This is a genomic window from Microbacterium sp. NPDC003461, from assembly GCF_053588335.1.
The window spans coordinates 1-57327 of sequence record NZ_JBSFPT010000011.1 but is presented as its reverse complement, the minus strand read 5'-3'; the positions used below and the strand labels follow the sequence as shown (position 1 = coordinate 57327).

51 protein-coding genes are annotated in these 57327 nt (G+C 72.6%); 21 read left to right on the top strand and 30 right to left on the bottom strand.

Going from position 1 to position 57327, the window contains the following annotated elements:
• Positions 1-28: 28 nt before the first annotated feature.
• From ACWDR7_RS06500 to ACWDR7_RS06475, 6 genes are read left to right on the top strand one after another with little or no spacing between them, the layout of a single operon-like run.
• Positions 29-733 (top strand): HAD family hydrolase, encoded by a 705-nt coding sequence (locus ACWDR7_RS06500; RefSeq protein ID WP_449854116.1) that lies wholly within the window; start codon positions 29-31, stop codon positions 731-733.
• A gap of 8 nt (positions 734-741) precedes the next feature.
• Entirely contained in the window at positions 742-1749 is a 1008-nt protein-coding gene (locus tag ACWDR7_RS06495) for a PhnD/SsuA/transferrin family substrate-binding protein (RefSeq protein WP_449854115.1), read from the top strand.
• 23 nt (positions 1750-1772) lie between these two features.
• A complete protein-coding gene (gene phnC, locus ACWDR7_RS06490) occupies positions 1773-2600 on the top strand; it encodes a phosphonate ABC transporter ATP-binding protein (protein WP_449854114.1) in 828 nt (275 codons plus the stop codon).
• Positions 2597-3415 carry a phosphonate ABC transporter, permease protein PhnE gene (phnE, locus tag ACWDR7_RS06485; protein WP_449854113.1) on the top strand — a complete coding sequence of 273 codons (819 nt, stop codon included), beginning with the start codon at positions 2597-2599 and terminating at the stop codon, positions 3413-3415. Before phnC ends, phnE (ACWDR7_RS06485) begins: the two co-directional genes overlap by 4 nt.
• Positions 3412-4254, top strand: a complete 843-nt coding sequence (phnE, locus tag ACWDR7_RS06480) for a phosphonate ABC transporter, permease protein PhnE (protein ID WP_449854112.1) — start codon at positions 3412-3414, stop codon at positions 4252-4254. The genes phnE (ACWDR7_RS06485) and phnE (ACWDR7_RS06480) overlap by 4 nt, the downstream gene beginning before the upstream one ends.
• Positions 4232-5098: a MurR/RpiR family transcriptional regulator gene (locus ACWDR7_RS06475; RefSeq protein ID WP_449854111.1), complete on the top strand. Its 867-nt coding sequence runs from the start codon at positions 4232-4234 to the stop codon at positions 5096-5098. The genes phnE (ACWDR7_RS06480) and ACWDR7_RS06475 overlap by 23 nt, the downstream gene beginning before the upstream one ends.
• Positions 5099-5176: 78 nt before the next feature.
• On the opposite strand, the gene ACWDR7_RS06470 is transcribed toward ACWDR7_RS06475, so the two are convergent.
• The 8 genes from ACWDR7_RS06470 to ACWDR7_RS06435 all read right to left on the bottom strand — a co-directional run bounded on the left by ACWDR7_RS06470 (position 5177) and on the right by ACWDR7_RS06435 (position 14939).
• Positions 5177-5395, bottom strand: a complete 219-nt coding sequence (locus tag ACWDR7_RS06470; RefSeq protein ID WP_449854110.1) for a hypothetical protein — start codon at positions 5393-5395, stop codon at positions 5177-5179.
• A 9-nt stretch (positions 5396-5404) separates the two neighbouring features.
• Positions 5405-6406 (bottom strand): alpha/beta hydrolase, encoded by a 1002-nt coding sequence (locus ACWDR7_RS06465; protein ID WP_449854109.1) that lies wholly within the window; start codon positions 6404-6406, stop codon positions 5405-5407.
• Positions 6407-6468: 62 nt separating this feature from the next.
• Complete coding sequence (locus tag ACWDR7_RS06460; protein WP_449854108.1) at positions 6469-8190, bottom strand: long-chain-fatty-acid--CoA ligase; 1722 nt, start codon at positions 8188-8190, stop codon at positions 6469-6471.
• A gap of 144 nt (positions 8191-8334) precedes the next feature.
• Positions 8335-9123 carry a hypothetical protein gene (locus tag ACWDR7_RS06455; RefSeq protein ID WP_449854107.1) on the bottom strand — a complete coding sequence of 263 codons (789 nt, stop codon included), beginning with the start codon at positions 9121-9123 and terminating at the stop codon, positions 8335-8337.
• Complete coding sequence (locus ACWDR7_RS06450) at positions 9120-11018, bottom strand: alpha-amylase family glycosyl hydrolase (RefSeq protein ID WP_449854106.1); 1899 nt, start codon at positions 11016-11018, stop codon at positions 9120-9122. Before ACWDR7_RS06450 ends, ACWDR7_RS06455 begins: the two co-directional genes overlap by 4 nt.
• A gap of 38 nt (positions 11019-11056) precedes the next feature.
• Entirely contained in the window at positions 11057-12010 is a 954-nt protein-coding gene (locus tag ACWDR7_RS06445) for a sugar ABC transporter permease (protein ID WP_449854105.1), read from the bottom strand.
• Between the two features lies 1 nt (position 12011).
• Positions 12012-13613 carry an ABC transporter permease subunit gene (locus ACWDR7_RS06440; protein WP_449854104.1) on the bottom strand — a complete coding sequence of 534 codons (1602 nt, stop codon included), beginning with the start codon at positions 13611-13613 and terminating at the stop codon, positions 12012-12014.
• Between the two features lie 81 nt (positions 13614-13694).
• Positions 13695-14939 carry a sugar ABC transporter substrate-binding protein gene (locus ACWDR7_RS06435; RefSeq protein ID WP_449854103.1) on the bottom strand — a complete coding sequence of 415 codons (1245 nt, stop codon included), beginning with the start codon at positions 14937-14939 and terminating at the stop codon, positions 13695-13697.
• A 192-nt stretch (positions 14940-15131) separates the two neighbouring features.
• Here ACWDR7_RS06435 and ACWDR7_RS06430 point away from each other — a divergent pair, with 192 nt between their 5' ends.
• From ACWDR7_RS06430 to ACWDR7_RS06420, 3 genes are all read left to right on the top strand, one after another.
• A complete protein-coding gene (locus ACWDR7_RS06430; RefSeq protein WP_449854102.1) occupies positions 15132-16763 on the top strand; it encodes a glycoside hydrolase family 13 protein in 1632 nt (543 codons plus the stop codon).
• Between the two features lie 20 nt (positions 16764-16783).
• Positions 16784-17800 carry a LacI family DNA-binding transcriptional regulator gene (locus ACWDR7_RS06425; protein ID WP_449854101.1) on the top strand — a complete coding sequence of 339 codons (1017 nt, stop codon included), beginning with the start codon at positions 16784-16786 and terminating at the stop codon, positions 17798-17800.
• Between the two features lie 209 nt (positions 17801-18009).
• Positions 18010-19509 carry a DEAD/DEAH box helicase gene (locus ACWDR7_RS06420; protein WP_449854100.1) on the top strand — a complete coding sequence of 500 codons (1500 nt, stop codon included), beginning with the start codon at positions 18010-18012 and terminating at the stop codon, positions 19507-19509.
• 100 nt (positions 19510-19609) lie between these two features.
• Here ACWDR7_RS06420 and ACWDR7_RS06415 read toward each other — a convergent pair whose 3' ends face one another.
• Positions 19610-20602, bottom strand: coding sequence for a LacI family DNA-binding transcriptional regulator (locus ACWDR7_RS06415; protein WP_449854099.1), 993 nt, complete (start codon positions 20600-20602; stop codon positions 19610-19612).
• 131 nt (positions 20603-20733) lie between these two features.
• Here ACWDR7_RS06415 and ACWDR7_RS06410 point away from each other — a divergent pair, with 131 nt between their 5' ends.
• From ACWDR7_RS06410 to ACWDR7_RS06395, 4 genes are all read left to right on the top strand, one after another.
• Positions 20734-21105: an L-rhamnose mutarotase gene (locus tag ACWDR7_RS06410; RefSeq protein ID WP_449854098.1), complete on the top strand. Its 372-nt coding sequence runs from the start codon at positions 20734-20736 to the stop codon at positions 21103-21105.
• A 40-nt stretch (positions 21106-21145) separates the two neighbouring features.
• On the top strand, positions 21146-22309 hold the full coding sequence (gene rhaI / locus ACWDR7_RS06405; RefSeq protein WP_449854097.1) for an L-rhamnose isomerase: 1164 nt from the start codon (positions 21146-21148) through the stop codon (positions 22307-22309).
• A 26-nt stretch (positions 22310-22335) separates the two neighbouring features.
• Positions 22336-23646: an MFS transporter gene (locus ACWDR7_RS06400; RefSeq protein WP_449854096.1), complete on the top strand. Its 1311-nt coding sequence runs from the start codon at positions 22336-22338 to the stop codon at positions 23644-23646.
• A 65-nt stretch (positions 23647-23711) separates the two neighbouring features.
• Positions 23712-24737, top strand: a complete 1026-nt coding sequence (locus tag ACWDR7_RS06395) for a LacI family DNA-binding transcriptional regulator (RefSeq protein ID WP_449854095.1) — start codon at positions 23712-23714, stop codon at positions 24735-24737.
• Between the two features lie 66 nt (positions 24738-24803).
• Here the strand turns inward: ACWDR7_RS06395 and ACWDR7_RS06390 are convergent, their stop codons facing one another.
• The 6 genes from ACWDR7_RS06390 to ACWDR7_RS06365 are packed head-to-tail and all read right to left on the bottom strand — an operon-like array spanning position 24804 to position 31587.
• Positions 24804-25766, bottom strand: a complete 963-nt coding sequence (locus ACWDR7_RS06390) for a sugar ABC transporter substrate-binding protein (protein WP_449854094.1) — start codon at positions 25764-25766, stop codon at positions 24804-24806.
• Positions 25763-26809, bottom strand: a complete 1047-nt coding sequence (locus tag ACWDR7_RS06385; protein ID WP_449854093.1) for an ABC transporter permease — start codon at positions 26807-26809, stop codon at positions 25763-25765. Before ACWDR7_RS06385 ends, ACWDR7_RS06390 begins: the two co-directional genes overlap by 4 nt.
• Positions 26806-27795: an ABC transporter permease gene (locus tag ACWDR7_RS06380; protein WP_449854092.1), complete on the bottom strand. Its 990-nt coding sequence runs from the start codon at positions 27793-27795 to the stop codon at positions 26806-26808. The genes ACWDR7_RS06385 and ACWDR7_RS06380 overlap by 4 nt, the downstream gene beginning before the upstream one ends.
• Positions 27792-29291, bottom strand: coding sequence for a sugar ABC transporter ATP-binding protein (locus ACWDR7_RS06375; protein ID WP_449854091.1), 1500 nt, complete (start codon positions 29289-29291; stop codon positions 27792-27794). The genes ACWDR7_RS06380 and ACWDR7_RS06375 overlap by 4 nt, the downstream gene beginning before the upstream one ends.
• Positions 29288-30262, bottom strand: coding sequence for an aldose 1-epimerase family protein (locus ACWDR7_RS06370; protein ID WP_449854090.1), 975 nt, complete (start codon positions 30260-30262; stop codon positions 29288-29290). The genes ACWDR7_RS06375 and ACWDR7_RS06370 overlap by 4 nt, the downstream gene beginning before the upstream one ends.
• A 59-nt stretch (positions 30263-30321) precedes the next feature.
• Positions 30322-31587, bottom strand: coding sequence for a hypothetical protein (locus tag ACWDR7_RS06365; protein ID WP_449854089.1), 1266 nt, complete (start codon positions 31585-31587; stop codon positions 30322-30324).
• Positions 31588-31799: 212 nt separating this feature from the next.
• Here ACWDR7_RS06365 and ACWDR7_RS06360 point away from each other — a divergent pair, with 212 nt between their 5' ends.
• The 4 genes from ACWDR7_RS06360 to ACWDR7_RS06345 all read left to right on the top strand — a co-directional run bounded on the left by ACWDR7_RS06360 (position 31800) and on the right by ACWDR7_RS06345 (position 37477).
• Positions 31800-32558 (top strand): DeoR/GlpR family DNA-binding transcription regulator, encoded by a 759-nt coding sequence (locus ACWDR7_RS06360; RefSeq protein ID WP_449854088.1) that lies wholly within the window; start codon positions 31800-31802, stop codon positions 32556-32558.
• A 68-nt stretch (positions 32559-32626) separates the two neighbouring features.
• A complete protein-coding gene (locus ACWDR7_RS06355) occupies positions 32627-34663 on the top strand; it encodes a bifunctional aldolase/short-chain dehydrogenase (protein WP_449854087.1) in 2037 nt (678 codons plus the stop codon).
• A 136-nt stretch (positions 34664-34799) separates the two neighbouring features.
• Positions 34800-36227, top strand: coding sequence for a rhamnulokinase (locus ACWDR7_RS06350; RefSeq protein WP_449854086.1), 1428 nt, complete (start codon positions 34800-34802; stop codon positions 36225-36227).
• 11 nt (positions 36228-36238) lie between these two features.
• A complete protein-coding gene (locus ACWDR7_RS06345) occupies positions 36239-37477 on the top strand; it encodes an alpha-hydroxy acid oxidase (RefSeq protein ID WP_449854085.1) in 1239 nt (412 codons plus the stop codon).
• A 276-nt stretch (positions 37478-37753) separates the two neighbouring features.
• Here the strand turns inward: ACWDR7_RS06345 and ACWDR7_RS06340 are convergent, their stop codons facing one another.
• The 3 genes from ACWDR7_RS06340 to ACWDR7_RS06330 all read right to left on the bottom strand — a co-directional run bounded on the left by ACWDR7_RS06340 (position 37754) and on the right by ACWDR7_RS06330 (position 41006).
• Complete coding sequence (locus tag ACWDR7_RS06340) at positions 37754-39127, bottom strand: FAD-dependent oxidoreductase (RefSeq protein ID WP_449854084.1); 1374 nt, start codon at positions 39125-39127, stop codon at positions 37754-37756.
• 78 nt (positions 39128-39205) lie between these two features.
• Positions 39206-40258, bottom strand: a complete 1053-nt coding sequence (locus ACWDR7_RS06335) for a polyprenyl synthetase family protein (protein WP_449854083.1) — start codon at positions 40256-40258, stop codon at positions 39206-39208.
• Between the two features lie 22 nt (positions 40259-40280).
• On the bottom strand, positions 40281-41006 hold the full coding sequence (locus ACWDR7_RS06330; RefSeq protein WP_449854082.1) for a demethylmenaquinone methyltransferase: 726 nt from the start codon (positions 41004-41006) through the stop codon (positions 40281-40283).
• A gap of 88 nt (positions 41007-41094) precedes the next feature.
• Between ACWDR7_RS06330 and ACWDR7_RS06325 the strand changes: the two genes are divergently transcribed.
• On the top strand, positions 41095-42348 hold the full coding sequence (locus ACWDR7_RS06325; RefSeq protein ID WP_449854081.1) for an isochorismate synthase: 1254 nt from the start codon (positions 41095-41097) through the stop codon (positions 42346-42348).
• Positions 42349-42639: 291 nt separating this feature from the next.
• Here ACWDR7_RS06325 and ACWDR7_RS06320 read toward each other — a convergent pair whose 3' ends face one another.
• The 5 genes from ACWDR7_RS06320 to ACWDR7_RS06300 form a co-directional block, all read right to left on the bottom strand.
• The gene (locus tag ACWDR7_RS06320) at positions 42640-42990 is read right to left on the bottom strand and encodes a hypothetical protein (RefSeq protein WP_449854080.1); all 351 of its coding nucleotides are present in this window, start codon (positions 42988-42990) and stop codon (positions 42640-42642) included.
• Positions 42991-43032: 42 nt separating this feature from the next.
• Complete coding sequence (locus ACWDR7_RS06315) at positions 43033-44169, bottom strand: glycerate kinase (protein ID WP_449854079.1); 1137 nt, start codon at positions 44167-44169, stop codon at positions 43033-43035.
• 56 nt (positions 44170-44225) lie between these two features.
• A complete protein-coding gene (locus ACWDR7_RS06310; protein WP_449854078.1) occupies positions 44226-45098 on the bottom strand; it encodes a polyphosphate kinase 2 family protein in 873 nt (290 codons plus the stop codon).
• A gap of 112 nt (positions 45099-45210) precedes the next feature.
• A complete protein-coding gene (gene menD / locus ACWDR7_RS06305) occupies positions 45211-46995 on the bottom strand; it encodes a 2-succinyl-5-enolpyruvyl-6-hydroxy-3-cyclohexene-1-carboxylic-acid synthase (protein ID WP_449854077.1) in 1785 nt (594 codons plus the stop codon).
• Positions 46996-47008: 13 nt separating this feature from the next.
• Positions 47009-47428 (bottom strand): PLD nuclease N-terminal domain-containing protein, encoded by a 420-nt coding sequence (locus ACWDR7_RS06300; RefSeq protein WP_449854076.1) that lies wholly within the window; start codon positions 47426-47428, stop codon positions 47009-47011.
• Positions 47429-47504: 76 nt separating this feature from the next.
• On the opposite strand from ACWDR7_RS06300, the gene ACWDR7_RS06295 reads away from it, so the two are divergent.
• A complete protein-coding gene (locus ACWDR7_RS06295) occupies positions 47505-47792 on the top strand; it encodes a DUF4229 domain-containing protein (protein WP_449854075.1) in 288 nt (95 codons plus the stop codon).
• Between the two features lie 85 nt (positions 47793-47877).
• Here ACWDR7_RS06295 and ACWDR7_RS06290 read toward each other — a convergent pair whose 3' ends face one another.
• From ACWDR7_RS06290 to ACWDR7_RS06260, 7 genes are all read right to left on the bottom strand, one after another.
• A complete protein-coding gene (locus ACWDR7_RS06290) occupies positions 47878-48834 on the bottom strand; it encodes a 1,4-dihydroxy-2-naphthoate polyprenyltransferase (protein ID WP_449854074.1) in 957 nt (318 codons plus the stop codon).
• A 64-nt stretch (positions 48835-48898) separates the two neighbouring features.
• Positions 48899-50041, bottom strand: a complete 1143-nt coding sequence (locus ACWDR7_RS06285; RefSeq protein ID WP_449854073.1) for an AMP-binding protein — start codon at positions 50039-50041, stop codon at positions 48899-48901.
• Between the two features lie 13 nt (positions 50042-50054).
• The gene (locus ACWDR7_RS06280) at positions 50055-50966 is read right to left on the bottom strand and encodes a 1,4-dihydroxy-2-naphthoyl-CoA synthase (RefSeq protein WP_449854072.1); all 912 of its coding nucleotides are present in this window, start codon (positions 50964-50966) and stop codon (positions 50055-50057) included.
• Positions 50967-51006: 40 nt separating this feature from the next.
• Positions 51007-51456 carry a hypothetical protein gene (locus ACWDR7_RS06275; protein WP_449854071.1) on the bottom strand — a complete coding sequence of 150 codons (450 nt, stop codon included), beginning with the start codon at positions 51454-51456 and terminating at the stop codon, positions 51007-51009.
• Positions 51456-52253: an LLM class F420-dependent oxidoreductase gene (locus ACWDR7_RS06270; protein ID WP_449854070.1), complete on the bottom strand. Its 798-nt coding sequence runs from the start codon at positions 52251-52253 to the stop codon at positions 51456-51458. Before ACWDR7_RS06270 ends, ACWDR7_RS06275 begins: the two co-directional genes overlap by 1 nt.
• A gap of 109 nt (positions 52254-52362) precedes the next feature.
• Positions 52363-53331, bottom strand: coding sequence for a permease prefix domain 1-containing protein (locus ACWDR7_RS06265; RefSeq protein WP_449854069.1), 969 nt, complete (start codon positions 53329-53331; stop codon positions 52363-52365).
• 29 nt (positions 53332-53360) lie between these two features.
• The gene (locus ACWDR7_RS06260; RefSeq protein WP_449854068.1) at positions 53361-53684 is read right to left on the bottom strand and encodes a PadR family transcriptional regulator; all 324 of its coding nucleotides are present in this window, start codon (positions 53682-53684) and stop codon (positions 53361-53363) included.
• A gap of 204 nt (positions 53685-53888) precedes the next feature.
• On the opposite strand from ACWDR7_RS06260, the gene ACWDR7_RS06255 reads away from it, so the two are divergent.
• Positions 53889-54875 carry an o-succinylbenzoate synthase gene (locus ACWDR7_RS06255; protein WP_449854067.1) on the top strand — a complete coding sequence of 329 codons (987 nt, stop codon included), beginning with the start codon at positions 53889-53891 and terminating at the stop codon, positions 54873-54875.
• A 231-nt stretch (positions 54876-55106) separates the two neighbouring features.
• Positions 55107-56849, top strand: a complete 1743-nt coding sequence (locus ACWDR7_RS06250) for a TIGR03767 family metallophosphoesterase (protein WP_449854066.1) — start codon at positions 55107-55109, stop codon at positions 56847-56849.
• Positions 56850-57327 lie beyond the last annotated feature (478 nt).

The following is a 57327-nucleotide window of genomic DNA, read 5'->3' as shown; positions in this document are numbered from 1 at the left end:
CATTGTTCGCGAGCGTGAAGGAGTGCCGGTGACCGCGACCCTGGTGTTCGACTTCGACGGCACCGTCGCCGTCGGCAACGGCGCGGTGCTCGCGTACGCTCGCGAGGCCGCACGGCGCGTCGGCCCGGAGTTCCTCGCACTCGTGGAGCGGACGATCGCGGCGTTCGATGACGGCACCGAGTCGCGCTTCCGCGACGGCTACGACGTCGTCGGCACGCTCGCGGCGGAGGCGGGGCTCGACGCGGCGGCCGCGCAGGAGGCGTACCTCGCCAGCCGCGCCGCGCTCGGCGGGCCCGACGGCGCCGTCGACATGGCGCCCGGCCTGGCCGAGCTGCTCGAGGCGCTGCCCGCGTCGACGCGCGTCGTGCTGGCGACCAACGCCCCCGAGCTCGGCGTGGAGGCGCTGCTCGAGAGCTGGGGCGTGCGGCGGCACTTCGACGAGCTGCGCTACGACAGCGGCAAGCCCGCCGGCCTCGCCCCGATCATCCGGGAGGCGCTGGCGCGCGGACCGGTCCTCTCGATCGGCGACATCGTCGAGAACGACCTGGCCCCGGCCGCCGCGCTCGGCGCCGACACAGCCCTCGTGGGCGCCACGGCCGCCGGCTCCGCCGCCGACGTGACCATGCGCGCGGCGACCCTCGCCGAGCTCGCCCCCCAGATCCTCGCGTGGGCCCGCCGGGCCGACGCGCAGACCCCCGTGCTGCCCGGCACGGGCCACCCCCTCGAAAGGTGAACCCTCCCATGCGCAAGACCCTGATCGCGTCGGGTGCCGTCGCGGCGCTCGCCCTCGGACTCGCCGGCTGCGCGTCGTCCGACACCACCGACAACGCCGAAGCCGCCACCGAGTGGCCGGAGTCGATCACGCTGTCGCTCGTCCCGTCCGTCGAGGGCGAGGACCTCGCCGAGGCGCTCGGCCCCCTCACCGACTACCTCTCGGAGGGCCTCGGCATCGAGGTCGAGGGCGTCGTCGCCAACAACTACGCCGCGACCGTGGAGGCGCTCGGCGCCGATCAGGCCCAGGTCGTCATCACCGACGCCGGCTCGCTCTACAACGCGATCGAGCAGTACGACGCCGAGCTGATCCTGCGCGACGTGCGCTTCGGCGCCACGTCGTACGCCGCCGTGGCCTACACGAACAACCCCGACAAGTACTGCGACGACGAGCCGGTCATGGCCACGTACGACGCGAGCGGCATCGAGCTGTCGTACTGCAACGGTCTGGAGGAGGCCGGCGCGTCGGCCACCGGCCAGGGCCCCGTGGGCGTCGAGGCGTTCGAGAAGATCGCCGGCGCGAAGGTCGCCCTGCAGGCCGCCACGTCGCCGGCCGGGTACCAGTACCCTGTCGTCGCGATGCGCGACGCCGGCATCGACACCGACGCCGACATCCAGCAGATCCCCGTCGAGGGCAACAACAACGCCGTGCTCGCGGTCGCGAACGGCGACGCCGAGGTCGGCTTCGGCTACTGGGACGCCCGCACCACGGTGACCTCGGAGGTGCCCGACATCGCCGACAAGGCCGTCGCGTTCGCCTACACCGAGATGATCCCCAACGGCGGCGTCGCCGTCTCGAACACGCTGCCCGCCGACCTCGTCGACGAGCTCACCACCCTGCTCGACGAGTACGCCGACTCGTCGGAGGAGGCCGCCACGGTCATGTTCGACCTCGTGGGCCTGAGCGACTGGACCGCCGAGACGGCCGAGGAGGAGATCACCCGCTACGGCGAGATCCTCGCGCAGTTCCAGGGCTGATCCCCTCCGGGAGCACTGAGCGCATGACATCCGACGCGCACATCGCGGAGGCCGGGCTCGTCCCGGCCTCCGCCTCCTGGCCGATCCACCTCGAGAAGGTGTCGGTCACGTACCCGAACGGCACGGCCGCCCTGCGCGACGTGTCGCTCTCGATCGCCCCGGGCGAGATGGTCTCGGTCGTCGGCCTGTCCGGATCGGGCAAGTCGACGCTCATCCGCACGATCAACGGCCTCGTCCCCGTCACCAGCGGATCGGTGCAGGTCGGGCCGTACACGGTCTCGGGCCTCGGCGGCCGCCGGTTGCGCGAGCTGCGCGGCCACGTCGGCATGATCTTCCAGGGCTTCAACCTGGCCGAGCGCGTGGACGTGTACCGCAACACGCTCGTCGGCCGCTTCGCCCGCGCCGGCGCGCTGCGCACGCTGCTCGGCATCCCCACGGCCGAGGATCGCGAGATCGCGCTGCGCGCGCTCGAGGCCGTCGGCATGCTCGACAAGGTGTGGACGCGCGCCGGGTCGCTCTCGGGCGGACAGAAGCAGCGCGTGGCCATCGCCCGCGCGCTGTCGCAGGAGCCGCAGGTGATGCTCGCCGACGAGCCCGTCGCGAGCCTCGATCCGCCCACCGCGCACGCCGTCATGGCCGAGCTCGAGCGGATCGGCGTGCAGCGCGGCCTCACGGTGCTCGTCAACCTGCACCTCATGGACCTGGCCCGTGACTACACGACGCGCATGATCGGCCTGCGCGCCGGCGAGCTCGTGTACGACGGGCCCGCGGCGGATGCCACCGACGCGGACTTCGAGGAGATCTACGGGCGCCGCATCCAGCCGCAGGACCGCCTGGGGGCGACCTCGTGACGACGGCCGACGCGGCCGCGACGCCGATCGCGGTGCCGCCGCGGCCGCGCACGTGGCCGCGCACGGTGCTCGTGATCGCCGCGTTCTCGGTGTTCACGGTGCTCACGTGCCTGCCCGCCATCGGCGGCGTCGAGATCGACCTGGCCGCGATCGCGAAGAACTGGCGCAACGGCGCGAACAAGATGCTGCAGCTGCTGCAGCCCGACCTCGCCTTCCTGCCCCGCACGCTCCAGCCGATGCTGGAGACGCTGCAGATGGCCGTCGTCGGCGCGGCGGCCGCGGCCCTCGTCTCGGTGCCGCTGACGCTGTGGGCGGCGCGCCCGACGAACCCGAACGGCGTCACCCGCCGCATCGTGCGCGCCGTCATCAACGTCGTCCGCGCCGTGCCCGACCTCGTGTACGCGACCATCCTCGTCGCGCTCGTGGGCGTCGGCGCCCTGCCGGGCCTGCTCACGCTGTTCCTGTTCGACCTGGGGATCGTCGTGAAGCTCGTCTCCGAGGCGATCGACTCCGCCGAGCACCCGTACCTCGAGGCCGGCCGCGCGGCCGGCGCGACGCAGGGCCGGCTCAACCGCGCGCTGGCCCTCCCCCAGACCCTGCCGCTGTTCGCCAACCAGTGGCTCTACACGCTCGAGCTCAACGTGCGCATCTCGGCCATCCTCGGCATCGTCGGCGCCGGCGGCATCGGCCGCCTGCTCGACGAGCGCTTCGGCTTCTACGCCTACGACGACGTGTCGGTGATCATCCTCGAGATCCTCGTCGTGGTCATCCTCATCGAGCTCGTCTCCACCCAGCTCCGCCGGAGGCTCACATGACCGCCACGATGCTGCAGGCCACGAAGGCCCTCGAGCTGCCGAAGCCCCCGTCGCGCCGGCGCGAAACGATCGCCGCGGTGCTGGCCGGCGTCGTGCTCCTCGTCGCGGCCGCGGGGCTCGACGCCAACTGGGCCCGCCTGCTCGACCTGCCGCGCGCGTCGTGGGAGTACGCGGTGCTCATGTTCGAGAACCCGGACTGGGATCGGCTGGGCCGCGCCCTGTTCGAGATGTGGCGTTCGATCTCGATGGCGTGGCTCGGCGCGCTGCTGTGCGTGGCGCTCTCGGTGCCGCTGGGCATGTTCGCCGCCGACGGCGTGGGCCCGGCGTGGCTGCGGCACGGCCTGCGCGCGGTGTTCGCCGTCATCCGCGCCGTGCCCGAGGTGATCATCGCCCTCATCCTGCTCACCGTCACGGGCCTGACGCCCTTCACCGGCGCGCTCGCGCTCGGCATCGCGGGCATCGGCACGCAGGGCAAGTGGGTGTACGAGACGATCGAGTCGCTCAGCGACGGCGCGGCCGAGGCCGTGCGCGCCGCGGGCGGCGGGCGCGTGGCCGTCGTGCGCTGGGCGCTGTGGCCGGCGGCGCTGCCGTCGCTCATGTCGTTCGCGCTGTATCGCTTCGAGATCAACATCCGCACCTCGGCCGTGCTGGGCCTCGTGGGCGCGGGCGGGATCGGATCGATGCTGTCGAACTACACAAACTACCGTGAGTGGAGCACGGTGGGCATGCTGCTCATCGTGGTCATCGTCGCGACGATGCTCATCGACGCGGTCTCCGGCGCCATCCGCCGCCGGATCATGGAAGGGGCGAGGACTCGTGGCGTGGACAGGATCGGCTGACGCACCGCTGACGGCGCGGATCACGGCGCTCGCGCCCTCGCTGCACCCCGGCGAGCGCCGGGTGGCCGAGGCGATCGCGAACGACCTCGGCACGGCCGTGGAGCGCACGGCGCAGGAGGCCGCCGAGGCCATCGGCGTGGGCCGGGCGACCGTGGTGCGCACGGCGCAGGCGCTCGGCTACGAGGGCTACCCGCAGCTGCGCGTCGCCGCCGCCCGCGACCTCGCCATGCGCACGACCGACGCGTCGCTGCTGGCCGACGGCACGATCCTCGGCGGCCTCCGCGCCTCGGCCGAGCGCTTCGCCTCCCGCCTCGGCCACAGCCTCTCGGGCGTCACCGAGGACGCGCTGCAGGACTTCGTGCGCGCCCTCGACGAGGCCTCCCGCGTGCTCGTCGTGGCCAACGGCCTGTCCTCGCCGCTCGGGCTCGACCTCGCGCTGCGCCTCAACGCGGCGGGACGGCCGGCCGAGCATCTCGCCGACGCCATCGCCCAGCGGATCGCGGCCCGCCAGCTCGGGCCCGACGCCGTGTGCCTGGTCGTGTCGGGATCGGGCGCGAACGACACGACCCTGGCCGCGATGGAGGCGGCCGACGCGAGCGGATGCCGCGTGCTCGCGATCACCTCGTTCGCGCAGTCGGCCGTGACCGAGCTCGCCGACATCGCCCTCATCGTGCCCGCCGTGAACGACACCTTCCAGGACGAGCTGCTGCACACCTCGCGCGCCGCCCTCATGCTCGTCACCGAAGCGCTCGTCGACGCCCTCCTCACCCGCCGCGGCGAGCGCGGCCGCGATGCCCGCGCCGCCGCGCTCGAGGTGCTGGGCTCCTCGATCCGCGAGTCCTGAGGTCGCGCACGCAGCTTCGCGAGTGCGTTCGCGTCGTTATCGCGCCGGATCACCGCACGAAGGCACTCGCGAACCGGATCACGCGTCGTCGTCGGGGCCGCCGGGCCGGACCGCGGCGTCGTCGCGGACGTCGATGCGGGTCACGCCGTCGCGCTCCGTGACGTCGATGCGGGCCGCGGCGTCCTCCTCGACCGCGTCCGGGGCGGCCAGCAACTGATCCCGCCGCTTCTCGTCCTCGGTCATGCCGGTCTCGTCCGCGCTGGTCTCGTCGGGGGCCTCGTCTGCGGCGTTCGTCATGGCCCGACGCTACGGGCGCGCCGGCCCCCGCCGCGAGGGCCTTGACACGTATCCGCCGACCCAGCGATCCAGCCGCGCGTACGCCTCGTCGCGCGCCTCGCGGCGCGAGAGGAACACGTCGTGCAGGGCGCCCTCGATCCGCTCCACCGTCACCGACGGGCCGAGCTTGAGGGCCGCACGCGCGACCCCGTCGACGGCGAGCACCGTGTCGGCGCGCGTGAGCTCGTCGCTCCACCGGGTGGGAGCCACGCTGCGCGCTGAGAGCAGCACGCACACCGGCGCGTCGATGCGCAGGCCGCGCGCGACCTTCGCGTGCCCGGCGAGCACGGCGTCCAGCCACGCCGTGAGCACCGGCGGCGAGGGCGTCGGACGCCAGAGGGGGTCGGGCTCCATCGGATCGTCCGGATCGGCGGCCGCGAGCTGCGCCCGCGCGTAGAAGCCGAGATCGACCTGCGGCACGACATCGCGCGGCCGGAACCGGGCGCCGAGGTCGATGGCCGCGGAGATCGCCGCACGCCCGGCCGCGCCGAGCTGGAACTCGAGCCACGGCGCGTTCAGCACGAGCGCCGCCGCCTCGCCCGGGTGGCGCGCGGCCCACAGGCTCAGCGTGAGCCCACCCGTGGAGTGCCCCATGAGCACGAGCCGCCGGCCGCGCCGATCGCCCATCGCGCCCAGCGCCGCGGCGATGTCCTCGTCGTACGCGGCGAGGTCGGAGACGAAGCCGTGCGTCTGGCCCGGGCGCAGGCTGCGGCCGTACTTGCGCAGGTCGAGCGCGAAGAACCGCGCCCCGCGATCCGCCCAGAATCGCGCGAGCCGGCGCTGGAAGAAGTAGTCCGACCAGCCGTGCACGTACAGCACATCGACGCCGCGCAGCGCCCCGGTGCGGCGCAGCCCCCGCGGCAGGTGCCGCACGAGCGTGGCGACGACCTCGCCCTCGGCGTCGGTGCCGAGCGGCAGGGTGCGCTGCTCGAACCCCGCCCCCAGCACGTCCGGCCGCCACCCCTCCGCCATGCCGCCAGCTTAGGGCGCGCCGGCGACCGACGCGGGGCCCACGGGCGGGGCCTACCCGCGGCCTACGGGCGCGCGGCCTTGGATCCCTCCCCCGCCATGCGCTCGCGCACCTGGCGCCGCAGCACCTTGCCGACGAGCGAGCGCGGCAGCTCGTCCATCTGCACGATGCGCCGCGGCACCTTGTAGTCGGCCAGGTGCGTGCGGCAGTAGTCGCGCAGCGCCGCGGCGTCGAAGGGCCGCCCCGCTCGCACCTCGACCGCGGCGGCGACCTGCTCGCTGCCGTCCGGGCGGCGCAGGCCCACGACGGCCGCGGCCTCGACGTCGGGATGTGCCTCCAGCGCCTCCTCCACCTCGTGGGGCGCGACGTTGTAGCCGCCCGTGATGATGAGCTCCTTGATCCGGTCGACCACCGTGACGAAGCCGTCCTCCGCCACCGTGACGATGTCGCCCGTGCGCACCCATCCGCCCGGCAGCAGCGTCTGCGCCGTCTCGTCGGGGCGCCGCCAGTAGCCCGAGAACACCTGCGGCCCGCGCACGAGCAGCTCGCCGCGCTCGCCGGGCGGCACGTCGGTCGACGGATCGTCGGGCGAGACGACGCGGATGTCGGTGCCGGGGAACGGCACCCCGACGGTGCCGGGGCGGCGCGTGGGCCCCATGGGGTTGCCGAGCGCCACGGGCGAGGTCTCGGTCATGCCGTAGCCCTCGACGAGCAGCCCTCCCGTGGCCTCCTCCCACCGCCGCACGGTGGCCAGCGGCAGGCTCATGGCGCCGGAGATCGCGAAGCGGATCGTCGACAGGTCGATCGCGCCCTGCCCGGCCGCGCGCGAGAGGGCGTCGTAGATCGGCGGCACCGCGGGCAGGAACGTCGGCGGATCGGCCTTGGCGGCGTCGGCCGCGAGGCCCGCGTCGAACGTGGGGAACAGCACGAGCTTGGCGCCCATGCTCATGGCGAACGTGAGGCACAGCGTGAGCCCGTACGCGTGGAAGAGCGGCAGCACGCCGTAGAAGGTCTCCTCGCCCTCGCGCAGCCCCGGCACCCACGCGCGGCCCTGCATCGCGTTCGCGCGCAGGTTGCGGTGGGTCAGGATCACGCCCTTCGGGTCGCCCGTGGTGCCGCTCGTGTACTGCAGCAGCGCGATGTCCTCGACCGCGGGGCGCGCGTGCCGCCGCGACAGCCGACGCGACGAGACGATCCGGCGCCACGGCACGAGACCGCGCGCCTTCGGCCGCCCCGTGAGCCGCCGCCGCGCCTCGCGCGCCTTCTTCACGGGCAGCCGCAGCGCCAGGCGGCGCCCGAACGGCAGCTCCTCGGTGAGGTCGACGGAGATGATGGTGCGCGGGCGCGCGTCGCCGGGCAGCTCGGCGACGGCGTCGGCCGCCTTGTCCCACACCACGGCGACCTGCGCCTCGTGATCCTCGAACTGATGGCGCAGCTCGCGGGGCGTGTAGAGCGGGTTGTGCTCCACGACGATCGCGCCCAGCCGCAGCGTGGCGTAGAACGCCACGACGTGCTGCGGGCAGTTGGGCAGCACGAGCGCCACGCGGTCGCCCTTGCGCACGCCCAGGCGCCGCAGCCCCTCCGCCGCCCGCTCGATCCGCTCGCCCAGCTCGCCGTAGTCGATCGTCGCGCCGAAGAACACGAGCGCCGGCTTGCGCCGGAACCGCCGCACGCTGCGCGCCATCATGTCGACGAGCGACTCGGTCACCTCCCCGATGTCATCGGGCACGCCCTGCGCGTACTGTGCGGTCCACGGCCGGTCGCTCCACGGATGCGATGCCTCCACGGCGCCTCCTTCCTCGGCCGGCGGGGCGCCCGCCACACCACGTCGGGGGCGATGCCGACGCCGGCGGCTGTCGGTCTGCAGTACCGCCAGGCTCGGCCGCATCCACCGCAGGGTCAAGCCCTTGCGGCTCGCCGCCCGATCGGCCTACCAGCCCAGGCGCCGCGCGACGGCGGCGGCGGCCGCACGCGGGAATCCGGGCCACCCGTCGTCGAGGGCGTCGCGCGCGATCGAGAACAGTGCCCGCGCCGCGTCCTCCGCGGGCAGCGCGAGCGCCCCGGCGATGCGCTCCCCCCATTCGGGGAAGTCGTGCTCGAACCGGCGCAGCGCGTCGTTGCGGTCTCGGGCCGCGCTGGACCGCTCCGGGAACCGCCCGCGGATGGCGCGCGCGAGCGCCTGCACGGCCCATCCTCGGATCATCTGGCCGCCCACGAGCACCTCGCCCCGGCGCACGCGACCGACGCCGATGAGCAGCTTGACGAGCACGAGGCGCGCCGCGTTGGCGGGATCGATCCGGTCGGCGGCGGCCGCGTTCTCGCGGCCGCGCGCGACGAGGGCGGCGACCGAGGCCGCGGGGTCGTCGACGTGCACGGTCGCCTCGTTCACGAGCGCACCGCCGAGCTCACCCGTCTCGGCCACCGCGAACTCGAACACGTGGCCGTCGGCATACACCGCGGCGAAGCCGATCTCACCCTCGCGAGCCGTCAGCACGAGCTCGTCGCGGTCGGGCAGCCAATCGAGGTCGGGGCGCACGCGGGGCCCCGCTCCCTCGCGGACGAGGGCGAAGAAGTCGTGATCAGACCACTCATCGCGCCTCGCCGCCGCGTCGTCGGACGCCGACCCGAGCAGCACGAGACCGACCAGGTCCGGGTGCTCCCGCACGGCGGCGGCGAGCGCGGCGGTGCGTTCCTCGTACCGCCCGCTCCCTCGGCTCACGCGGTGCCCGGCCCCGGCTCGCTCGCGCCGACACCCGGGGCGGCGACGCCGGGCAGCGTCCAGACGGCGAAGGCCGGACCATCCGCCCGCACCGAGCCGTTCTCGATCTCGAGGTCGCCGTAGCGGCGGGTGGCGCTGCCGATCCCCGGCACCGTCGCCTCGTCGACCTCGGCCGAGAACGGACCGGACGCGGCCACGACGAGGACCGTCTCGTCCGCCGACTCCCGGACGAACGCGAAGCCGTCGTCGGCCACGCCGATGATGCGCAGCCCGCCCGTGGCGAGCGCGGGGTGCTCGCGCCGCAGCGCGATCAGGTCGCGGTACAGCTCCAGGCGCGCGGCGATCTCGGGCTGGTCCTCGCTGCCCCAGGGGATCGGTGTGCGCGCACTCTCGCCGTCCGCGCCGACGAGCCCGAACTCGTCACCGGCGAACAGCACCGGCACGCCCGGCAGCGTCATCGACAGCCCTACCGCCACGGGCACCACGTCCGGCGGAGCGTTCGTGGCGAAGCGGGCTGTGTCGTGGGTGTCGAGGGCCTGCATGCTGCCCAGCCGCACGCGCCAGGGGATCCCGGCCGTGAAGCGGGTCATCGCCGCGACGAACTCGCGGGCGGTGTAGCGCGGGATGCCGCCGAGCGGCTGCCCGAAGAACCACGGCTCCGTGCGTTCCTCGCCGTCGGCGTCGAGGTACGCCTGCCCGGTCGGCTGGCTGAGCCACCCCCACAGCGGCCGCGTGAACGGCGCGTAGGTCATCGCGCCGTGCCAGCCGTCGCCCTGCAGGTCGCTGGCGGCGTCGTTGGTGGACTCCCCGAGCAGGACCGCGTCCGGATTGATCCGCAGCATCGTCTCGCGCAGCAGCCGGCGTACCTCGCCGTTGAGGTCGATGTCGCCGAGGCGGCCCGTCATGTTCGCCACGTCGATGCGCCATCCGTCGATCCCGAAGGGTGGCTTCAGCCACCGCGCCACCACCGAGTCGTCGTCGGTGATGAAGCGACGCCGCAGCTCGGCCGACGACCAGTCAAACTTGGGCAGCGTGGGTGTGCCCAGCCACGACTCGTACTCGGTGTTGTTGGCGTCGCGGAAGTAATAGAAGGTCTCCGTCGGCGCGCCGGGGTTGCCGTACGCCGACCGGAACCACTCGTGCCGGTCCCCCGAGTGGTTGCTCGTGAGGTCGCCGATGACCCGCATACCGCGCGCGTGTGCGGCTTCGATGAGCCGCACATAGGCCTCGTCCCCGCCCAGCAGCGGGTCCACGCGGTCGAAGCTCGACGCGTCGTAGCGGTGGTTGGAGGCGGCCGGGAAGATCGGGGTGAGGTAGATGAGGTCGACGCCCAGGCGCTCGAGATGGTCGAGACGCTCGACGACGCCGTCGAGGTCGCCGCCGTAGAACTGCTGGCTGCGAGCCGGCATGACGGGATCGACCGGATCGTCCCACGCGGCGGGAATGGCCCAGTCCGGGACCTCCCGCTCGTCTGCGGAGGCCGAGCGCGCAAAGCGGTCGGGGAAGATCTGGTACATCACCGCGTCGTTGAGCCACGTGGGCGGGGCGGGATAGGCCACGAGCGCGAAGTCCTCGGCGTCGAGGGTCTCGATGCGGTGCAGTCCGGTCTGGTTCAGCCATTCCGCCTCGCCCGACTCGTGCACGAGCAGCCACCGGTAACCGTGGCGCCGGTTGCGCACGGTGACGGGCGCCTCCCACCACTCCCAGCCGTCCGCCTCACCGATCCGCACGGCCTCGGTCCACTCGGGCTCGTGATCCGGGTTGGAGCGCGTGCGTACCTCGCGGAGCGGGCCGTAGCCCTGCGGCACCCGCAGGCGCACGTGCACCTGCTCGCCGAGTTCGGGGGCGGCGTTCGACACGTACAGCGGCGAGCCGTCGTGGTGGGGCAGCGGCATGGCGGTCCTTTCAGCGCGACGGGGACGGAGCGGGGCGCTCACTTTACGGCGCCGGCGGTGAGGCCGCCCACGATGAAACGCTGCAGCGCGAGGAACAGCGCCACCGGGATGATGGCGGCCAACACGGCGCCGGCGGCGAACACGCTCCAGTTGCGGGAGGTCTCCTGCGAGATGAACTGGTACAGACCCACCGCCAGCGTCTGCTTCTCGGGATCGACGAGGATGACCGATGCGATGACGAACTCGCTCATCGTGCCGAGGAACGACAGCAGCCCGACGACGGCGAGGATGGGCGCGACGAGCCGCAGGATGATCGTGAAGAAGATGCGCGCGTGGCCGGCGCCGTCCAGCTTGGCGGCCTCGTCGATCGACGACGGCACGGTGTTGAAGAAGCCGTACATGAGATACGTGTTCACGCCCAGCGCGCCCCCCAGGTACACCATGATCAGGCCGATCTGGCTGTTCAGCCCGAACCCGGGGAAGATCTCGTCGATCGCCGACATGAGCAGGAAGATGGCGACCATCGCCAGCAGCTGCGGGAACATCTGCACGAGCAGCAGGGTGATCAGCCCGAAGCGCCGCCCCGTGAACCGCATGCGCGAGAACGCGTACGCGGCGAGCGCGCCGAGCAGCACGGTTCCCGCCGCCGAGGTCAGACCGATCACGAGGGTGTTGAGGAACCATGCGGCGTACGGCTGTTGAGGCCGCTGGAACAGCTCCACGTAGCTGCCGGGGCTGACGTTCGAGAACAGGGAGTTGGCGGTCATCAGCGTGCCGCCCGGGTTGAGCGATGCCGAGAGCACGTAGAGCAGCGGGAACGCGGCGAAGACGAGCATCGCGACGCCGACGATGTGCCGCCACCCGGTCTGGCGGAACCACACCCGGAACGGCCGCTTAGGGTGGGGAGCCCCGCCCTCCGGCACGGTCGTGAGCAGTCGCGTGGCGCGGGGCGCGTTCTGCGCGAGGTCGCGGGTGATCGTGATGTCGCTCATGTCAGTTCAGCTCCTCGAGCGTCTTCGTGCGCCGGAACGCGATGACCGAGATGGTCGCGACCAGGATGAAGATGATGATCGAGAACGCGCTCGCCAGACCGTAGTCGCGGTTCGCGCCGACGAACGCCACCTTGTACACCATCGAGATCAGGATGTCGGTGCTGCCGACGTTGATGCCCGCATCGACGTCGCGCGGACCTCCGCCGGTGAGCATGTAGATGAGGTTGAAGTTGTTGAAGTTGAACGCGAACGACGAGATCAGCAACGGTGCGACCGAGACGAGCAGCAGCGGCATCTTGATCATGCGGAACGCCTGGAACGGCGTCGCGCCGTCCATCTGGGCGGCTTCGCTGAGCTCGTCGGGGATGGACTGCAGCGCCCCCGTCGTGACGAGGAACATGTAGGGGAACCCGAGCCAGAGGTTGACCGTGAGGATGCTCAGCTTGGCGAGCCACTCGTTCGTCAGCCACGGGATCTCGGCGCCGCCGAAGAGCACCGTGTTGACGAACCCGAACTCCTGGTTGAGCATGCCTGCCCACACGAGCGCCGAGAGGAACCCGGGGAACGCGTACGGCAGGATCATGATGACGCGGTAGTACCGGCGGCTGCGCATGCGCGGATCGTTGAAGACGACGGCGAGGAAGAGCCCCAGCAGGAACGTCGTCGCCACCGACAGGAACGCGAACGCGAACGTCCACACGGTCACCCCGAGGAAGGGGCCACGGATCGACTCGTCGCCGAAGGCGCGCACGAAGTTGTCGAAGCCGACGTTGATGCGCCACCCGGGCAGCAGTTCGGTGCCGTCCTCCGCGACGAACGCGCCCGTCCCTCGGTCGGTGTACACCTCACCGCCCTGGGTGTCGGTCATCGTCTCGGCCTCGGCGTCGTAGGCGTAGCGCGACACGTACGAGAACGCCGTGAGGCCGTCCTGTGTGCGCAGCGTGCCTTCGTTGGGGTCGTCGCTGACCGGCACGGCGAGGGAGGCGATGTCGTTCTGCCGCGCGAGCAGACCCTGCAGGTCGAGCGAGGTGTACCCGGGGGCCGCGACGGCCCTGTCACCCTCGAACGTGGCATCGGGCACGGGCTCGAGGGGGCGCTCGGCGCCTCCCAGCAGCGCGTCTCCGTCGGGCGTGGTGACGAGGAACGACAGCTCTCCGCCGAAACCCTCGACCACCGTGAGCGGGTAGGACGGCGAGTCGGGAACACGCTCCTGGTTCTGCAGCAGGATCGCCTCGACGGCGTCCTCCTTGGTGCTGTTGTGCCCCGTGCCGTAGTTCGTGAAGGCGACGTACCCCGAGTAGAGGACGACGAAGATCTGGAAGACGAGCAGGAAGATGAGCCCCGGCGCCAGGTACTTCGGCGGCAGGCCGCCGCGACGGAAGTAGATGACGTTGACGACGATGGCGGCGAGCACCACGATCGCTCCGACGACGACATCACCCGCGGCGAAGAGCACGAGCGCGGCGTACACCGCGAGCGCGTCGACGACGCCGAGCACGAGGATCTTGAGGAGCACGAGCTTCCAGCCGCCGCCGGCGGCTTCGGCGATGCGGGAGGCGCGGCGCGAGGCGCGCTCACGGGTGGCGAGTGGGGCCGAGGTCATGCGGGTCTCCTGAGCCGAGGGACGTGTCGGGAGGCGACCGGGTGGCGGCGACGGCCGCCACCCGGTCGTTTCGTGCTCCGATCAGCCGTTGACGGCCGCGGCGATGTCGTCGGACATCTTCTGCCACAGCTGCGCCGGGTCGCCCTCCCCCTTGACGATCGCCGTCTCGGTCACGCCCCAGAACTCCCAGACCGCGCCCATCTCCGGAATGCTCGGCATGGGCACCCCCTGCGCGCCGACCTGACCGAACCCGGCGACGATGGGGTCGTCCGCCACGGCGGCCTCGAACGCCGCGGTGAGGGCCGGCGCACGACCGCCGACCTCGTACAGCGCGGTCTGCACCTCCTCCGATCCGACGTAGTTGGTGAGGAAGTTCGTCGCGGCCACGACGTTCTCGCTCTTGGCGCTCAGGAAGAAGCCCTGCACGCCGACGAACGGCTGCGCGGGGTTGGGGCCGGGAGCCGGGATCGGGTCGACGGCCACGTCGAGCCCCGCCTCCTGTGCGGACGGCACGTTCCAGGGGCCGGTGAGGAAGAAGGGGGCCCTGCCGGCGTTGAAGTTCTCGCGCGCGAGGTCGCCGTCGATGTTGGGGTTGAACACGCCCGCGGCGCCCTGCTGCGCGAGCCAGGCCGCGAAGGCCTTGCCGCCGTCGCTGCCGATCTGCAGGTCGTCCGCGTTGTAGGTGCCGTCGGCGTTGGTGCCGAACACGGGTGCACCGAACGAGGTCTGGAACGGGTACAGGTGGTACGGGTCGCCCGCGGCGGGGTCGAGACCGACGAGCACCTTGTACTCCGTGCCCGCGGCGTCGGCCATCTGCACCATCTCGTCGAACGTGGCGGGCGCCTCCGGGGCGAGGGCGGTGTTGCGCACGAGCGCGATGTTCTCGATCGAGTACGGGACGCCGTAGACCTTGCCGTCGTAGGTCCAGGCGTCGGTGGCCACCTTCTCGAACTCCGCCGCCTTGTCGCCGAGCTCGATGGGGGCGACGACACCGTTGGTCACGAGCGTGCCCAGCCAGTCGTGCGCGCCCACCGCGATGTCGGGCCCCTTGCCGGTGGGAACCTGCGCGACGAACTGGTCGCGGATCTCACCGAAGTCCTTCTGGACGAGGTCGACCTTCACGCCCGTCTCGTCCTGGAACGCCTCCGCGGCGTCCTTCAGCACGGTGGCGCGATCGGCGTCGACCCAGACCGTCAGGGTGGAGGTCGCCTCGCCGCCGCCATCCGAGGGCGCGTCGCCGGACTGCCCGCTGGAGCAGCCCGTCAGGCCCAGCGCCGCCACGACCGCGAAAGCCGCGATGCCGCGGCCCTTGGTGATCACCTTCATTGGTGTGCCCTTCTGATTCGCCCCGGCGCGTCGCCAGGTTCTGCAAGCGGTTACAGAGTGACACGCGCGGATCGGATGTGCAAACGTCTCGCGCCCCGGATCCGTGTCGATATAGATCCGTGATGCACGCGACGCTGGGCACCATGCATGCAAGCGCTTCCAGATTCCGCGCACGTCGCCTAGAGTGCACGCATGACTTCCGAATGGTGGCGCACCGCCGTGATCTACCAGATCTACCCCCGCTCCTTCGCGGACGCGAACGGCGACGGCATCGGCGATCTGCCGGGCGTGACGGGCCGGCTCGACGCGCTGAGCGATCTCGGCATCGACGCGATCTGGCTCTCGCCGTTCATGACCTCCCCGCAGAAGGACGCCGGCTACGACGTCGCCGACTACTGCGATGTCGATCCCCTCTTCGGCACGCTCGCCGACTTCGACGAGATGCTCGCCGCGGCGCACGACCGCGGGATCCGGGTGATCGTGGACCTCGTGCCGAACCACTCCTCGGATCAGCACCCGTGGTTCCAGGCCGCGCTCGCGGCCGCGCCGGGCAGCCGCGAGCGGGCGCGCTACATGTTCCGCGACGGCAAGGGCGAGCACGGCGAGCTGCCCCCGAACAACTGGCAGTCGGTGTTCGGCGGCCCGGCGTGGACGCGCGTGACCGAGGCGGACGGCGAGCCCGGCCAGTGGTACCTGCACCTGTTCGACTCGTCGCAGCCCGACTTCGACTGGGCGAACGATGAGGTGCGCGAGGAGTTCCGCCGCATCCTGCGCTTCTGGCTCGACCGCGGCGTCGACGGCTTCCGCGTGGACGTGGCGCACGGTCTCGTCAAGCACGACGAGCTGCCCGACTATATGCCGCCGGAGGACAGCGACTCCATGGGCGGGCGCGAGCCCGTGCCGTACTGGGGCCAGGAGGGCGTGCACGAGATCTACCGCGACTGGCACCGCCTGCTGGCCGAGTACGACGGCGACCGCGCGCTCTGCGCCGAGGCGTGGATGCCCACGGCCGAGGAGACGGCGCTGTGGGTGCGGCCCGACGAGATGCACCAGGCGTTCAACTTCCCGTACCTCACCGCGCCGTGGGACGCGGCCGAGCTGCGCGACGTCATCGATCAGTCCTTCGCGGCGTTCGGCGGCGTCGGCGCGCCGACCACGTGGGTGCTGTCGAACCACGACGTCGTGCGGCACGCCACGCGGCTGGCCCTCGGCGCCGACGCCCCGCAGGGGCACGGCGTCGGACCGAGGACGCCCGGCAAGCCCGATCCCGAGGCGGCGCTGCGGCGCGGGCGCGCGGCCACGACCGTGATGCTCGCGCTGCCGGGATCGGCGTACCTGTACCAGGGCGAGGAGCTCGGCCTGCCCGAGGCGATGGAGATCCCGGACGAGGCGCGCCAGGACCCGACCTGGTTCCGCACGGACGGCGAGCGCTACGGCCGCGACGGCTGCCGCGTGCCGATCCCGTGGGAGGCCCAGGCCCCCGCGTACGGCTTCAGCGAGACCGGCGCCTCGTGGCTGCCGCAGCCGCCGGAGTGGGAGCGGCTGGCCCGCGACGTCCAGTCGCCCGATCCGGCCTCGACGCTCAACCTCTACCGGGAGCTGCTGCGGCTGCGCCGCGCGCAGGGGCTCTCCAGCGGGCAGTTCGACTGGGTCGAGGAGGCGCCGGGGGACACGATCTGGTTCCGCTGCGCGGGCGTCACGGTGATCGCCAACCTCGGCGACGCCCCCGTGCCCGTGCCGGAGGGCCTGCGCGTGCTCGTCGCGAGCGGTCCCGTCGAGGGCGAGATCCCGACCGACACCGCCGCCTGGCTCGTCCGGACGTGACCGGCGGGACGGGGCGCGCCGTGAGCATCGCCGAGGTCGCGCGGCTCGCGGGCGTCTCGACCGCGACGGTCTCGCGCGCCCTGTCGGGCCGCGGGCACGTGTCCGAGGCCGCGCGCGCCCGCGTGCTCACGGCGGCGCGCGAGCTGGGCTACGTCGTCTCGCAGGCGGCGTCGAGCCTGGCGAGCGGCCGCACCCGCAACGTCGGCATCGTGCTGCCCTTCCTCGGCCGCTGGTACTTCTCCTCGGTGCTCGAGGGCGCCCAGCAGCGGCTGATGCACGCCGGCTACGACGTGACGCTCTACAACCTCGCCGGGCACGACGGCGAGCGCGCCATGGTGTTCGAGCAGTTCCTGCTGCGCCAGCGGGTGGACGCCGTGATCGCCGTCGCCCTCGAGCTCACCGACGACGAGCTCGGCACCCTCCAGGCCATCGGCAAGCCGCACGTCGGCGTCGGAGGCCCCATTCCCGGCGTGCCGACCCTCATGATCGACGACGTCGCCGTGGCCCGGCTCGCCACGGAGCACCTCATCGGCCTCGATCACCGGCGCATCGGGATCATCGGCGGTGACCGTGCCTCGGACCTCGACTTCCACGTGCCCGACAAGCGCCTGCGCGGCTGGCAGCAGGCGCTCACCGACGCGGGCATCACGCCGGAGCCGCGCCTCGTCACCCAGGCCGACTTCACGGTGCAGGGCGGATACACCGCCGCCAAACAGCTGCTGGGCGCGCCGCTGCGCGACCGGCCGACGGCGATCTTCGCCGCATCCGACGAGATGGCCTTCGGCGCCATCCTGGCCGCGCGCGACCTCGGCCTCGACGTGCCGGGCGACGTGTCGATCGCGGGCGTGGACGACCACGACCTGGCGGAGTTCTTCGGCGTGACGACGGTCGCCCAGTTCCCGCGCACGCAGGGGGCCAGGGCCGCCGAGATCCTCCTGACGCAGCTCGAGCCTCGCGGCGACGAGCTCACGCCGGCCGATACTCCGCTGCCCTACGAGCTGCGCGTGCGCCGCTCGACCGCGCGCCCTCGCAGCTGAGCCGCGCCGGCGACTGATAGGCTCGATGCAGCGCCCGGTTTCCGTGGCGCCTCGTCGTGCCTTCATCGAGCGCCCTCTGCGCTCTGCGACTGCCGCGGCGAACGGACCGGCGATTCCGCCGCGTTCGCCCTCCATCCGCCGCGTGCTCGCGTCCTTCCGTTCTCGGATCGCGCCGCGCCGCGTCGCGCGGATCATCCGAAAGAGAATCCATGACCTCTGCGACCACGCAGACCCCCTCGTTCGCCGATCTCGGCGTCCCCGCCCGCCTCATCGACGTGCTCGTCGCCGAGGGGCGCCCCACCCCCTTCCCCATCCAGCAGGCGACCCTGCCCTCCACGCTCGCGGGCCGCGACGTGCTCGGCCGCGGCAAGACCGGATCGGGCAAGACGCTCGCGTTCGCGATCCCGCTCGTCGCCCGCCTCGCCGCCCTCGGCGCCGAGCGCCGCGCCGGCTCGCCCACGGCCCTCGTGCTCGCCCCGACGCGCGAGCTGGCGACGCAGATCGCCAGGGTCGTCGAGCCCCTCGCCCAGGCGCAGGGCCTGAAGACCACCACGATCTTCGGCGGCGTCTCGCAGCGCCCGCAGGAGACCGCGCTGCGCGGCGGCGTCGACATCGTCGTGGCGTGCCCCGGCCGCCTCGAGGACCTCATCTCGCAGAAGATCGTGCGCCTCGACCGCGTGGCCGTGACCGTGCTCGACGAGGCCGACCACATGGCCGACCTCGGCTTCCTGCCCGGCGTGACGCGCCTGCTGTCGCAGACCCCCGCCGGCGGTCAGCGCATGTTCTTCTCGGCCACGCTCGACAACGGCATCGACAAGCTCGTGAAGCGCTTCCTGAGCGACCCCGTGCACCACTCGATCGACTCGGCCGAGTCGCCCGTGGCCGCCATGACGCACCACGTCTTCGAGGTCGACGCCGAGGCCAAGAACGACCTCGTGTTCGCGCTCGCGTCGGGCACCGCCCGGCGCCTGCTGTTCACGCGCACCAAGCACCAGGCCAAGAAGCTGGCCCGCCAGCTCACGGCCAAGGGCATCCCGGCCGTCGATCTGCACGGCAACCTGTCGCAGAACGCCCGCGACCGCAACCTCGCCGACTTCTCGTCGGGCGCGGTGCGCGTGCTCGTCGCCACGGACGTCGCCGCGCGCGGCGTGCACGTGGACGGCATCGAGCTGGTCGTGCACGTCGATCCGCCCGCCGAGCACAAGGCGTACCTGCACCGCAGCGGCCGCACGGCCCGCGCCGGCTCGTCCGGCGATGTCGTGACGATCATGCTGCCCTCGCAGCGACGCGACACGAAGGACCTGCTGCGCCGGGCCGCCATCTCGGTGCAGCCGCAGGCCGTGACCCCGTCGCACCCGGCCGTCGTCGCCCTCATCGGCGAGGTCGCCCCGCGCGTCGCGCCCGGCGCCGGCCTGCCCGGCGCGGGCAACCCGCCGGCTCCCGGCGCCACGGGCGGCGGACAGTCGCAGGGCGCCAACGCGCGCCGCAAGCGCGCCGCCCGCTCGGGCGACGTCGCCGCACAGACCCCGCGCGAGGGCTCGGGCCAGCGCCGCCGCCGCGGCGGATCCGGACAGGGATCGGGCGGAGCGGCCCAGGGCCAGCGCCGCTCGGGCCAGGGCGCCCCGGTCGGCCGCTCCGGTGCCCCCTCGGTGTACAGCACGTCGTCGGGCTCGTCCGCGCCCCGCACCCCGCGCCGCGCCCAGGGCTGAATCAGCCGTCTTCTTATTGAGTCTGCGCCGCTCGGGCACCCGCTGCGCGGGCGCGCGCAGCGGGTGCCCGAGCGCGCGCAGACGCTTCTGAAAAGAACACTCACTCCGTCGAGGCGCGGATGACCAGTTCCGGCTCGAACTGGATCTCGCGCGGGGCGGCGCCGTCGGCCGCGTCGGCGAGCAGGCCCAGGGCCGTCGCGCCGATGAGGTGGCTCGGCTGCCGCACCGACGACAGCGGCACGACGGCGGACTGCGCGAAGTCGATGTCGTCGAAGCCGATGAGGGCGACGTCGTCGGGCACGCGGATGTCGCGCGTCATCACGAGCGCCTGCATCACACCGATCGCGAGCAGGTCGTTGGCGGCGAAGACGGCGTCCGGGCGATCCGCGCCGCGCGCCGCCAGGGCGTCTCCCGCCGCCCGCCCCTCGAGCACCGTGAGGGCCGATCGGAAGACCGCCTCGAGAGAGGCGCCCGGCACCTCCGCCACCGCGCGCCGCGCGCCCGCGAGGCGATCCGCCACCTGCCGCAGATCCTCGGGACCGCCCACGTACGCGATCCGGCGCCTCCCGCGATCCAGCAGGTGCCTCGCGGCCAGGTAGCCGCCGCGCTCGTCGTCGACCGCGACGAACGAGAAGCCGCTCCCGGGCGCGCCGCGGTCCACGAGCACGACGGGCGTGCCCTTGTCGCGCAGCCGGGCGAGCCGTTCCAGCTCGCCCCCGATCGGCGAGACGAGCACGCCCCGCACGCGCTGCTCCTCGAACAGGCTCAGGTACGCCGCCTCGCGATCGGCCTGCTCGCCGCTGTTGCCCACGATCACCGACAGCCCGCGGGCGGCCGCCTCGTCCTCCGCGCCGCGCGCGACGTCCATGAAGAACGGGTTGCGGGCGTCGAGCACGATGAGACCGACGGTGGTGCTGCGCCCCGCGCGCAGCTGGCGCGCCGCGTCGTTGCGCACATAGCCGAGCTCGTCGATCGCGCCGCGCACGCGCCGCACCGTGTCCTCGGCCACGGCGCCGGGGCGGTTCAGGACGTTCGAGACCGTGCCGACCGAGACGCCCGCGCGCTCCGCCACATCGCGGATGCTGACCACCATACCGTCCCCTTCGTTTGCCCCCGGAGCATGTATCGTTTCATAATGAAACGATTCATCCGGCGCGCGGATCGCGCGTCGGACCCCGGAAGGTGACGCGACGACGGCGCACCGAACGACAGGAAGACTCGATGATGAGCACGTCTGACTCCGCCCCGCGCCAGCCGCAGCGAATCTGCTTCACGCTGCGCGTGCGCCCCGAGCTCGTGGACGAGTACATCGCCCGCCACTCCCCCGTGTGGCCCGAGATGCTCGCCGAGATCGCCGCGTCCGGGCGCCGCGACTACTCGATCTTCCACCTCGGCGGCGGCCTGCTCGTGGGCGTCTACGAGACGGACGACGACGAGGCCTCCCGCGCGTACCTCGCCCAGAGCGAGGTGGCCGCGCGCTGGGAGGAGTCGATGCGCCCCTTCTTCGTCGAGCTCGACGCGCGCGCCGACCAGGGCGCACCCACGCATCCCGAGGTGTTCCACCTCGAGACGCAGCTCTCCCAGACCCGATCCTGAACCACCCAGGGCGACGACGCCCGCGCGAGAAAGGCCCACCGTGACCACCCTCAGCCCCGACATCCTCTCCGCCCTCGAGCAGCAGGCCATCGAGCTGCCCTCGTGGGCGTTCGGCAACTCCGGCACCCGCTTCAAGGTGTTCGCCACCCCCGGCACGCCGCGCGATCCGTTCGAGAAGATCTCCGACGCCGCGCAGGTGCACCGCCTCACCGGCCTCGCGCCCAGCGTGGCCCTGCACATCCCGTGGGACATGTGCGACTTCGGCGACCTCCGCAAGCACGCCGAGGACGAGGGCGTGGCGCTCGGCACGATCAACTCCAACACCTTCCAGGACGACGACTACAAGTTCGGCGCCCTCACCCACGAGGACGCCGCGGTGCGCCGCAAGGCGATCGACCACCACCTCGCGTGCATCGACGTGATGCACGAGACCGGCTCGCGCGACCTCAAGATCTGGCTCGCCGAGGGGTCGAACTATCCCGGCCAGGCCGACATGCGGGGCCGCCAGGATCGCCTGCACGAGTCGCTGCGGGAGATCTACGACCGCCTCGGCGACGACCAGCGCCTCGTGCTCGAGTACAAGTTCTTCGAGCCGGCGTTCTACCACACCGACGTGCCGGACTGGGGCACGTCCTACGCCCAGGTGTCGGCGCTCGGCGAGAAGGCCATGGTCTGCCTCGACACCGGCCACCACGCCCCCGGCACGAACATCGAGTTCATCGTCATGCAGCTGCTGCGGCTCGGCAAGCTCGGCTCGTTCGACTTCAACAGCCGCTTCTACGCCGACGACGACCTCATCGTGGGCGCCGCCGACCCGTTCCAGCTGTTCCGGATCGTCTTCGAGGTGATCCGCGGCGGCGGCCTGAACAACCCCGACGTGGCGTTCATGCTCGACCAGTGCCACAACGTCGAGAACAAGATCCTCGGCCAGATCCGCTCGGTGCTGAACGTGCAGGAGATGACAGCCCGCGCGCTGCTCGTCGACCAGGCGGCGCTGCGCGCCGCGCAGGTGGCCGGCGACCCGCTCGCCGCCAACGCGGTGTTCATGGACGCGTTCTACACGGACGTGCGCCCGGCGTTGGCCGAGTGGCGCGCGTCGCGCGGCCTGCCCGCCGACCCCATGCAGGCCCAGATCGAGTCGGGCTACCAGCAGCGGATCGAGAACGAGCGCGTCGGCGGCCAGCAGGCCGGCTGGGGCGCGTGACGCACCGAACGGAAAGACGCACCCTGATGACCACTCAGAAGCGCACGCTCACGGCGTGGAAGGCGACGATCGCGGTCGCCATGTCCAACTACATCGAGGCGGGGGCGATCATCGCCCTCGCAACGAGCCTCGGCCTGTGGCAGGAGGCGTTCGGCTTCGACGACGGCGTCGTCGGCATGGTCGCCGCCCTCTCGGCCAACGCCTTCGGCGCCGCGATCGGCGCGGCCATCGGCGGCCCCCTGTGCGACCGCCTCGGTCGCAAGTTCATCTACACGTACGACCTGATCGTGTTCATGATCGGCGCCCTGCTCGTCGCGTTCTCGGCGGGCCTTCCCATGCTGCTCGGCGGCGTGATCCTCATGGGCATCGCCGTGGGCGCGGGCGTGCCCGCGTCGTGGACCTACATCGCCGAGGAGGCGCCGGACGAGCACCGCGCGGCGCACGTCGGCACGGCCCAGCTGGCGTGGTCGATCGGGCCCGCCGTCGGCTTCCTGCTGGCCGTGCTCGTGCACCCGCTGGGCCTGATGGGCTCGCGCCTGATCTTCGTGCACCTGTTCGTGATCGCCGCCATCACGTGGTGGGTGCGCCGCGGTCTGCCCGAGTCGCGCCGCTGGAAGGACGAGCGCGACGCCGCCACCGCCGCCGGCACGCGCGGCGGGTTCTTCTCGGGCATCGTCGACCTGCTGCGCAACCCCAAGAACTGGGGCGCCCTGCTGTTCCTGCTCGGCGTGTACGGCCTCTGGAACACGGTCGCCGGCCAGGCCGGCATCTTCCAGCCGCGCGTCTACGAGGCGGCGGGCCTGCACGACGAGATCCAGCAGAACCTGCTGCAGGTGCTCGTGTGGTCGCTCACCGCGCTCGCCACGTGGGCCGGCTTCATGCGCTACGGCGACCGGGTGAGCCGCCGCTGGCTGTACTTCGGCGGCGCGCTGCTGGGCATCGTCGGCTGGATCGTGCTCATCTACGCTCCCCCCGGCATGGTCTCGCTCGTGTTCTTCGCCGTCGCGTGGGGCGTCTCGGCCGGCATCGGGGCGCAGGCCTTCTACGGCCTGTGGACCGCTGAGCTGTTCGCCACCCGCTACCGGGCGAGCGCGCAGGGCGTGCTGTTCATGCTGGCCCGCGTCATGGTCGGCCTGCTGAGCCTCGTCTTCCCCGTGCTGCTCAACACGATCGGCCTCGGGAACCTCGGCCTGATCATCCTCGGCCTGCTGGCGGCCGCCCTCCTGATCGGCACGATCTGGGCGCCCAAGACCGAGGGCAAGACGCTCGAGCAGATCGAGCGCGAGCGCTACGGTGACCGCGTGCCGCTGCACACCGACGCGCCCGCGAAGGTCTGACCGCTCGCCCGCGACCCGCGCCGGCGGGTCGCGGGCCGCGGCGCGCGACCGGTTAGATTTGTTCAATGAACGACGGGGGCTCGGCGAAGCCGGTGACGATCCGCGACGTCGCCGCGCGCGCCGGTGTGTCGGCGGGAACGGTCAGCAATGTCCTGAACCGCCCCTTCTACGTCAACGCCGCCACGCGGGAGCGCGTCCTCGAAGCCATCCGTGAGCTTCGCTTCACGCCGCGCCAGCGCGCCCGCCAGTTCCGCCCGGGCCGCATTCGCACCCTCGGCATCGTCGTGGCCAATCTCGACAACCCGTTCTTTGTGGACGTGGCACTGGGCGCGGAGGAAACCGCCCGCGAAGTGGGCGCGGGTGTCGTCCTCACCAACAGCGGTTATGACCCGGAACGGGAGAACCAGAACCTCGACCTCCTCGTCCAGCAGCGCGTCCAGGGCATCATCATCTCGCCCGTCGACGAGCGCAGCTCCAGCCTGCAGATGCTGCGCGACCGGGGCGTCCCCACCGTCTTCGTGGACCGGGTGGGCGAGGAGGCGCGCGACGCCTGGAGCGTCGTCGTGGACGACAGGCTCGGCGGCCGCCTGGGAACCGCCCACCTCATCGCCCGCGGTCACCGCCGGATCACCTTCGTCGGGCACCCCGAAAGCTCCCCCAAGGTGCGGATGCGGCTGGAAGGGGCGCGCGAGGCGGCGCGCGCCGCCGGCGACGTGGAGATCGATGTGCTGGAGGCGGAATCGTGGACCGTGCAGGCCGGCCGCGCCGCCGGCGCGCTGCTGGCCGACCGCAAGCCGGAGCGACGCCCGACCGCGCTCGTCTGCGCGAACGACATGGTCGCCCTCGGGGCGACCCAATCGCTCATCCGCGCCGGACTGCGCGTGCCGGAGGAGATGGCGGTCGTCGGGTACGACGACCTCGAGTGGGCCCAGCTGTCCCACCCGCCACTGACGACGGTGCGTCAGCCGCGCCGCCTTCTCGGGGCCACCGCCGTGCGCATGGTGATGGAGCTGATGCGGCACGATGCACCGCAGCCGCGCAACAATCACGTGGTCCTGCAGCCGGAGCTCGTCGTGCGCGAGACGACCTGACGCCCGCCGCACCCCCGACGGCGAGGGGGCCGGTCGCGAACACGCGACCGGCCCCCTCGCGACGGATCAGAACGCCGGCTCCTCGGAGTCGACGTTCTCCGCGGTCACGACGGTGAGCGGGATGGGCAGTCGCGCATCCACCGACTCCCCCTGGGCGACCTTCACGATCGTTTCGAGGGCGAGCCGGCCGTCCTCGACGGGCGACTGCACGATCGTGGCCGTGTAGTAGCCCTCCTTGATCGCCTCGAAGGCGTCCTGCTGGCCGTTGATGCCGACGATCGCCGGGATGTCCTCGAGCGACTTGCCCGCTTCCGTCCACGCGTCGATGAATCCCCGCGCCATCGTGTCGTCGTTGGCGTACACCCCGTCGATGTCGTCACCGAACCGCGTGATCAGGTCGCGGCTCATCTCGAGCGCCTTCTGCTGATCGAAGTCCGCGTTGACGGTCTGGAGGACCTCGATGTCCGACCCGAGCTCCTTCAGCCGATCCGTGAAGCCGTCGGTGCGTCCGATCGTGGTGCCGTTGCCGGCCTGACCGGCGATGATCACGACGTTCCCCTCGCCACCGAGCGTCTCGTTCAGCGCATCCGCGGAGAGCACGCCCTCCTCGTAGACGTCGGGGCCGGTGAACGACGCGTACAGGCCCTCCGCCTGCTCGCCCATGGGGGTGTTGATGAGCACGACCGGGATGTCGGCATCCTGGGCGGACACGAGGCCCGGCACATACGCTTGCGGGTCGAGCGGCCACAGCACGATGCCGTCCGGGTTGCGGCCGATGCAGGTGTTCAGCTGCTCGGTGCCGGTCTGCACATCGAAGTCCTGGCTCAGGAGCGTGACGTTCACGCCCGCCTCCTCCGCCGCCGCCTGGAACGCCTCGTTGGCGGGGGTCGCGTACGCGTGCGATTCGGCGGCGGTGATGTAGCAGATGTCCAGGGAACCATCGGCTGCGCCGCTGTCACCGGCGCATCCGGCGAGCGCGAGCGCGGTCAGTCCCACGGCGACGCTGCCGATCAGGTGGGTGCTTCTCATGGTGCGTGAGTCCTTTCGGATGGGGTGGTGTTGCGGCGTGTGATCCGCCATCGCCGGATCACGGCGTCCAGGGGTTCGACGCGCCGCGTCTTGCTCGACACGAAGCGGTCGAGAAGGATCAGGAGGAGCAGGATGACGCCGGTCACGATGTCCTGCACGTACGACGGCACGCTCTGGTACTCCATCGCCGTCGTGAGCGCGGCCAGCACGAGCAGACCGCCGAGGGTGCCCCACGCCGAGCCCCGCCCGCCCTCGAGGCGGGTGCCGCCGATGACCACCGCCGCGATCGCCGTGAGCGCGATCGTCTCGCCGAACACGGGCGAGCCCGTGTTGACCGCGAGGCTCTGCACGACGCCGGCGACGCCGGCCATGAGCCCGCTGAAGACGAACGCGCCGAAGAGGTAACCGTGCGACCGCACACCGCTCGCGGTGGCGCTGACGTGGTTGCTGCCGACGGCGAACAGGTTCCGGCCCGCCACGGTGCGCGAGAGCCAGATGGCCAGCAGCACCACCGCGGCGAAGAACAGGAAAGTGCGCAGGCTGAACAGGCCGCCGATCGGGCGCGACACCGCCAGCCCGAAGAGCGGGTCGAGCCCGCTGACCGGACGCGAGTCGGTGAGGGTGTGGCACAGCGCCCGGAACATCAGCATGGACGCGAGCGTGGCCACCAGCGAGTTCACCTTGAGCACCACGACGAGGATGCCGTTGACGATGCCGGCGCCGATGCCCACGGCCAGTCCGATGAGGGCGGCCCCGAACTGCCCGAACTGCGGTTGCAGCCCGATCGCGGCGATGCCGGACAGCGCGAGGATCGCGCCGACCGACAGATCCAGCTGACCCGCGATCAGCACGACCGTGAGCCCGACGGCGATGAGCCCCATGGTGGCGACCCTGTCGAGGCTGAGGCTCAGCGAGCGCATCTCCAAGAATCCCGGAACCGTCGAGGCGCCGACGATCAGGGTCGCCACGAGGATGATGATCACCCGGTAGTGCACGAGCCCCAGGAAGATGGGGCCGTCGAAGAATCGACGGGCGGTGTTCATCGGTCTCCTCCTCTGCGTCGCAGCGCGATATCGAGCGCCACCGCGCCCGCGATGAGCGCCCCCTTGATGAGCCCCTGCGGCTCCGTGGGCACTCCCTGCAGCACGAGGATGTTCGTGAGCAGTTGGACGAACAGCAGCCCGCCGATCGCCCGGGGGATGTTCCCGAACCCGCCGAGGAGGCTGACGCCGCCCACGACGACGGCGGTGATCGCGTCGAACTCGTAGCCGAGACCGATCCCGGGACGGGCGGTCTGCAGCGTCAGCCCGAGCAGCACCCCGCTGAAGCCCGCCAGGCCCGCCGTGAGCACGAAGGCCGCGGCCCGCGTGCGCTTGACCGGTACGGCGCTCGCGCGCGTGGCGTACGGGTTGGACCCGACGGCGTACGTCCAGCGACCGAGGACGGTGCGTGAGAGCACGAGGTGGCCCAGGACGGCCACGGCAAGGAAGATCAGGACGATCACGGGGACGCCGCCGAGGATGCGGCTGGTGAGCAAGCCCTGCATCTGCTTGTCGCTGCCGTAGACGATGACACCTCCCACCGCCGATTGGGCGATGCCGAGGACGATGATCCCCGTCGCGAGGGTCGTGATGACGGGGTTCAGGCCCGCGTACCCGATCAACACGCCGTTGAGCACTCCGGCCGCGGTGGCGACGAGCACGGCGACCACCGCCGCCGGGATGCTGCCGATCTGCGGCTGGAGCGCGAGCACGAGGATCCCGCCGACGGCGACGGTGGCGGGCACGGACAGATCGGCCATGCCGCGCGTGATGAACACGAAGGTCATGCCGACGACGATGACGCCGACGATCGACATGTTGATCAGCACGTTCGTGAGGTTGCGCGCGGTGAGGAACTGCGGGCTCAGGAGCGCGCCGATCAGCAGCAGCGCCACGATGCCGCCGGGCAAGCCCACCCAGCTCAGCGCGCGGGTGGCGCCCCGTTCTCGTGTCAGCCGGGGACCGGCCATCGATCCGGTGAGGGTCATTCGCTTTCTCCTGTCGCCGCCTTCATCACGACCTGTTCCGTGGCCTCGGCGCGGCTGAGCTCGCCGGTGACGCGGCCCTCGTGGAGGACGTACACGCGGTCGCTCACGGCCAGCACCTCGGGAAGCTCGGAGGAGATCATCACGATGGCCACGCCGGCGGCCGCGAGGGCACCGATGATGGTGTGGATGTCGGCCTTGGCGCCGACGTCCACGCCCCGCGTCGGCTCGTCGAGGATGAGCACGCGCGGCTTGGCCGCCAGCCACTTCCCGAGCACGACCTTCTGCTGGTTTCCGCCGCTCAAGGTGGACACGCTGCGCTCCACGAGAGGCGGGGAGACGCCGAGCGCCTCCACCTGCTCCCTCGCGACGGCGTTCTCGCGCCGACGGGACAGCCAGCCGAGGCGGCTCAGCGACGGCAACACGGACAGACAGAGGTTGTCTCGGATCGACAGCTGGGGCGCGATCCCGTCGCGCTTGCGGTCCTCCGGAACGTAGGCGATTCCCGCGCCGACCGCGCCGCGGGGGTCGGAGGCGATCACCTGCACGCCGCCGACGCGCACGGTGCCCGCATCATGCGGATCCAGCCCGAAGATCGCCCGTGCCACCTCGGTGCGGCCCGCACCCACGAGCCCGGCGAGGCCCACGATCTCACCGGCGCGGGCCGTGAGCGACACGTCCTCGAACACGCCGGCGCGGCTCAGGCCGCGCACCTCCAGGACGACGTCGCCGATCGGGACCTCGCGCTTCGGGAACACGTCCGTCAGGTCACGGCCCACCATGGAGCGGATCATGTCGTTGGGTGTCATCCCCGCCACGTCGCGCGTCTCGATGTGGCGGCCATCACGCAGCACGGTGACACGGTCGGCCAGGTCGAGCACCTCCCGCAGCCGATGGCTGATGTAGATGACGGCGACGCCGTTCGCCTTCATCCGCCGCACGACCCGGAACAGCGACTGCGCCTCGTGCTCGCTGAGCGACGAGGTGGGCTCGTCGAGCACCATGATGCGCGGCTCGCTCGCGTACGCCTTCGCGATCTCCACGATCTGCTGCTGGCTCACGGTGAGCGAGCCGACCAGCTGCAGCGGGTCGACGTGGGCGTCCAGGTCGTCGAGCACCTGCTGCGCCCGGGAGAGCAGCGTGCGCGCATCGACGAATCCGCCGCGCGCGGGCGTGCGGCCGAGGCTGATGTTCTCCGCGACGGTCAGGTCGGGAACCAGGTTGAGCTCCTGATACACCATGCCGATGCCGCGACGGCGCGCGTCGATCGGCCCGGCGAGGTGCACCTCCTCACCGTCGAGCGAGATCGTGCCGTCGTCGGGCTGGTAGATCCCCGCGAGGATCTTCATCAGCGTGGACTTGCCGGCACCGTTCTCTCCGACGATCGCGTGCACCTCACCGGGGTGCACCTCCAGCTCCACGTCCGAGAGCGCCCGTATGCCCGGGAAGGACTTGCCGATGCCCCGCATGTGCAGGGCGGCGACGCGGGTCGTTGTCATCGTCCTCTCCTCTGCGAGGGACCGAAACGGAAGGTGAGGGAGTAGGTCACGGACTCGCCGACCTCGAGCACGGGCAGCACGCGGTCGGCCCGAGCCCGGGCACGCCCCTGGATGTGGCCCACGTTCGCGGGCTCCAGCCCCATCACGTAGTGCCCGACGCCGGACATCTTCCACTGATGCAGAGCGGGCAGCGTCTTCGCGTCGAACAGGAGCTCGCACCGCACGTCGACGGCGGGGTTGTCGATGACCGCGCGCCCCTCCCCCGCGCTGAAGTCGTGGAGGAACACCTGCTCGGCGAAGCCGGGCTGCGGGGGCTCGATCTCCGCCCATCGGGCGACGCCCGCGGCCGCGGCCGCGTCGCGCGGGGTGACGCGCCGGGACGGGATCTCGAGCGCGGCGCGCTCGTCGAGCAGCGGCCACCCGAAGTTCGCGTGGTAGAGCACGAGATGCCCCGCGGGCGAGAGTCCCTCGTTCGTGACGGTGTCCGTGATCGTGATCTCGGTGCCGCCGAGGGGGGCCGTCAGCGTGCGCCGCAGCACGAGGTTCTCCTGGAAGACCTTCGCCTGGCGCACCTCGCCCGCGATGCGCAGCTCACCGTCGGCCACACGGATCTCGCTCACCGACGCGGGCGTGGTGCCGACCCGCCCATGCATGGGGTACTCCACCCCGTCGTCGGTGCTGGGTGGCCCGAAGGTGTCCAGCCCGCAGGTCGCGAGCAGCCCGCCGCCGAAGGTCCGCAGCCACTCCGTGCCGCCATGCTCCGCGAGGTGAGGGGAGCCGATCCCCGTCGGCGAGATCCAGGCGACGGGAACGCCCCGCACGGTGGCGTGCCCGAGGTCGAGAGCCCGATCCGGGTGGACGTCGATCTCGAGCCCGCCCCCGGTGATCATGCGCAGCCGCCGGGCGCCGCGGGCCGGCCCGTCGTCCTCCGTGAAGCGGTCGATCCGCGCGACCTGGCTGAGCGCTCCCACACGGCGCGGGAGCTCCCTCTCGTCCGCGCCGTGGAGCGGAGGGCGCTCCCCGGGGGCGGTCACGGCCGTCCCAGCGGGAGCATCGCACGGTCGCGCTCGAGCTCGCCGTTGCCGGGGCCGAAGTGCTTGAGGACGACGAGGTCCTCGGTCGGCGAGAGGTTCCGGATCGTCACGCCGTTCGCCGCGGCCGCGGCGGTGACATAGAACTCGTCGGAGGACAGCTGACCGTAACGAATGGACGAGATGGCGGCGATGTGCTGCCCGTTGATCTCTCCCACGCCGCCGACGGCGATGAGCCCATGCGCATCCGCGTCCGCGACCGTGGCGGTGCCTCCCGGTCGCACGGTGAGCTCCTTGGCGCTGAAGCTGTCGGACCGGTAGGTGACCCACTTCTCGACGTAGTCGCGGCCGCCGGCGGCTGCGGACGCGGAGGTCTGCACGGGGGGCGTGAACCGGTGGCTCCAGAACTCCGGGTCCACGTTGCGGTCCCAGTCGACGAGTTCGACGATGAACTCCAGGTCTCCCCGTCGGTCCTCGGGCACGTCCTTCCACAGGAGATCGTCGGGCACCTCCCGGTGGTTCGACCAGGACTCCGTCATCGCGAACACGTCGCACGCCGCCTGCGGTTCATAGGTGCACATGCTCGCCGGCGCGTGCAGCACCCCGGCCGGCACATCCCAGCCGGTGCCGGGCGTGATCCGGTACGCCTTCGACAGGTCGGTGATGCGGTTGTCCCCGCCCCGGAGGAAGGCCTCCAGCTTGTCCAGCACCTGCTGCCTGGTCGTCTCCGGGTGCAGGCCGAAGAAGGTGTACGGGAACTCGCCGGGGTGGTTGTTCATCTGCGGCGGGAAGTAGTAGGCCTCGGGCTTGCCCGGCTTGCCGACGAGGGCGGCGTGCTCGTCCCGGTGGTGGATGTGGAAGGGCAGCGGCGCGAGGTTGTCGAAGAATTTCGAGTACATCGGCCACAGCCCGTGCGTGTCCCAGTGCCGCCCGATGGCGTCCGCACGGAAGTGGGCGATGAACTCGTCGAACGGGATGAGCGCCCCGTCCGGGCCGACGACCAGCGAAAGGCCCTCGAACGGGTCGGTGAGAGGCCCGTTGTCCGCCCGGATCGCCGACGCCAGCCAGCGCTCGTCGATCCCGCCGCGGTCCTTGGCGAGCGGGAAGTAGTCGTCCGGGTGCAGGCGCAGGCGCTTCGCCGGCGCGCAGAAGGCGCGCGGCACCCACGCGGGTGCGAGGCGCAGGATCCCCCCGCCCGCCTCCATGGCGCGCTCCATCGCCGCCGTCTCGGACGTCACACCGTCGTAGGGCCCAGCCTTCGTCATGATCTCCTTCGATCCGGCGACGGACGCCGAGGGCGTCGTCGCCTACCTCGCGTATGGTTCATTGAACCCGAATTGATTTCAATGAAGCTAGCGCGCGGCCGTGGTCGTGTCAACACACGTCGGCTCACGTTCCGGGGCTCGGGGGGTGCGCGCCCTCCGCCTCCCCTCCCCGGGCGCGGAGCCGGACGCCGCGAGCCTCTTAGGATTCCCCCATGCCCCTCCGCGATCTCGATGTCGAACGGCGCCGCGAGCGGCTCGTCGCCCTCGCCCACGAACCGGACGGCGTGCTGATCGACGCCGCCGCCGAGCTGTTCGCCGTCTCGAGCATGACCATCCGCCGGGATCTCCTGGAGCTGGAGACGGAGGGCCGTGTGCGGCGGGTACGCGGCGGCGCGGTGGCTCCCGAGACGGCGCGCGCCTTCGATGCCCGGCTCGCCGTGCGCGCGACGGCGAAGCGCGCCATCGCGGCGAAGGCGCTCGCCCTCGTGCCGCAGCGCGGGGCGATCGCCCTCGATGCCTCGACGACCACGCACACGCTGGCGGGAGCACTCGGGGCACGCGAGCGGCTGGCGGTCTACACGAACGCTTTCGAGTCGTTCCAGGTGCTGAGCCGACTCGAGGGTGTCACCGCCGTGCTGTCAGGGGGAACGGCGGAACCCACGACGGGCAGCCTCGTCGGCCCCATGGCGCACCGCGCGCTCGAATCGGTCTATGTCGACGTCTTCTTCGCCTCGGCCGCCGCCGTCGACGCCGAGGACGGCACGTCCGAGGTGTCGATCGAGGAGGCCGAGGTGAAGCGGGTGATGGCACGCGGCGCCACGCGCACGGTGCTGTGCGTCGACTCACGCAAGCTCGGCCATCGCGCGTCGGCGCGCGCCCTCGAGGTCGGGGAGTTCGCCACGCTCGTCACCGAGCTCGATCCGCGCGACCCGCAGCTGGATCCGTATCGGGACGCCGCGGAGATCCTGTGAGCGCTTCCGGATAACGTTTGACTCTGTTATCTTTCACATGACATAACACCGCGTCCGAAGGGACACGCATGACCAACCCCGCCGTTGAGGCACTCATCGCCCGGAGCAACCGTCTGGGCTCCGACCCGAAGAACACCAACTACGCCGGCGGCAACACGTCGGCGAAGGGCACCGACATCGACCCCGTCACCGGCGAGCCCGTCGAGCTGCTGTGGGTGAAGGGATCCGGCGGCGACCTCGGCACGCTCACCGAGGCGGGGCTCGCGACGCTGCGCCTGGACCGCATGCGCGCGCTCGTCGACGTCTACCCCGGCATCGAGCGCGAGGACGAGATGGTCGCGGCCTTCGACTACTGCCTGCACGGCAAGGGCGGCGCCGCTCCCTCGATCGACACCGCCATGCACGGCCTCGTCGACGCCGCGCACGTCGACCACCTCCACCCCGACAGCGGCATCGCGATCGCGACGGCGGCCGACGGCGAGGAGCTGACGCGGAAGATCTTCGGCGACAAGGTCGTGTGGGTGCCGTGGCGCCGCCCCGGCTTCCAGCTCGGGCTCGACATCGCCGAGATCAAGAAGCAGAACCCGCAGGCGATCGGCACGATCCTGGGCGGTCACGGCATCACCGCGTGGGGCGAGACGAGCGAGGAGAGCGAGCGCAACTCGCTCTGGATCATCGAGACCGCGCAGGCGTACATCGACGCGCACGGCAAGGCCGAGCCGTTCGGATCCGTCCGCCCCGGCTTCGAGGCGCTGCCGGAGGACGAGCGCCGCGCCAAGGCGGCCGCCCTCGCGGCGACGATCCGCGGGCTGGCCAGCCACGACAAGCCGATGGTCGGGCACTTCACCGACGCCGACGTCGTCCTCGACTTCCTCGCCTCCGAGAAGGCCCCCGCGCTGGCGGAGCTGGGCACGAGCTGCCCCGACCACTTCCTGCGCACCAAGGTCAAGCCGATGCTGCTCGACCTGCCGGCCTCGGCCTCCGTCGAGGAGTCGATCGCGCGCCTGAAGGAGCTGCACGCGCAGTACCGCGCCGACTACACCGCGTACTACGAGGCGCACGCGACCGCCGACAGCCCCGCCATGCGCGGCGCCGATCCGCTCATCGTGCTCGTGCCCGGCGTGGGCATGTTCAGCTACGGCGCCAACAAGCAGACCGCGCGCGTGGCGGGCGAGTTCTACGTCAACGCGATCAACGTGATGCGCGGCGCCGAGGCGCTGTCGACGTACGCCCCCATCTCGGACGCCGAGAAGTTCCGGATCGAGTACTGGGCGCTCGAGGAGGCCAAGCTGCAGCGCATGCCGAAGCCCAAGACGCACCAGGGCCGGATCGCATTCGTCACCGGCGCGGCCTCGGGCATCGGCAAGGCCATCGCCACGCGCCTGGCGAAGGAGGGCGCGTGCGTGGTCGTCGCCGACCTCGACCTCGAGAAGGCGCGGGCCGTCGCGGCCGAGCTCGGATCGACGGACGTCGCGATCGGCGTGGCGGCGAACGTCGCCGACGCCGACGGCGTGCAGGCCGCGATCGACGCGACGCTGCTCGCGTTCGGCGGCATCGACCTCGTCGTGAACAACGCGGGCCTGTCGCTGTCGAAGCCGCTGCTGGAGACCACCGAGAAGGACTGGGACCTGCAGCACGACGTCATGGCGAAGGGATCGTTCCTCGTCTCGAAGGCCGCCGCGAAGCCGCTCATCGAGCAGGGCATGGGCGGCGACATCGTCTACATCTCGTCCAAGAACTCGGTCTTCGCGGGCCCGAACAACATCGCGTACTCGGCGACGAAGGCCGACCAGGCGCACCAGGTGCGCCTGCTGGCGGTCGAGCTCGGCGAGCACGGCGTGCGCGTGAACGGCATCAACCCCGACGGCGTCGTGCGCGGCTCGGGCATCTTCGCCTCGGGCTGGGGCGCCAACCGCGCCGCGACGTACGGGGTCAAGGAGGAGGAGCTCGGCCAGTTCTACGCCAACCGCACCATCCTCAAGCGCGAGGTCGTGCCCGAGAACGTCGCCGACGCCGTGTACGTGCTCACGGGCCCCGAGCTCAGCCGCACGACCGGCCTGCACATCCCGGTCGACTCGGGCGTGGCCCAGGCGTTCCTGCGATGAGCGGCGTGATCACTCCCCTGCGCGTCTGCACAACGAAGGAAGACCGGGCGCGCCGCACCGGATCGTCCGCGGTTTCCCGCCGCCCGGACGCCACGGCGACCACGGATCTCCTTCGTTGTGCAGCCGGGGAACCGTCGTGAGCGGGTCGGGCGCCGTCGCGGCGGTCGACCTGGGGGCGACGAGCGGGCGCGTGATCGTGGGGCGCTTCGACGGCGGATCCATCGCCATGGAGACCGTCGGGCGGTTCCCGAACGCGCCCGTGCGCACCCCCAGCGGGCTGCACTGGGACCTCATCGCGCTGTACCGCGGCGCGCTCGACGGACTGGGCGCGGCGTTCGCGGCCGAGCCGCAGATCCGCTCGATCGGCGTGGACTCGTGGGCGGTGGACTACGCGCTCATGCGGGGCGACCGCATGCTCGGCACGCCGTTCCACTACCGCGACGAGCGCACGGCCCGCGGCGTGGAGCTCGTGCACGCCGCCGTGCCGTTCGAGGAGCTCTACCGCCGCAACGGCCTGCAGTTCCTGCCGTTCAACACGCTGTACCAGCTGGCGTGCGAGCGCGAGGCGGGCCTGCTCGGGCTCGCCGACGGCCTGCTCCTCGTGCCCGACCTGTTCGCGTGGCTGCTGACGGGCGAGAAGACGGCCGAGCGCACGAACGCCTCGACCACCGGCCTGCTCGACGTGCGCACGCGCGCGTGGGATGCGGAGCTGGCGGAGCGGATCGGCGTGCCGACCGCGATCCTGCCGGAGCTCGTCGATCCGGGCGCGCGCATCGGCTCGCTCCTGCCGCACGTGGCGGCGGAGGTGGGCGGCGACGCGCCCGTCGTCGCCGTCGGATCGCACGACACCGCCTCGGCCGTCGTCGCGGTGCCGATGCGCGCCGACCGCGCCGCCTACATCTCGTGCGGCACGTGGGGCCTCGTGGGTGTGGAGACCGAGCAGCCCGTGCTCACCGACGCGGCGCGCGAGGCGAACTTCACGAACGAGGGCGGCGTGGACGACCGCGTCCGCTTCCTGCACAACGTGATGGGCCTGTGGCTGCTGAGCGAGTCGGTGCGCGCGTGGGAGGCCGAGGACGGCGCCGCCGTCGATCTGCCCGCCCTGCTGAGCGCGGCGGCCGAGTTCGACGCCGAGGTGCCGGTGTTCGACGCGAACGACCCGGTCTTCCTGCCACCCGGCGACATGCCGGCGCGGATCGCGCAGTGGCTCGGCGAGCGCGGCCTGCGCGTGCCGCAGGACCGGCCCGCCTTCGCACGCTCGATCGTCGAGAGCCTCGCGCAGGCCTTCGCCGACGCCGTGCGCAAGGCCTCCGAGCTGTCGGGCGTCGCCGTCGAGACGATCCACATCGTCGGCGGCGGCGCGCTCAACGAACTGCTCTGCCAGCGCACCGCCGACCGCTCCGGCCTCGAGGTGCTCGCCGGCCCCGTCGAGGCCACGGCCCTTGGTAACCTCCTCGTGCAGGCCCGCGCCGCGGCCCTCGTCTCCGGCTCGCTCGAGAGCCTGCGCGAGACCGTCTCCCGCTCCCACCAGCCGCGCCGCCACGCGCCGCGCGCCCGTCCCTGAAGGCAGTGCCCATGGTCACCCGACAGTTCCCCCGCCCGGCCGACGTGTTCGAGCTCATGAAGTTCAAGCGGCCCACGCTCAGCGCGCGCACGCGCCGCCTCGACGCCGCCCTCACGATCGGCGACCTGCGCGCGATCGCCAAGCGGCGCACGCCCGCCGCGGCGTTCGACTACACCGACGGCGCCGCCGAGGGCGAGCTGTCGCTGGCCCGCGCGCGGCAGGCGTTCGAGGACATCGAGTTCCACCCCGACATCCTGCGGCCGGCCGAGAACGTCGACACGAGCACCGAGATCCTGGGCGGCCCGTCGGCCCTGCCCTTCGGCATCGCGCCCACGGGCTTCACGCGCCTGATGCAGACCGAGGGCGAGACGGCCGGGGCGGGCGCCGCCGCGGCCGCGGGCATCCCCTTCACCCTCTCGACGCTCGGCACCACCTCGATCGAGGGCGTGAAGGCCGCCAACCCGCACGGCCGCAACTGGTTCCAGCTGTACGTCATGCGCGACCGCGAGATCTCGTACGGCCTCGCGCGCCGCGCGGCCGAGGCCGGCTTCGACACGCTGCAGTTCACGGTCGACACCCCGGTCGCCGGCGCCCGCCTGCGCGACAAGCGCAACGGCTTCTCGATCCCGCCGCAGCTCACGCTCGGCACGATCGTGAACGCGATCCCCCGCCCGTGGTGGTGGTTCGACTTCCTCACGACACCCAAGCTGGAGTTCGCCTCGCTGTCGTCGACGGGCGGCACCGTGGGCGAGCTGCTGAACGCGGCGATGGATCCGACGATCAGCTATGAGGATCTCGACGTCATCCGCGGCATCTGGCCGGGGAAGATCGTCATCAAGGGCGTGCAGAACGTCGCCGACGCCAAGCGCCTCGTCGACCTGGGCGTGGACGGCATCATCCTCTCCAACCACGGCGGCCGCCAGCTCGACCGCGCCCCCGTGCCGTTCCACCTCCTGCCGCACGTGGTCAAGGAGGTCGGCCGCGACACCACCGTGATGATCGACACCGGCATCATGAACGGCGCCGACATTGTCGCCTCGATCGCCCTCGGCGCGAAGTTCACGCTCATCGGCCGCGCCTACCTCTACGGCCTCATGGCCGGCGGGCGCGCGGGCGTGGATCGCGCGATCGACATCCTGCGCAGCGAGATCGTCCGGACGATGGCGCTGCTGGGTGTCTCGACGCTGGCCGAGCTCGAGCCGCGCCACGTCACGCAGCTGTCGCGCCTGCAGCCCATCCCCAAGCCCTGACCGCAGGCGGCCGCCCCGCTTGCGGTGGTCGCTTCATCTCCGCGCCTTCGGCGCTCCGTTCAGCAACCGATGCGGTGCAACCGGTCGGGCCAAACGACGGGTCCGACCAAGCCACCGCGCAGCCGATCACTGTGCGAGCGAAGCGAGCGTGCGGCCGCCGATGTGGCCGCCCCGCGGCGCGAAGCGCCGCCTCGCCGGCGCGCGAGCGCCGGCGCGGGCACGCGAGCGGCGCCCGCGCAGCGGGTGCCCGAGCGGCGCAGATCCAAAAAAGAAAAGCTACTCCCCGCGGGAGATGCGGACCATGTCCTCGCGGGGCACGACCTTGATGCGGGCGCGGCCGTGCGGCTCGCCCAGCGCGATCTCGTGCTCGTCGAGGCGGTGCCAGCCCTCCAGGTCGGTCCACTGCACGCCGCGCTCGGCCAGCAGGGCCGGGATCGCGTCCTCCGACGGATCCTCCGGCTGCCACCACGAGCCCTGGTCGTTGACGAGGTGCTGGATGGTCTCCATGGCGTCGGACTTCGTGTGCCCGATGAGGCCGACGGGGCCGCGCTTGATCCATCCCGTGGCGTACATGCCGGGCACGCGCTCGTTCGAGTCGGCCGCGAGCACCTGGCCCTCGTGGTTCGGGATCACGCCGTGGCGCTCGTCGAACGGCACGCCCGGCAGCGGCGATCCGAAGTAGCCGACGGCGCGGTAGAGCTGACCCATGGGCACCTCGCGCAGCTCGCCCGTGCCCTCCACGCCGCCCTGGCCGTCGGGGCGGGTGCGCTCGTACACGAGCGCGGCCACGCGGCCCTCGGCGTCGGTCCTGACCTCGACGGGGCGCGCCCAGAAGTGCAGATGCAGGCGGCGCGACGCCGTGCCGCCGGCGTTGTTGGCCGAGGGCCGCTGGCGCCACGACTGCAGCACGCGGTCGATCACCTTGACCTGCTTGTTCGACTCGATCGCGGCGCGCGAGGCGTCGTCGTAGTCGAAGTCCTCGTCGTACACGACCATGTCGACGTCGCGCAGCTCGCCCAGCTCGCGCAGCTCGAGGGGCGTGAACTTCACCTGCGCGGGCCCGCGCCGTCCGAACACGTGCACATCGGTCACGGGCGAGGCCTCGAGGATCTCGTAGACGTTCTGCGGCACCTCGGTGGGCAGCAGGTCCTCGGCGTGCTTGGCCAGCATGCGGCTGATGTCGAGCGCGACGTTGCCGTTGCCGATCACGCCGACGCTCGCGGCGGTGAGGGGCCACGTGCGCGGCACGTCGGGGTGCCCGTCGAACCAGCTCACGAAGTCGGCGGCGCCGAAGGATCCCTCGGCGTCGATGCCCGGGATGTCGAGCTCGGCGTCGCGCACGGCGCCCGTGGCGAAGATCACCGCGTGGTAGTGCCGCTGCAGGTCGTCGAGCACGATGTCCTCGCCGAAGCGCACGTTGCCGAAGATGCGGATGTCGCCGCGATCGAGCACCTCCCGCAGGGCATTGATGACGCCCTTGATGCGCGGGTGATCCGGCGCGACGCCGTAGCGCACGAGCCCGTAGGGCGCCGGCAGGTGCTCGAAGAGGTCGATCGAGACGTCGAACTTCCGCTCCGTCTTGAGCAGGATGTCCGCGGCGTAGATGCCGGCGGGTCCGGCGCCGACGATGGCCAGCCTCAGCTTGGTCATGGTTTCCTCTCCTTGCACGTCCGGCGGGGCGCGCCATCCAGTCTCGCGCGCCGCTCCTGAGCGGACGCCGCGCCGGCGTCAGCTGCTGCGGTCGACGAGCGATTCGGCGAAGCGGGTGAGGGCCTCGCGCACGCCGCCGCGCGGCAGCACGTCGAGCAGCGCGATCGCCTCGCGCGTCCACGACTCGGCCAGCTCGCACGTGCGCGCCGTGGCCTCGTGGTCGCGCAGCTCGGCGATCTCGTCGTCGAGCACCGACGGGTCGATGCCCGCCGCGATCCGCTCCACGCCCGCATCGATGCGGGACTTCAGCGCGGGATCCAGCTCGTCCAGCAGCAGGTACGGCATGGTCGGCACGCCCGCGCGCAGGTCGGTGCCGGGCACCTTGCCCGTCTCGGCGGGATCGGCCGAGAGGTCGATGACGTCGTCCATGAGCTGGAACGAGACGCCCACCTTCTCGCCGAACTGCCGCAGCGGCTCGTGGTAGCGCGCGTCCGCTCCGGAGAACAGGGCGCCGGCCTGCGCGGCCGCCGCGATGAGCGACCCGGTCTTGTCGGCGAGCACCTGGATGTAGAAGGCCACGGGCTCGTCGCCGGGCTGCGCGCCGATCGTCTCGTGCATCTGACCCAGCACGAGGCGCTCGAAGGTCTGCGCCTGCAGCTCCATGGCGCGCTTGCCCAGCTGCGCCATCATGACGCTCGCGCGCGAGAAGAGCAGGTCGCCGGTGAGGATCGCGATGCTGTTGCCCCACACCTCGTGCGCGCTCGCGACGCCGCGGCGGCGGTCCGCGCCGTCCATGACGTCGTCGTGATAGAGCGATCCGAGGTGCGTGAGCTCGAGGGCCTTCGCCGCGGTGATGACCTCGGTCGTCGCGCCCTCGCCGAGCTGCGCCGCCAGGAGCGCGAGCATCGGCCGCACGCGCTTGCCGCCGGCCTCGTAGAGGTAGCGCGACGTGGCGTCGACGAGCGCGTCGGTGGAGTGCAGCTCCTCCGACAGCTCGGTCTCGACGCGCTCGAGCCCCTCCTCGATCCGGCCGACGAGCCGGCGGGCGCCCGGGGTCGCGAAGATGCGGTCGCTCAGTCCGAAGCGACTCGCCATCCGCGAACGCTCCGCCGCGCTGGGGCTCTGGGTCACCCTGCCAGCCTACAAGCCGCGATCAGGCGGACGGAGCGGGCTTGCGCGCCCGGTGCAGGGCCACGATGCCGAACGTGAGATTCCGGTAGGCGACGTCGGTCCAGCCGTCCTCGCGGATCCATCCCGCCAGCGTCCGCTGATCCGGCCACGCGCGGATCGACTCGTTCAGGTAGTCGTACGCCTCGCCGTTCGAGCCGACCAGGCGCGCCACCCGCGGCAGCACGCGGTCGTCGTAGAAGCGATACAGCGCGCGGAAGAGGGGGTTCGGCGGCGTCGAGAACTCGTTGATGACGAGGCGCCCGCCCGGCTTGGTCACGCGCAGCAGCTCGGCGAGCGCCTGCCGCGGCTGGTTCACGTTGCGCAGCCCGTACGACATCGTCACGGCGTCGAAGGAGTCGTCCGCGAACGGCAGGGCCGTGGCATCGGCCTGCACGAACTCGAGGTTGCGCACGTCGCCGAAGCGGCGCTGCCCCTCGGCGAGCATGCCGGGCGAGAAGTCGGCGGCGACCACGTGCGCGCCGCGGCGGGCCAGCGAGGCGGACGAGCGGCACGTGCCGGCGGCGAGATCGAGGATCCGCTCCCCCGGCTGCGGGTCGACCGCGCGGGTCGTGGCCTCGCGCCACAGCCCGTCGAGCCCGAAGGTCATCGCGATGTTCGTGAGGTCGTATCGCGCGGCGACCTGGTCGAACATCCGGCTGACGCGCGTCGGGTCCTTGCCGAGATCGGCGCGATTGGGCTCGGTGCTCACCCGATCGAGTCTAGGCGGGTGCTTCCTGGGGAGCCCGTCCGAGCGCCGCCCGCGGAGCGTGGGAGCCGCCCCGGCGTACGCTTGTGGGGTGTCCGATCCGATCTCGCTGCCGCGACTCGTCGCCACGACCCGCGAGATCGATCCCGTCGACGATCCGCTCCGCTACGCGTCGGCGTCCGATCCGATCGCGTGGCTGCGGCGCGGCGACGGCCTCATCGGCGCCGGCCCCGAGGTGCTGCGGCTCGACGTGGGAGAGGACGGCCGACTCGACGCCCTCGCCGACGTGTGGCGCGCGATCGCGCAGGCCACCGACGTCGACGACGAGGTGCGCCTTCCCGGCACCGGCCTGGTCGGCTTCGGCGCGTTCGCCTTCGACGAGGCCTCGTCGGCGCCGAGCACGCTCGTCGTGCCCTCCACGGTGATCGGGCGCCGCGACGGTCGCGCGTGGATGACGCGGATCGACCGACTCGGCGGATCCGCGCCGGATGCGGAACCGCGCGAGTACGGCGGGCAGTGGTCGGCGACCCTCGGCCCCGGCGCGATGGATCCCGAGGCACACGGCGCCGCCGTGCGGGCCGCGCTCGACGCCATCCGCGCGGGCGAGCTCAGCAAGGTGGTCGTCGCGCGTGACATCTCGGGCACCGTGCCGGCCGGCGCCGACCTGCGCCGCCTCGTGCGCGCCCTCGCCTCCGGGTACCCCGACACGTGGGCCTTCGCCATCGACGGGATCATCGGGGCCAGCCCCGAGACGCTCGTGACGGTCCGCCGCGGCACGGTGACCGCCCGCGTGCTGGCCGGCACGCGGCCGCGCGGCGCCGACGCCGACGAGGACGCGGCCATCACCGCCGAGCTCGCCTCGAGCGACAAGGACAACGCCGAGCACGACTACGCCGTGCAGAGCGTGCTGCGCTCGCTGCGGCCGCACACCTCGGCCCTGGCCGCCGCCGAGCAGCCGTTCATGCTGCGCCTGCCCAACCTGTGGCACCTCGCGACCGACGTCGAGGGCACCCTCTCGAACGGATCGACCGCGCTCGACATGGTGCGCGCCCTGCACCCGACCGCCGCCGTGGCCGGCACCCCGACCGACGCGGCCGTCGCCGCGATCCGTCGCCTCGAGCCGTTCGACCGCGGCCGCTACGCCGGCCCCGTGGGCTGGATCGACGGGGACGGCGACGGCGAATGGGCCATCGCGCTGCGCTGCGCCCAGTTCGGCCCCGTCGAGGGCGCCACCCGCGCCGTCACGGCGCACGCGGGCGGCGGGATCGTCGAGGGCAGCGTGCCGGAGGCCGAGCTGCTCGAGACGCGGGTGAAGTTCCGCCCGATCGTGGATGCGCTGGCTTAGTTCATTTGGATCTGCGCGCGCTCGGGCACCCGCTGCGCGGGTGCCGCTCGCGTGCTCGCGTCGGCGCTCCCGCGCCGACGAGGCGGCGCTTCGCGCCGCGGGGCGGGCGCATGAGCGCCCGCACGCTCGCTTCGCTCGCACAGTGATCGGTTGCGCTTTGGCTTGCTCACCGGTTGAGCCGATCGGTTGCACCCTTCGGTTGCTCGTCGGTTCAACCGATCGGTTGCACCTCACCGGTTGCTGAACGGAGCGTCGAAGCCGCGGAGATGAAGCGACCAGTGCAAGGCGTCGTCAGGGGTCGAGCCGGGCGAAGACGGCGCGGCCGAGGGCGGCCGCGTCGTCGAAGGTGAGGGTGATGTGCGCGCCCACGGGGTTGCCCAGCACGGAGGTCGCGGGGTCGTAGGGGCCGAACGGGCGCATCACGTCGTCGCCGAGGATCGCCTGCACGACCATCGCCAGCTCCGCCGACGGGCCCGACGAGACGTCCCGTGCGAGGAGCCAGCGATCCAGCGCCAGCAGGATCCCCTCGGCCGCGCCGCGCTCCCCGATCGCGTGCACGGCGCGCGCCGCCTGCAGCACCTCCTCGAACCACGCGCGGGCGGCGGCGAGGTACTCCGGGGCGAACGTCGACTCCGTCGTCATGCCGCCACGGTACCCCGGCCGGCGGTCGCCGTCTCGGTCGGATCAGCGTGCCAGCGCGGCGCCCGCCTCGCGCAGCCAGCGCTCCGGCTCGGCGATCGCGGCCTCGCCGGATCCCGCCAGCTCGGTGAGCGAGACCGCGCGGACGAAGGCCGAGACGTCGGCATCGGGCGCGATCCGGCCCGCCACGAGCGCCACGGGCACGCCCGCCTCGCGCGCGAGCTCCGCGACGTGCGCGGGCGCCTTGCCGGCCGCCGACTGCCCGTCGAACGACCCCTCGCCCGTCACCACGAGGTCCGCGCCCGCGATCGCCTCGCGCAGCCGGGTGAGCTCCGCGATCCGCACCGCCCCCGGCACGAGCTCCGCGCCCCAGGCGAGCAGCCCGTAGCCCGCGCCGCCCGCCGCCCCGGCACCCGGCGCGGCGGGATCGGCGTGGCGCGCGGCGGCCACCGGCAGCGAGTCGCCCGCCGTGCGTCCCAGCACGTCGGCGAAGCGCGCGAGCGCGGCCTCGGCCCGCTCGACGTCGTCCACGCCCTTCTGCGGCCCGAACACGGCCGCGGCACCATCGGGCCCGAGCAGGGGGTTGGTCACGTCGCTCAGCACCTGCACGCCCCCCTCGGGCAGCGGCCGCAGGCGCGTCAGGTCGGCCGCCGCCACCTCCTCGAGGCCCGCCACGCCCGGCGCGATCGACGCGCCGAAGTCGTTCGTGAAGCGCGCGCCCAGCGCCGTGAGCAGCCCGGCCCCGCCGTCGGTCGAGGCGCTCGAGCCGATGCCGAGAACGAGGCGCGAGACGCCGTGGTCCAGCGCCGCCGCGATCGCCTGGCCGAAGCCGAGGGTCGAGGCGTCCCAGGGCCGGCGCGCGTCGCCCAGCAGCTCGATGCCCGAGGTCGAGGCCAGCTCCACGACGCCCGTCCCCTGCGGGGCGTCGTCGGTGGGCGGCAGCCACAGCCATGCGGCGTCGATGCCGAAGCCCAGCGGACCCGTCACGCGCACGGGCGTGCGGCGCGAGCCGGGCACCACGGTCGCGAACGCGTCGAGCGTGCCCTCGCCGCCGTCCGCCATCGGCCGCGCCACCGTCTCGGCGTCCGGCCAGCCGGCGGCGAGCGCGCGGGCGACGTCTGCCGCCGCGAGGGATCCCTTGAAGCTGTCGGGGGCGAGCACCACGCGTGGGGAATCGGTCATTCCCTCATTCTCTCGTGCGCGCGAGGGACGCCCCGCACCGGCGGATCCGGCCGCGATCAGGCCCGGAACGTCGCGCGCAGCCGCGCCTTCTCCGCGGCGACGTCGAAGGTCGCGGCGGGCCAGCGCGGGTCGATGTCCTCGAGGGTCTCGAGCAGCAGCTCCTGCACCGCCAGGCGCGCGTACCACTTGCGATCGGCGGGCACGACGTACCAGGGCGCCTCGTCGGTCGACGTGCGCGCGATCGCGGTCTCGTAGGCCTCCTGGTAGCGCGGCCAGAGCACGCGCTCGTCGACGTCGCCGGGGCTGTACTTCCAGTGCTTGTCGCGGCGCTCGAGGCGCTTCATGAGCCGCTCGCCCTGCTCCTCGTACGACAGGTGCAGCATCACCTTGACCACGCGCGTGCCGGTTGCCGCGAGTCGCCGCTCGAAGTCGACGATGGCGCCGTAGCGCCGCTCGATCTCCGCCGGCGGCGCGAGCTCACGCACCCGGCCGATGAGCACGTCCTCGTAGTGCGAGCGGTCGAAGACGCCGATCATGCCCGGCGCCGGCACGCGCCGCTCCACGCGCCACAGGAAGTCGTGCGCGCGCTCCTGCGCGGTGGGCGCCTTGAACGCCGCCAGCTCGATGCCCTGCGGATCCACGCCGCCCATCACGTGGCGCACGATGCCGCCCTTGCCCGCGGAGTCCATCGCCTGCAGCACGAGCAGCACCGCGTCGCGCGAGGTGCCGCCGCGGCTGGCGGCGTACAGCCGCTCCTGGTACTCGCTCAGCTGCTCCAGGCCCGCCGCGAGATCCGCGATCCCGTCGACCTTGTCGCCCTCGTACCCCGGCGTCGAGCGCGGATCGACCGCCGCGAGCGAGAACCCTCCTCCCGCCCGCAGCGCCTCGCGCGCGTCCGTCGTCCACTTCGCCTGGCTCTTCGCGACCATGGGGGCCATCCTGCCGGATCGGCGGGGACGGATCGAGGGCGGGACGGATGGGCGGGCGGATCGGGACGGGCGGATCGGATCGGGCGGCGGACCGGATCGCGGCGGCCGCCGGTCAGCGCTCCAGCGGCACCTCGATGAGGCGCGGCGCCGTCAGGGGCGCGAGCAGCGCCTGATCGAGCGCGGCGCGCGTGGTGACGCGCGTGTGCTCCCAGCCGTACGCGGCGGCGAGCGCGGCGAGGTCGGCGTCGTGCGGCGTGTACTGCACGCGCGTCATCGCCTCGGCGCCGGCTGCGCGGGCCACCTCGAGGCCGTCGAAGATCGTGCCGCCGCCGTCGTTGCCGACGATCACCTGGAGGCGCGGGCTCTCCTCGCCCGGGGCCCGCAGCAGCGCGCCGGCGTCGTGCAGCAGCGCGAGGTCGCCCAGCAGCACGCGGGTCACGCCCGTCGCGCCCGCGTCCTGCGCCGCCAGCGCGACGCCGATGCCCGTCGCGACCGTGCCGTCGATCCCCGCCAGCCCGCGGTTCGCGTGCACGCGGATCCGCTTGCCTGGCAGGATCTCGTCGGCCACGCGCACGAGGCGCGACGATCCGAACACGAGCCGGTCGTGCGGCCACGTCGCGGCCCACACGGCGTCGACGAGCAGCGCGCGGTCGAGGGGCCGGCGCACGGCGCGCAGCTCGGCGTCGACGGCGCTCAGGCGCTCGCGCGGATCGGTGGAGCGCAGCCCCTCCAGATCCGGCGCCTCGGCGGAGAGGTCGACGCGGTGGTCGCGCGCGTGCCGCATCCACGCGCCGAGCCACGCGCGGTCGGTCTCGCCGGGCCCGACCTCGAGCCGCCCCGCCTCGACCGTGCGCCCGTTGAGGTCGAGCGCCTCGCCGCCCGAGCGCGCGGCGATCACCTCCACGTCCTCGCGGCTCAGCAGCGCCGCCGTCTCGCGCGCGAGCGTGGGGTGGCCGAGCACCGCCACGCGCTCGATCGCGCTGCCGAGCGCCGCATTGCGCAGCGCCTCGCGATAGCCGTGCACGAGGTGGCGGCCGAAGCGCGCGCCGCTGACGACCTCCGCGATGAGCGGCCAGCCGCCCCGGTGCGCGAGCTCCTCGGCCTCCGGCCCCGCGTCGGCGCCGGCCACCACCACGGTGCGGGGGCCGCGCGGCAGCGTGAGGGTGTCGTGGATCACGCGGGGCCGGCCCGGCAGCGGCGCCTCCTCGGCGCCCACCGCGGGATCCGTCACCCGGTCCGCGCGCGACGATCCGGGATCCGTGAACCAGGCAGGCAGCTCCCCCGCGAGGGGCTCGCGGAACGGCAGATTCAGGTGCGCCGGCCCCGGGATGTGGCGCCCGGGTCGCGGCGCGCGGCGCGGCGGGTGCGCGGCCGAGGAAGGGTACTCGACGCGCCCCGCGGCGGCGTCGAGAGCGGCGTGCGCGATCCGGCGGAACCTCGCCTCCTCGCCGGCATCGCCCCGCGGCACGGGCACGTCCGTCGACAGCCCCACCGCCGACCCGAAGATGCCCGGCTGCGTCGTCGTCTGGTTCGCGCCGATGCCGCGCAGCTCGGGCGGGCGGTCGGCCGTGAGCAGCAGCAGCGGCACGCCCGAGTGGTGCGCCTCGAGCGCGGCGGGCAGCAGGTTGGCCACGGCGGTGCCCGAGGTGCAGATCACGGCGGCGGGCATGCCGGTCTCGCGCGCGATGCCGAGCGCGAGGAAGCCGGCGACGCGCTCGTCGATGCGCACGTGCAGGCGGATGCGCCCCTGCCGCTCCAGCTCGGCGGCGGCCAGCGCGAGGGCCTGCGAGCGCGAGCCGGGGCTGACGACCACGTGCCGCAGCCCGCGCCGGACGAGCTCGTCCAGCAGGGCGCAGGCCGCGTCGGTCGCGGCGGAGCGCGACGCGTCGCCGCTCATGCCGCCGCGCCGCTCATCCGATGGCGCCGCGGCTGCCGCCGACGCCGTCGTCGCCCGGGGTGTCGTCGGGCCCCGCCTGCTTCGGCTCGTCGCCCGCGCCGTCCTCGGCATCGTCCTCGTCGTCGAGCTTGGCGAGCTCCTCCTCGAGGCGGCGGATGCGCTCGTCCTGGTCGGCGGCGGATCCGAGGCTGCCGAGGAAGGCCGGGTCGTCATCCGGGGCGACGGGTCCGCGGGCGCGGCGCGCGTCGAGACCGCGGCCGCGGCCGATGAGGAACCACAGCAGTCCGCCGATCACGGGCACGCACGTGATGACGATCCACCAGCCCTTCGACACGCCGCGGTGCCGGGTCGCCGGCTGCACGGCGCAGTCGATCACGCTGAAGACGGTGAAGACGACCGCCGCGACCACGAGGATGACGATGAGGCGGGCCATTCATCCAGCCTAATCGGCCCGCACCGGGGGAATGCCGGGAAGCGGACACTCAGCGAGCCGCACGTAGGCTGGCGCCGTGAGATTCGTCCTCTACGCCGTGCTGCGCCTGGCCTTCTTCCTCGTGCCGTTTGGCCTGATGATGCTGCTGCCGGTGTTCCAGGACCTGTGGTGGCTGGCGGCGATCTTCGCGGCGATCATCGGGCTGAGCCTGTCGATCCTGCTGCTGCGGAAGCCGCTCGCCGATGTCTCGACGGGCATCTACGAGGCCCGCGCCGCCAAGGGCGCCCCGAGCGCGCGCGCCGAGGAGGACGCCCTCGAGGACGCCGCGAACGAGGCCGCGATCCGCGACCAGCGCGAGGACTGATCCGCGAGACAGCATCTGCGCGCCGAGACAGTGGCGTGCGCACGCCGTCTCGGCGCAGGGATGCTGTCTCGCGGGTTCCGGGCGGTCAGCCGACGAGCGCCCAGCAGAGGAAGACCGCGTAGACGAGCGTGCCGAACGACGTCAGGCCCAGCGCCGTGACGAGCTCGCGCGGCGTGCGGTAGGTCCAGACGATGAGGATCGCGGGGCCCAGCATGAGCACGACGAAGAACGTCAGCCACGCGATCGGGTAGAACAGCGCGAGCCACGCCGCGATGCCGAGCGCGGGCAGCACGAGCACCGTGTACAGGATCTGCGTGGCGCGGCGGCCGATCAGCACCGTGAGGGTGCGCTTGCCGGCGGCGCGGTCCTGATCGATGTCGCGCAGGTTGTTGGCCAGCAGCACGGCGCACGCGAGGAACCCGACGGCGACGGCGCCCGCCCACGCCTCCTGCGGCAGGCGCAGCGCCTGCACCCACGTGGTGCCGAGCGTCGCGACGAGCCCGAAGAACACGAAGACGAACACCTCGCCGAGCGCGTTGTAGCCGTAGGGGCGCTTGCCGCCCGTGTAGAACCACGCCGCGACGATGCAGGCGGCACCGACGGCGATCAGCCACCACTGCTGCGTGCGGATGACGATCGCCAGGCCCGCGAGCGCGGCGATCGCGAAGAAGACGAGCGCCACGGTGAGCACCGTGCGCGGTTTCACCCGGCGGCTCGCGGTGAGCCGGGTGGGACCGACCCGGTGGTCGTCGGTGCCGCGCACGCCGTCGCTGTAGTCGTTGGCGAAGTTCACGCCGATCTGCAGGGCCACCGCCACGACGAGGCACGCGAGCGCGATGACCCAGTGGAAGAGGTGCTCGGGATCGGCGAGGATCGCCGCGCCCGTGCCGACGACGACGGGCGCGATGCCGAGCGGCAGCGTGCGCAGCCGGGCCGCGCCGATCCAGTCGCCGAGCGTGACGGGCTTGGGCGGCGGCGCGACGACGCTCCCCCGCTTCGCCGGGTTGCCGCTGACACCTCTCGCGCTCTTGCTCTTCGCCACGAGGGGAGATTCTACGGCGCGCGAGCCGCGCTCCCTTGCACGAGACGACGCGCGCGTGACGGTGTCAGCCCTGCGACGCGCGCGCCACGGCCCGGGTGATCGCGCGGCGATCGGGCTTGCCGCTGTCCAGCCGCGGGATCTCGCGGAGGGCGACGATCCGGTCCGGGCGGGCGGGCGCGCCGAGCTCGCGCTCCGCGGCCGCGCGCGCCTGCGCGAGCAGCTCCGGCGCGCCGTCCCCCTCGAGCACGAGCACGGGCGTCTCGCCCCAGCGCTCGTGCGGGCCGCCGACCACGACGGCGCCCTCCAGGCCCGGCACCGCGTGGACGACGCGCTCGACGCGGTCGAGCGAGACGTTCACGCCGCCCGAGACGATGACGTTGTCGATCCGGCCGGTCACCCGGACGACGCCGTCCTCGACGGATCCCGCGTCGCCCGTGCGGTACCAGCGCGTGCCGTCGCCGTCCGACGCGAACGCCGCGGCGGTCCGCTCGGGATCGCCGGCATACCCGTCGGCGAGGGTCGGTCCCGCGATCCGCAGCTCGCCGTCGACCACCGCGACGCGCACGCCGTCGAGAGGCACGCCGTCGTAGACGCATCCGCCGCTCGTCTCGGTCGAGCCGTACGTGCGCACGATCCGCGCCCCGCGCTCCGCAGCGCGCTCGCGCAGCGCCGGCGGCAGGGCCTGGCCGCCCACGAGGATCGTCTCGAACGAGCGCAGCGCCCGCAGCACATCCGGATCGTCCGCGGCGTCGACGAGGGTCTGCAGCTGCGCGGGCACGAGCGAGGTGTAGGTCGGCACCGCCGCGCCGCGCTCCGTCGAGTGCATGCCGGAGGCGGCATGGGCGAACGCGCGCGCCGAGAAGCGGCCCGCCAGGATCGCCGGGTCGCGCCCGGCGACGAGCGCGCGCACCATCACCTGCACGCCGGCGATGTAGCCGCCGCTGAGCGGCAGCAGCCAGTGGCCCTCGCCGATGCGCGCGGCGGTGGCGAGGGCGGACGAGGTGAGCGCGGACCGCGACAGCGCGACGGACTTCGGCACCCCGGTCGATCCGGACGTCGTGAGGACCACCGCCGTTCCGGCGGGCACCTCCTGCGGCAGCCCGGCGGCCGGTCCGAGCGCGATCGCGGGCCCGGCGCCCAGCACGGCACCGCGCAGCGCCCGCAGCACATCGCGCGGGTCGTCGGTGTCCAGCCGTTCGAGCTTCATGCCGCGTCCGGCATCAGTAGTGGTAGGGGAAGGCCGACCAGTCGGGGTCGCGCTTCTCGAGGAAGGCGTCGCGGCCCTCGACGGCCTCGTCGGTGCCGTAGGCGAGGCGCGTCGTCTCGCCGGCGAACAGCTGCAGCCCGACCATCCCGTCGTCGGCGGCGTTGAAGGCGTACTTCAGCATGCGGATCGCGGTGGGCGACTTGCCGAGGATCGTGCGCGCCATGGCGATCGCCTCGCGCTCGAGCTCGGCGTGCGGGACGACGCGGTTGACGGCGCCCATCTCGTAGGCGCGCTGCGCCGAGTACTCCTCGGCCAGGAAGAACACCTCGCGGGCGAGCTTCTGGCCGATCTGCTTCGCGTAGTACGCCGATCCGTACCCGGCGTCGAACGATCCGACGTCCGCGTCGGTCTGCTTGAACCGGCCGTGCTCGGCCGAGGCGATCGTGAGGTCGCACACGGCGTGCAGCGAGTGCCCGCCCCCGGCGGCCCAGCCCGGCACGACGCAGATGACGACCTTGGGCATGAACCGGATGAGCCGCTGCACCTCGAGGATGTGCAGGCGACCGGCGCGGGCCGGATCGGTCACGGCCGTGTCGTCGTCGGAGTACTTGTAGCCGTCGCGCCCGCGGATGCGCTGGTCGCCGCCCGAGCAGAACGCCCAGCCGCCGTCCTTCGGGCTGGGGCCGTTGCCCGTGAGCAGCACGACGCCGATCCGCGGGTCGGTGCGGGCGGTCTCGAGCGCCCGGTACAGCTCGTCGACGGTGCCCGGCCGGAACGCGTTGCGCACCTCGGGCCGGTCGAACGCGATGCGGGCGATCCGGCCGTCCTTCGACACGTGCGCCGTGATGTCGCGGTAGGCGTCGGCACCGGGGGCCGCGTCCCACGCGTCCGGATCGAACAGCTCGGAGACGAAGGTGTCGGTCACGGTCCCAGCCTACGCCGGGGCGCCCTCGCGCCCCCCCGGGTCAGCGAGCGGGCAGCTCCGCGTCGACCACGTCGTCGCCGAACTCGAGCTCGAGCGACACGGGGAACTCCGTCACGGCGGGCGGCAGCGTGAGCGCGTGCGTCGTCGGCGAGAAGTCGGCCGTGCAGATCGCGTCCGCCGGCGGCATCTCGAAGTCGATACGCGCCGACGCGTCGCCGGTCGCCTCGATCGCCGTGGCCTCCGGGTAGCAGCTGCCCGATCCGATCGTGATGACGCCGAACTGCTCGTCATCGATCCAGCCCACCAGCGGGCCCGCGCTCTGCCCGTCGGGCATCGGCCCGGTCCAGCCGCTCGGCACGTCGCGCGGCAGCACCTCGCCGACCTCGCCCGTGCGGTCGGCGCCCGCGCCGGCGCCCTCGCCCTGCGGCGTCGCGCACCCCGCGAGGGCGAGCACTCCGACAACGAGGGCCGCGGCCGCGAGCGCGCGCATCAGTTCTTGCCGTCCCGCCAGTCGAGCCAGCGCTGCACGCGGTCGACGTCGATGTCGTCGCCCGCGATGCCGAGCGTGAACAGGCGCGCGCCGGCGGTGTACAGCGCGTCGGCGTGCGCCTCGTCGCGGTGCCCGAGCTCGCTGGAGACGACGATGCGCGAGACGTCGCGTCCCTCCTTCTCGCCCCAGCTCTGCAGCACGTCGAGCTTGTGCGGCAGCTCCTCGGGGCCCACGAAGCTGTGCCAGATGTCGGCGTGACGCGCCACGAGCCGCAGGGTCTTCTGCTCGCCCTTGCCGCCGATCAGCACGGGGATCCTGCGGGTCGGCGCGGGGTTCAGCTTGGCCCACCGCGCCTCGATGCGCGGCAGCGCGGCGGCGAGGTCGTCGAGGCGCGAGCCGACCGTGCCGAACTCGTAGCCGTACTCGTCGTAGTCGCGCTGGAACCAGCCCGATCCCGTGCCGAAGATGAACCGGCCCACGCCGTCCTTCGCCGAGATGTGATCGATCGTGCGGGCCATGTCGGCCTGCAGGTCGGGGTTGCGGTACGAGTTGCAGTTCACGAGGGCGCCGAACTCCACCCGCTCCGTGAGCTCGGCCCAGGCGGCCAGCTCGGTCCACGACTCGAAGTGCGTGCCGTCCGGGTCGCCGGAGAGCGGGAAGAAGTGATCCCAGTTGAAGAGGATGTCCACGCCCATGTCCTCGAAGCGGCGCACGGCGTCGCGGATCGTCGCGTACGAGGGCTGGTGCTGGGGCGCGAGCTGCACGCCGAGGCGCACGGGGGTGTCGAGAAGAGGCATGGGATCAGGGTAGGGCCACCGCGCAGGGACGGAGAACGGCGCCCCCGGAGGACGGATCGGATGATCCCGTCCTCCGGAGGCGCCGGAGTCCTCCGCTGGGCCGGCCGGGTCAGCGCAGCGAGCGGGTGCGGCGGAACGAGTCCCACGCCGACCAGAGGCCGAGCACCGCGATCCCGACGCCGAGGGCTGTCTGGATCACCTGCACCGTGCCCGGCTCGGCGGAGCGGAACACGAGCGCGAACCATTCGGGGTTCAGCAGCCGGCCGGTCACCGCGAGCACCACGGCCGCGGCCGTCACACCGAGCGCGAGGACCGCGGCGGCGATGCCCATCCAGGTCGCCCACTCCCCCCGGCGGTAGGCCAGGAGCGTGAGCACCGCGGTCGCGAGGGTCGCCGCCAGCACGATGCCGAAGCCCCACGGCCACAGCGCAGGGTCGAGGAACGGCAGCGGCTCGCCGCCGGTCTCGCGCAGGATGACGAAGCCGATGAGCTGGTCCCAGGCGATGACGACCGCGAACACCGCGACGGCGACGAACGCGAGCACCACCTCGCTGAACTTGGTGCGCCGCTCCGACGTGAGCGGCAGGCGGTCGGGCGTCCACGCGCCGAGGCTGCGCCCCGGCTCGCCGAACCGCTCGACGAGCGCGAACGCCAGCGTGACCCAGAAGCACACGTGCAGGCCGGCGGTGAGAGCGGTCACGATCGCCCCCGCGATCAGGTCGCCCACGTCCTCCCCGCGCAGCAGCGGCCCGATCGTCCCCGCGAAGGCGGCGACCGGCATGACCGTCCACAGCAGCAGCACGAGCAGGCGCTTCCAGTCGGAGTAGTACCGCGGTCCGATGAGCTGCAGCGATCGGCCGGCGTAGCCCGCGGCGAGCGTGGCGGGATCGCCGAGCTCGACGAGCACCTCGCGCTCGGCGTCGGCCGGCGCCTGCCCCGCCTCGATGCGGTCGTCGATCTGGTCCTGGATCGACGCCCGCAGCTCGGCCGCGTAGTCGTCGCGCTGGTCGGGGGGCAGCGACCGCGTCGCGGCCTCGACGTAGCGGTTGGTGTAGTCGTCCTTGGTGATGGCGTCCATCCCCATCCCTCCCTCGGTCAGTCTCTCGGTCAGTCGGCGAGCGTGTCGAAGGCCTGTGCCAGCTCACGCCAGTCGGTCGTCAGTGCGTCGGCGAGGCGGTCGCCCGCCTCGGAGGTGCGGTAGAACTTGCGCGGCCGGGCCTCGTCGGTGTTCCACTCGCTCGTGAGGTAGCCCTGCTTCTCCAGGCGGCGCAGCAGCGGGTACAGCGTGTTCGCGTCGGTGTCGAAGCCGCGCGCGGCGAGGTCCTCGAGCAGGCCGTACCCGTAACCGGGCTCGCGCAGCAGGCGCAGGCAGGCCAGCACGACGGTGCCGCGCCGCAGCTCCTGTCGATGTGTCTCGAATCCCTCATCCATGTCCGCAACATTACTGTGCGTCACACACTATTGCAACACCCACGCATGATGTACTCGCGCCGGGGATCCCCTCTCCGCGGCCAGACCCCCGCCCCGCTGCACAACGAAGGAAGATGACGGCCCGGCCGGCGCGACACGCCGGTACGCGCGGACGGGCGCCGCCGGTCTTCCTTCGTTGTGCATGGCGAGGGGCAGGATGGGGGCATGGATCTGCCGGAGCTGGACGAGGTGCTCGCGCACACGCGGGTGGTGGCGCTGCCGATGGCCACGCGCTTCCGGAGCGTGGATCACCGGGAGGCCGCGCTGCTCGAGGGGCCGGAGGGATGGGCCGAGTTCTCGCCGTTCCTGGAGTACGACGACGCCGAGGCCGCCGCCTGGCTCGCGGCCGCGCTGGACTTCGCCTGGCTCCCCCAGCCCGCACCGCGGCGCGACGCGATCCCGGTCAACGCCACCGTGCCGGCCATCGCCGCCGAGCGGGTGCCCGAGATCCTGGCCCGCTTCGACGGCTGCCGCACCGCCAAGGTCAAGGTCGCCGAGCGCGGCCAGACCCTCGCCGACGACATCGCGCGCGTGCGCGCCGTCCGCGCGGCGATGGGACCGGAGGGGCGGGTGCGCGTCGACGCGAACGGCGGCTGGAACGTGGACGAGGCCGAGCACGCCGCGCACGCCCTGGCGGAGTTCGACCTGGAGTACATCGAGCAGCCGTGCGCCACGGTCGAGGAGCTCGCGGAGATCCGTCAGCGGCTGCGTGACTGGGACATTCCGATCGCGGCCGACGAATCGGTGCGCAAGGCGGACGATCCGCTCGCCGTGGCCCGCGCCGGCGCCGCCGACATCCTCGTCGTCAAGGCCCAGCCGCTCGGCGGCGTGCGCCGCGCGCTCGAGATCGTCGCGGCCGCCGGGCTGCCGGCGGTCGTCTCTTCGGCGCTCGACTCGAGCGTCGGCCTCGCCCAGGGCGCCGCCCTCGCCGCGGCGCTGCCCGAGCTGGAGTTCGACTGCGGCCTCGGCACCGCCGCGCTGCTGGCCGCCGACGTCGCCGAGCCGCGCCTGGCGGCGGATGAGGGCGCGATCCCGGTGACGCGCGTCGTGCCCGACCCCGGCCTGCTCGCGGCGCACGCCGCGGCGCCGGACCGCGAGGCCTGGTGGCGCGAGCGCGTCGCGCGCTGCCACGCGCTCCTCACTGGCGGATAGGTCGATCCGCAGGAGTTGCTGAGGTCGCTTCAGCTCGGTCCCTGAGCCTGCCGAAGGGTCAGCAACCGAGGGGTGCACCCGAATCGGTTGCTGAACGGAGCGCCGCAGGCGCGGAGATGAAGCGACCACCGCAACCCCGCGGGCTCGCCCGATCCCGATCGTCACCCGGGCTTCACCGGGTGTTCGCCCGCCGCTTCACGGGGCGTCTCCCGCGCTGGGGAGCCTGGGCCCATGCGGTTCACGCGGCGCGGGATCCTGCTGGCGGCGGGCGTGGGCGGCCTGGCCGGGCTCACCGGCATGGCCGTCGGCGCGGCGAGCGCCACCCCCGCGGGCGCCCCGCGTCCGCAGCCGCTCACCGCGGGCCCCGCCCTGTCGACGCGCGGCACGACCGTCGAGTCGGTGAGCGCTCCCGAGCACGCCGATCCGCACCGCTACGCCCGGCTCGTCGCGGCCGGCGGATGGTCGACGGTCGTGCGCGAGGAGCTGGCCGCGGGCAGCCCGGATCGCGACGACCGCCGCGAAGGCGTCGTGTCGTTCGTGCAGGTGACCGATCTGCACCTCATCGACGCCGAGTCCCCCGCGCGGATCGAGGACATCCACGACCTCATCCCCTCGATGCACCGCCCGCAGGAGGCGCTGGGTCTGGCGGGATCGGCCGCGCTGGTGCGCCGCATCAACGCGCTGCGGCGCGGACCCTACACGGGCGGCGAGCTCGCGTTCGTCGTGACGACGGGCGACAACACCGACAACCACGAGCTCGCCGAGCTCGAGTGGTTCCTCACGGCGCTCTCGGGCGGCACGGCCGCGCAGCGCACGGGCGATCCGGATCGATACGAGGGCGTGCAGGACGGCGGCGACCCGTTCTACTGGCACCCCGACCGCGCGCTGGATCGCTCGGCGTGGACCGCGAAGGGCTTCCCCGAGATCCCCGGTCTGCTCACCGCCGCCGGCGCGCCCCTGACCTCGCCCGGCCTCAGCCTGCCCTGGTACTGCACGTTCGGCAACCACGACGACTCCGTGCAGGGATCGCTGGCCGACGCCCCCGCCATGGCCGAGTACTACACGGCGGCGACGAAGGTGACCGGCAGGGATCGGGCGGCACGGCAGCGGATCGCCGACTCGTTCCGCGATCCCCGCGGCGTGACGGCGCGCGAGCTGTTCGGCACCGGCACGCTGCGCGAGATCACCCCCGACGAGCGGCGCCGCCCGTTCACGCCCGCGGAGTTCGTGGCGGCCCACTTCGATCCGCGCTACGAGGGCGCCGGCCCGATCGGGCACGGATTCACGGATGCGAACCGCGACGGCCGCGACCTCTTCTACACGTTCCCGATCGCCGAGGGCGTCACGGGCATCTCGCTCGACACGACGACGATGGGCGGCCGGGGCCGCGGCTCGCTCGGCGCGCACCAGTTCGCCTGGCTCGAGCGCACGCTGCGCGCCGGATCGTCCCGGTACTGGACGCCGCTGGGCGGCGAGGAGCGCCAGGCCACGAGCGATGAGCTGTTCGTCGTGTTCAGCCACCACCCCTCGCACGCCATGGACAACCCGACGCCCGACCCGCGCCGCCCGGACGAGCCGCGCCTGCTCGGGCCGCAGGTGCTCGACCTGCTGCACCGCTACCCCAACGTCATCGCCTGGATCAACGGGCACAGCCACCGCAACGCGATCACGCCGCACCCGGGCCCGTCGCCCGAGCGCGGGTTCTGGGAGATCAACACGGCCTCCCACGTCGACGCGCCGCAGCTGGCCCGGGTGATCGAGCTCGCCGACAACCGCGACGGCACGCTGTCGCTGTTCACGACGCTCATCGAGTCGGATGCGCCGGCCCGCGTGGAGTACGACGACTTCACCCCCGCGGGGCTCGCCTCGATCTACCGCGAGCTGGCGTTCAACGACCTCAACGCCCGCGCCACCGCGATCGGCGAGCCGCACGACCGCAACGCCGAACTCCTCCTGGTGGATCCGCGCGGCTGAGGTTCAGCAGCCGATGGGCGCAACCGAACGGTGAACCCCCCGGTTGCTGAACGTAGTGAGCGCCAGCGAACGAAGATGAAGCGACCTCAGCAAGTCCATCGCGCTTGCGCTGGTCGCTTCATCTCCGCGCCTCCGGCGCTCCGTTCAGCAACCGATAGGTGCAACCGATCGCCCCCTCCACAGCAGCCGAGGAGTGCAACTGACCGGCGAAACTCCCCGGTTGCTGAACGTAGTGAGCGCCAGCGAACGAAGATGAAGCGACCCCAGCAAGTCCATGGCGCTTGCGCTGGTCGCTTCATCTCCGCGCCTCCGGCGCTCCGTTCAGCAACCGATGAGTGCAACCGATCGGGCGTCCCTCCCCAGCAACCGATCGCTGTGCGAGCAAAGCGAGCGCCGTCGCACTCGTCTACGGTCCCGCGAGCGCGCGTGAGCGTACTGCACGTAGAACACCGGGTTGTCGTTCGTGCGCTTGCGCAGC

Bases quoted from the DNA above. Each gene is read 5' to 3' on its own strand.
- ACWDR7_RS06495 (WP_449854115.1), top strand. From the start codon at position 742: ATGCGCAAGACCCTGATCGCGTCGGGTGCCGTCGCGGCGCTCGCCCTC.
- phnC (WP_449854114.1), top strand. From the start codon at position 1,773: ATGACATCCGACGCGCACATCGCGGAGGCCGGGCTCGTCCCGGCCTCC.
- phnE (WP_449854112.1), top strand. From the start codon at position 3,412: ATGACCGCCACGATGCTGCAGGCCACGAAGGCCCTCGAGCTGCCGAAG.
- ACWDR7_RS06470 (WP_449854110.1), bottom strand. From the start codon at position 5,395: ATGACGAACGCCGCAGACGAGGCCCCCGACGAGACCAGCGCGGACGAG.
- ACWDR7_RS06465 (WP_449854109.1), bottom strand. From the start codon at position 6,406: ATGGCGGAGGGGTGGCGGCCGGACGTGCTGGGGGCGGGGTTCGAGCAG.
- ACWDR7_RS06450 (WP_449854106.1), bottom strand. From the start codon at position 11,018: ATGCCGCTGCCCCACCACGACGGCTCGCCGCTGTACGTGTCGAACGCC.
- ACWDR7_RS06445 (WP_449854105.1), bottom strand. From the start codon at position 12,010: ATGAGCGACATCACGATCACCCGCGACCTCGCGCAGAACGCGCCCCGC.
- ACWDR7_RS06440 (WP_449854104.1), bottom strand. From the start codon at position 13,613: ATGACCTCGGCCCCACTCGCCACCCGTGAGCGCGCCTCGCGCCGCGCC.
- ACWDR7_RS06435 (WP_449854103.1), bottom strand. From the start codon at position 14,939: ATGAAGGTGATCACCAAGGGCCGCGGCATCGCGGCTTTCGCGGTCGTG.
- ACWDR7_RS06430 (WP_449854102.1), top strand. From the start codon at position 15,132: ATGACTTCCGAATGGTGGCGCACCGCCGTGATCTACCAGATCTACCCC.
- ACWDR7_RS06420 (WP_449854100.1), top strand. From the start codon at position 18,010: ATGACCTCTGCGACCACGCAGACCCCCTCGTTCGCCGATCTCGGCGTC.
- ACWDR7_RS06415 (WP_449854099.1), bottom strand. From the start codon at position 20,602: ATGGTGGTCAGCATCCGCGATGTGGCGGAGCGCGCGGGCGTCTCGGTC.
- ACWDR7_RS06410 (WP_449854098.1), top strand. From the start codon at position 20,734: ATGAGCACGTCTGACTCCGCCCCGCGCCAGCCGCAGCGAATCTGCTTC.
- ACWDR7_RS06400 (WP_449854096.1), top strand. From the start codon at position 22,336: ATGACCACTCAGAAGCGCACGCTCACGGCGTGGAAGGCGACGATCGCG.
- ACWDR7_RS06395 (WP_449854095.1), top strand. From the start codon at position 23,712: ATGAACGACGGGGGCTCGGCGAAGCCGGTGACGATCCGCGACGTCGCC.
- ACWDR7_RS06390 (WP_449854094.1), bottom strand. From the start codon at position 25,766: ATGAGAAGCACCCACCTGATCGGCAGCGTCGCCGTGGGACTGACCGCG.
- ACWDR7_RS06385 (WP_449854093.1), bottom strand. From the start codon at position 26,809: ATGAACACCGCCCGTCGATTCTTCGACGGCCCCATCTTCCTGGGGCTC.
- ACWDR7_RS06380 (WP_449854092.1), bottom strand. From the start codon at position 27,795: ATGACCCTCACCGGATCGATGGCCGGTCCCCGGCTGACACGAGAACGG.
- ACWDR7_RS06375 (WP_449854091.1), bottom strand. From the start codon at position 29,291: ATGACAACGACCCGCGTCGCCGCCCTGCACATGCGGGGCATCGGCAAG.
- ACWDR7_RS06365 (WP_449854089.1), bottom strand. From the start codon at position 31,587: ATGACGAAGGCTGGGCCCTACGACGGTGTGACGTCCGAGACGGCGGCG.
- ACWDR7_RS06360 (WP_449854088.1), top strand. From the start codon at position 31,800: ATGCCCCTCCGCGATCTCGATGTCGAACGGCGCCGCGAGCGGCTCGTC.
- ACWDR7_RS06355 (WP_449854087.1), top strand. From the start codon at position 32,627: ATGACCAACCCCGCCGTTGAGGCACTCATCGCCCGGAGCAACCGTCTG.
- ACWDR7_RS06345 (WP_449854085.1), top strand. From the start codon at position 36,239: ATGGTCACCCGACAGTTCCCCCGCCCGGCCGACGTGTTCGAGCTCATG.
- ACWDR7_RS06340 (WP_449854084.1), bottom strand. From the start codon at position 39,127: ATGACCAAGCTGAGGCTGGCCATCGTCGGCGCCGGACCCGCCGGCATC.
- ACWDR7_RS06320 (WP_449854080.1), bottom strand. From the start codon at position 42,990: ATGACGACGGAGTCGACGTTCGCCCCGGAGTACCTCGCCGCCGCCCGC.
- ACWDR7_RS06315 (WP_449854079.1), bottom strand. From the start codon at position 44,169: ATGACCGATTCCCCACGCGTGGTGCTCGCCCCCGACAGCTTCAAGGGA.
- ACWDR7_RS06310 (WP_449854078.1), bottom strand. From the start codon at position 45,098: ATGGTCGCGAAGAGCCAGGCGAAGTGGACGACGGACGCGCGCGAGGCG.
- menD (WP_449854077.1), bottom strand. From the start codon at position 46,995: ATGAGCGGCGACGCGTCGCGCTCCGCCGCGACCGACGCGGCCTGCGCC.
- ACWDR7_RS06300 (WP_449854076.1), bottom strand. From the start codon at position 47,428: ATGGCCCGCCTCATCGTCATCCTCGTGGTCGCGGCGGTCGTCTTCACC.
- ACWDR7_RS06285 (WP_449854073.1), bottom strand. From the start codon at position 50,041: ATGAAGCTCGAACGGCTGGACACCGACGACCCGCGCGATGTGCTGCGG.
- ACWDR7_RS06275 (WP_449854071.1), bottom strand. From the start codon at position 51,456: ATGCGCGCGCTCGCGGCCGCGGCCCTCGTTGTCGGAGTGCTCGCCCTC.
- ACWDR7_RS06270 (WP_449854070.1), bottom strand. From the start codon at position 52,253: ATGCCTCTTCTCGACACCCCCGTGCGCCTCGGCGTGCAGCTCGCGCCC.
- ACWDR7_RS06265 (WP_449854069.1), bottom strand. From the start codon at position 53,331: ATGGACGCCATCACCAAGGACGACTACACCAACCGCTACGTCGAGGCC.
- ACWDR7_RS06260 (WP_449854068.1), bottom strand. From the start codon at position 53,684: ATGGATGAGGGATTCGAGACACATCGACAGGAGCTGCGGCGCGGCACC.
- ACWDR7_RS06255 (WP_449854067.1), top strand. From the start codon at position 53,889: ATGGATCTGCCGGAGCTGGACGAGGTGCTCGCGCACACGCGGGTGGTG.
- ACWDR7_RS06250 (WP_449854066.1), top strand. From the start codon at position 55,107: ATGCGGTTCACGCGGCGCGGGATCCTGCTGGCGGCGGGCGTGGGCGGC.